Below are 54,116 nucleotides of genomic sequence, written 5' to 3'. Positions count from 1 at the left end.
GAACACCGCGGTGACGATCGAGAGCGGCAGTTCGGTGGGGGACAGCACCGTGCGGGCGGCCAGATCCATCAGTACCAGGAACACCGCACCGGTCAACGCCGCCACCGGCAGCAACCGCCGGTGGTCGGCGCCGACGAGCATCCGGCACAGGTGCGGGATGATCAGCCCCACGAACGCGATCGCGCCGCTGACGGCCACCATGACGCCGACCATCAGCGAGGTGACCACCAGCATCCGGATCCGGAACCGGCCGACGTCCAGGCCAAGGGCGACCGCCGTCTCCTCCCCGGCCAGCAGCGAGTTCAGCGGCCGTGCCTGGGTCAGCAGGTAGAGCAGGCCGGCCACCACGGCGACCGCGGGGATGCCGACGTCGTTCCACGCCGTGGCGCCGAGGCTGCCGAACAACCAGATCAGCACGCCCTGCACGTCGTGTGGGTTGGCGCGCAACAACAGCAGGCCGTAGAGGGCCTGGAACAGGTAGGCCAGCGACACCCCGGCCAGGATCAGCCGGAACGGCGTGACCCGGCCCGCGCGCTGCGCCAGCAGGTACACCAGCAGGGTCGCGATCAGCGCGCCCGCGAACGCGGCCGACGACAGACCGAGCCCGCCGGCCGCCGAGGCACCGAGCACCAGTACGAGCACCGTGCCGAGGGAGGCGCCGGAGGAGACCCCGAGCAGGTAGGGGTCCGCCAGCGGGTTGCGCACCACCGCCTGCAGCACGACCCCGACCGCGGCCAGGCCACCGCCGACCACCGCGCCAAGCAGCGCGCGGGGCAGGCGGAACTCCCACACGATGTAGGCGAACACCGGATCGCCTGGCGGGGCGAACCAGTCGGCGGAGATCTTGTGCAGGACCACCTGCACGGTGTCCCGCACCGGCACCACCACCGGCCCGAGACCGGTCGCCAGCACGATGCTGACCAGCACCGCGGCACTCAGGCCGGCCAGCACCGCCGCTTGGCGGCCCCGGCGGCGCACCACCGGCCCGCTGGTGTCCGGTGTGGACGACGTCATCGCTGGCCCGGTGTGGTCGTCGGGGCGGGCACGTCCGCGAACGCGTCCGGGTGCAGCGTCCTGGCGAGGTCCTCGATGACGTCGACGAAACGCCAGCCGGGCGTGTTCGCGGAGTCGGTGGTCAGCACGGCCTTCCGGTCCTTGCTGGCCGTCATCTCGGGGAACGCGCGGTACAGGTACTCGGTGCTCTCCTCGGCGCCGGTGTCGTCGTTGGGGCTCGCGCCAACCAGGAAGACCGCGGGATCGGTGGCGGCCACCCGCTCGATCGGGACGTTGAGGAACCCCCGGCGCCCACCGCCGACGTCCCCGAAGACGTTCCTGCCCCCCGCCGCGCGGATCACCTCGTCGACGAAGGCGTCCCGCGAGCCGGTCATGATCGGGCCTTCGCCGCCGTAGTAGTAGAGGACCGGCACCGGTTCCCGGCCGGCGACCCGCTGTCGCACGTCGGCGATCCGTGCCCGCAGCTCGTCGGCCACCCGCTCGGCGCGATCCTCGATGTCGAAGATGGCGCCGAGGTCGGTGATCGCGCGGAAGGTGAAGTCGATCTTGACCTGGGTGTCGTCCGGGCACACGAGGGCATACACGTTGGCGCCGATGTGCTGGAGGTCCTCGAGCGTGGCGAGCCCGGGGGAGAGCTGGTGGGGACCGCCGTACTCGGAGTTGACGTACGCGAAGAGCAGGTCGGGCCGCAGCCCGAGCAGCTGTTCCTTGCCGACCGGGACGTAGGCGTCCGGCGACTCGTCGGGCACGCGCTCGAAGGCGGCGGCCTGGTCGGACAGGGGTGGGTCCATGGGCCTGATCTGGGCGATCGCCCGGTCGGCCAGTCCCAGGCCGAAGAACAGCTCGGCCGCCGGCTGGAACCCGAGGTAGACCCGGCCGGGCTTCTTCTCGAACGTGACCTGGCGGCCGCAGTTCTCGACGGTGACCGGGTAGTGGTCCGACGCCCCGGCGGCCTCGTTCGCCCCTGGCGCGTCACCACTCCTGGCGCATCCGCTCACCAGGACCGGCGCCAGCAACAGTGCCGCCACCCGCCACCTGGTGCGACGGCTGTCCGCGACCCGGGTGTCATATCGACCAAACATCGACAAACCTCCACAGCAGGTGGTCAGTAATGTCCTAAACGTCGGTCAGGTCCCCCTCCCGGTTCCCGCGACCTCGCACGGTCGCGGCGGCACCGATCGACAGCGCGGTGAACGCGCCGAAGACCGCCGCCGCGCCCAGATAGCCGCCCGCCGCCAGGCCGGCACCACCGGCGGCCGCGCCGACGAACAGGCCAAGGCTCATGCCGGAGGCCTTGAGCGACAGGGCGGTGCCCCGCAGGGCGCCGCAGCGGCGGACCAGCAGCGTCACCGACGCCGCGACCCCCACCGCGTGACTCGCGGACAGCACCGCGGAGGAGATCAACGCCAGTGGCAGCGTGGGCGCCAGGAACACGCCGAACAGCGAGACCAGCGCCACCACCAGGCACACACGCAGTGCACGGCAGGCGGGCCGGTCGGACTCGGTGCCGTTCACCAGGCGGCCGGTGAACAGGTTGCCGAGGAAGAACGCCCCGCCGCTCAGGGTCCACACGAACGCGAACACGCCGGGCGTCAGCCCGAACTCGTCGGCGTAGAACGCGGCCAGGTACGCCTGGTATCCCTGGAACGCCGCGGCCTGGCCGAACGACAGGATGATGATCGCGCGCGCGCCCGGTACCGCCGCCAGGGCACGGAAGGCGGCGAAGTAGCCGTGACGGGGCGCCGTGTCGTCGTGGCCATCCCGGCCGTACCGGAGCATCACCGGCACCAGTAGGACCGCCAGCACCGCGATCGCGACCAAGTCCCCCCGCCAGCCCCACCACAGCGCGGGCACGGCGAGCACCGGTACGACCAGCGTGGCGGCCAGCGTCCGCGTCGCCGACACCAGCGTCGCGGCGCGGGCCGCGGCCGGGCCGGTGCCGAACCGGTCGGCCGCGGCGGTCGTCAGGGCGGGGTAGAGCACGGCGTTGGACACGCCGATGAGCAGACAGAACGCGGCGAGCGCTGGCAGCCAGGCGACGGTCCCGACCAGTGCCGCCGCGGCCAGCAGCAGCAGCGACCAGGCGGCGACCCTGCCGGGGGGAATCCGTCCGATCAGTGGCGCGACGAGGATCCCGACCACCACGGCACCGATGCCGCCGAGGCCGCGCAGCGCACCCACCACCGCGGTGCTCTCCCCGGCGTCGTCGGTGATCGCCACGAGGTAGGTGCTGTACACGGTGAAGGGCATCAGCCCGACCACCGACGCGATCAGGGTCGGCAGCACCGCGCGCGAGATGCGCCAGTCGCTGAGCTGTTCGACCGAGGGCACGCCGGCGGTGGTCGGCGAACCCGCACGGTCCGCCGTGGTCATCGGGCCGTCGCCAGGTCGCCGCGGATCAGCTCGAGGTCCGCGCGGAAGTCCCGCACCGAGAAGGCGGCCGACACCGGGGTGCCCGCGCGCGCCATGGCCGCCTCGTCCAGCGCGCGCTCGTAGCGGGCGATGAACCTGTCGATCGTGGGGCACGGCACTCCCAGATGCCGCCCGACCCCTTGGATGATCTTCGTCCGGTAGTAGTCCTCGTTCGGCATTCTCGGCACGTCCCACCGTCCCGCGCGGTCGACGAAGGCCCGGCGGATGGGCACGGCCGAGAAGTCGAAGTACCTGCCGTCGGCGTCCGGCTCGGAGAACGGGTCGACCAGCAGCGAGGCGTACCGGACGTACACCAGGTATTCCTGATGGATGGTCGGCAGCCGCTCGAACCGTTCGATGTCCCGGCGGGCGACGCTTTCCTCGCGTACCGGGTAGCTGTCCTCCACCATGAACCGCAGCAGGTTCACGCCCGGGATGCCCAGCCTGCCGACCATGCTCGTCAGCTCCTTCCACTGGCTCACCAGCTCGCTGATCAGCGCGGGCGTGATGGGCCCCTCTGGCACCAGCTTGTAGACGTACTTGACCGGGCCGGACTCGGCGAACACGGCGTCCAGCGTGATGTCGTTCATGAACAGCGCGGGGTGCACGTACAGGGAGATGTTCCTGGTCTCGGCCGCCATCGGCCCGGCCATGACCGGCGTGGCGACGCCGAGCCTGCGGTGGAGTTCGCACAGCGCGTCCAGGTTGTCCGACCGGCCGCGGCTGGAACCGACGTACAGCCGCTTCTTGACCGCCGCGGTGACCACGCGCGGGGACGGACCCCCGTCCCGCCAACGGGTGGCGCCAAGATAGCTGGAGAGGCTGATCACCTCCGCGTCCACGCCGTGGCCGAGGAGCAGGCGCCGGACCAGACCGCTCGAGCCGACGGTCGGCGACACCAGCACCACACACCTGACCTGCTCGAGAACCCGGTGCTCGAGCTGGCGCACGACCTGCGTGTACGCGTCCGCGGTCACCGCCAGGACCAGGGTGTGCCACCTGCCGGTGACCGACCGGTATCCCCGGAACAGGTCGTCGACCACGCATTCGCCCTCGGCGGCGCGGTCCTTGGCACTCTGGACGTCCACCCGGATGCGCCCGTGGCTGTCCCGCAGTCCGGAGAAGAACGCGTCCGCTCGGACGGACTCCCGTCCCGCGATCCCCACCACGCAACCGAGCCGGTTGGTCAACGCGACCGCCAGCTGCACGGCGGCCGGACCGGTGCCCGCGATCAGCACCCGGTCGACGTCGTGCGTTCCTCGCCCCGTTCCACCCACAGCCGTACTCACACCTTCCGGTAGAGCGCGATGTCGAAGACCTGCTCGGGCCGCGGCACGTTCTCGGCCAGCGCCCATTTCCGCCGGTCGACCTCCCGCATGGGGTAGTTGAAGAGGGACTTCAGGTCGTCGCCGTAGCGGACGGCCACGACGACGTCGTCGCGGGTCGACGAGTGGATCCGGTCGAGCAGGTCGTACTTGACCGCGCCGGTCGAACTGAAGATGACGTGCGACGCCTCCCCGGTGAAGGCCAGGTCCACCACCGGTGTGTGCTCCAGCCTGATGTCCAGGTCGTCGCTCCCCAGCCGCGCCACGACCTGCCTGCCCAACTCGACGGCCTCGGGATCGATGTCGACGCCGACCACGCCGGCGCCGGTCCGCCTGGCGATGTACAGCGGGGTCATCGGAAACGAGCCAGCGCCGACGAGCAGCACCCTGGCGTCCGGGGACAGTTCGAAGGTCCCGAACTCCTCCTCGATGCAGGACTCGACGTTCTCGAAGTAGCCCGTGGTCCCGGCATGGCCGAGCAGGAGCTGGCGGGCGCGGTACTTCTCCATGATCGCCGCGCAGCGGGCGGACCGCGCTCGCAGGTCCTCGACCAGGTTCGTGAACTCGTCCGTGCCCGCGCGCACGAGGGCGTGCCATGCCTGGTGATGGCGCCGGTCGGTCACGAAACCGGAGTAGTCGCCGACGACGCTGGCCAGCTCCGCGCTGTGGCGCACCGTCCCGTCGTACCGCGCGGCCGCCGCCAGGAGGCGCCGCAGATAGTTGTGCATCAACGACAACAGCTCCGGCGCGCCGCTCACAGGAAAGCCCGTCCCTGCGCCACGATCCGGACCGACCCCTCGACCTCGATGCCCGTCGGACCGCCACGTTCGTAGTTCACCGTCACCCGCATCGACCCGCCTGGCTGGACCACGTTCGTCGCGACGGAGGTGTTGTTCTTCCACGCCAGGTACGCGCCGAGCGAGGCGGTACCGGACCCGCAGCCCTTCTCCCAGACCATGCTGTCCACCGACGGCACGTGGACCAGCGGGGCGAGGCGGTTCGAAGCCGCGGTGTACAACAGAACCCCGACGACGGACACGTCCCGGGTCTCGCCAAGCCGGCGCGCCAGGACCTGCGCCTGGTCCATGGTGGCCCGGTCGAGCAGCCCGGTCTCGATGACCACGAACAGCGAGCTCTCGTAGCGCACGAAGGTCGACCCGGCACCGAGCTCGCCCGCGCGGGCACCGTCCTCCACCGCCGTCGGCAACGGCATCGTGAGCCGGCAACCGAAGTCCCGCCGCCGCCGCACGACCCGGCACCTGGCGACGTCGGCCGTCCCCGACACCTCCAGCGCGGTGTCCAGGCTGTCGCCGGTCTCCAGCTCCGCCTCGAACGCGCGCAGCGCCGCCAGCGCCATGCACGCGTTGCCGCAGAACTCGCCGCCCGCCATGTGGAGACCGGCATCCGCGTCCAGCGACTCCGGTTTCCGCACGAACCCGACCTGCTCGGCGTGCACGTGCTCGTAGGCCATGACGCGCCTGGCGATGGCCGGGTACTCCTCCTGCGGGTGCTCCGTCCGCACCAGGACGGTCATGTTCTGGGTGGGACTCGCCTTGACGAAGTCGATCTCGCGGCTGATCACCGCCCGCTCCGTGCGGAGGCGAACCGGCGCCGGCCGCGCGCGCGTCGCCGATCCTCGTCGCCCCCCGTGCTGGCGAGGTCGTTGCGCATCAGGTCCTCCCCGAATCTCGTCGTGTTCCGGGTCACGAGGCCAGCTGGGTCACACGGTGACCGACTGGTGACACCAGGTCATGAGTCGGCGACGAGGGCCTCGTAGTTCCGAGGCTTCCTATCTGTGACGCGGGACACATTTGGTGCCCCTCGCTGTGGATCGGTCGTGTTAACGTCCCGCTGAGCCAGTCGCGCCCATGTGGCCAGGGAATCCGGTGTGAGTCCGGAACTGTCGCGCAGCGGTGAGGGTGACCGGCGGAACACGCGCCACTGGGCCGAACGGCCCGGGAAGGCGTTCCGCCGGGGCGATCCCGAGTCCGAAGACCTGCTGGCTCGGTCGTCATCCGACCGGGCTCCGCGACCTGGGCCCCTGGCGAGAGCGGGTCCGCGTGTCCCCGAGGCGTGCCATCTCCGGTAGCGGCCCGCCGCGCCGGATGCCGGTCGTGCCGCTGCTGCTCGTGCTGCTCGCTGGTCTGGCCGCCAGCATGGTCGTCTCCCTGACCCTCGGCGCGGAGCCGTTGCCGCTGACCGGGGTCTGGGAGACCGTGCGGGCCAGGCTGGGTGGTGCGCCGGGCCAGGACCCGGTGTACGACGCGATCGTGTGGGACCTGCGTGCCCCACGGGTGCTGATGGCCGCCGTGGTGGGGGCGGGTCTGGCGTTGGCGGGCGCGGTGATGCAGACCCTGGTCCGCAACCCGCTGGCCGATCCGTACCTGCTCGGCGTCTCCTCGGGTGCGGGTGTCGGGGCGACGCTGGTCATCGTCGCGGGGGTGTTCGGCGGGCTGGGGATCTGGGCGGTGTCGGCGGGCGCGCTGGTCGGCGCGGTGCTGGCGTCGCTGCTGGTGTTCGGCGTGTCGCTCGCGCAGGGTGGGCTGACGCCGTTGCGGCTGGTCCTGACCGGGGTCGTGCTGTCCGCCGCGTTCTCGTCGGTGTCCAGCTTCCTGGTGTTCCTGGGGGACGAGCCGGAGGCGACACGGTCGGTGCTGCACTGGCTGCTTGGCAGCCTGTCCGGCTCGACGTGGGCGAGCACCGGTCCGGCGCTGATCACGGTTGTGCTGTCCGTCGTCGCGCTGCTGGCGGTGCACACCTGGCTGGACGCGCTGGCCGCCGGTCCGGACGTGGCCGCCGCCCTGGGGGTCCCGGTACGCGAAATCCGGATCGGCCTGTTCGTGCTGACCTCGGTGCTGGTCGGGGTGCTCGTCGCGGTCTCAGGTGGCATCGGCTTCGTCGGCCTGGTCGTGCCGCACCTGGCGCGGCTCGTCGTCGGTGCGCGGCACGCCGCGGTGCTGCCGGTGGCGGCGCTCGGGGGAGCGCTGTTCCTGGTGTGGGTGGATGTGGTGGCCCGGGTGCTGGTCCGGCCGCAGGAGATGCCGTTGAGCGTGGTGACGGGGCTGGTGGGCGCTCCGGTGTTCCTGATCCTGATGGGCCGCAGGCACTACAGCTTCGCTGGCGGCGCCGCATGACGCGTCTGCGCTGTCACGGGGTGCGGTGCGAGATCGCGGGCCGGGTCATCGTGTCCGGTGTCGATCTCGAGGTGCCGCCGGGCGAGCTGATCGCCCTGGTGGGGGTCAACGGCAGCGGCAAGTCGACGCTGATTCGCGCGCTCTGCGGGCTGGCGGCACCGGCGGCGGGCCGGGTCACCGTCGACGGCGAGGACGTGCACGCGCTCCCGGTACGCAGCCGGGCCCGCCGCATCGCCTATGTCGGGCAGGAGGAGACGCCGCCGGCGGACCTGCTGGTGGGGGAGCTGGTCGCGCTGGGCCGCGTGCCGCACCAGCCGCCGTGGGCGTTGGGGCGGGTGGCCCGCGCGAGCACCCTGGACGCGCTGGCGGCCGTCGGTCTGGCCGACGCGGTGGACCGGCGATGCGACCAGCTCTCCGGCGGCGAACGCCGCCGGGTGACGCTCGCCCGCGCGCTCGCCCAGGGCGCCGGGCTCGTGGTCCTCGACGAACCGACCAACCACCTCGACATCAGCCACCAGACCCGGCTGCTGGAAACCCTCCGCGGTCTCGGCCGCACCGTCGTGGCGGCGATGCACGACCTGTCGCTGGCCGCCGCCTACTTCGACCGCGTCGCGGTGCTGCACGACGGCGCGCTGCGCACCGTCGACGCGGCGGCGGTCGCCCTGGCGCCCGCGACGGTCGAGGAGGTCTTCGCCGTGGCCGCCGCCCACCTGACCGACGCGCGCACCAGTCGCGAGCACCTCGTGCTCGGGCCGGGGTTCGCGCGGTCCCGCCCCGACCAGAGAAGAGCACCATGACGACCCGCACTGTTCGCCGCCGCGCCGTCACCCTGCTCGCCGTCGTCGCGCTCGCCGGGTGCGGTGGCGAACCGCCCGAGTCCGCGTCCGGCGAGATCACCGTGACCAACTGCGGCGAGCAGGTCCCGTTCCCCAGCCCGGCGCGGCGCCTGTTCGTCAACCAGGGGAACCGGATCGCCACCGTGCTCGCCGTCGGCGCGGCCGACCAGGTGGCCGCGGTGAGCAGCCTCGGTGACGACCGGGCGGTGCTCGAGGCCGCCTACGGGGCGGACGTCGTCGGCGGCCTGCCGGTCACCACGGAGGGCCAGCCGTCGCTGGAGAACGTCCTCGCCAAGCGGGCCGACGTGATGGTGTCCTGGTTCAGCGACGGCGACGACGTGACGCCGCAACGACTGGCGGCCCAGTCGATCGCGGCCTACCAGACGACCGAGGGCTGCCCGCGGGGCTCCGGCGCCGAGCGCGGCACGACCGAGCCGTGGGCGGCACTGACCACCGACCTGCGCAACCTCGGCCGCATCACCGGGCACGACCGGGAGGCGGCGTCCGTGGTGACCGACATCGGCGACCGGCTCGACGCGCTGGCCGCCGCGCCCGCGGGACAGACCCCGCCGACGGTCTTCCTCTTCGACCGCGGCACCACGGACGTCTACTCCAGTGGGGCCTACGGGGCGCCGCAGGCCGTCATCGAGGCCGCCGGTGCGCGCAACGCTCTCGGTGATCTCGAGGAATCCTGGACCTCGGTGTCCTGGGAGCGGATCGTCGCGGCGAAGCCCGACTTCATCGCCTTCGTCGACTACCGCAGGCAGTCCTTCGAGGACAAGGTCGCCGTGCTGCGGACCAACCCCGCCACCAGGAACCTGCCCGCGGTCGCCGAGGGCCGGTTCCTGAACCTGCCGTTCGCGATGTGGACCTCCAGCCCGCTGAACATCGACGCCGCCGAACACCTCCGCGTCGCGCTGGAATCCCGCAACCTCCTGCCCCGCAGCGAGATCAGCGCGCGCCTGGACGTTCCCCGGTGAACACCGGGCTTTTGAGGAACGGTCGTTCTTGACTGATCGTTCCTCAAAAGTCTACGGTTTGGGGCATGGGCAGGCGACGGGCGTTCGACGAGGACGCGGTGGTGCGTGCCGCCGTGGGACTGTTCGGCGGTCGCGCGTACGACGGGGTGTCCATCGACGACCTCGTCACCCACCTCGGCGTGCACCGCAACAGCCTGTACAAGACGTTCGGCAGCAAGCGCGGCCTCTACCTGGTCGCCCTGCGCCGCCACCTCGCCGACGACGTCCGCCCCCTGGTCGAAGCGCTCGCCGCGGCGACGGATGCCGCGACCGCGCTGCGGATCGTCACGTCGGCCGATCTCGGTCTGCTGCTGCTCGCGGCGGTCGACCGGGCGCCCGCCGACGAGGAGGTGGCCGCCGAGGTGGCCGCGGCGCTGGCCGCCGTCGACCAGGCGATGGCCGGCGCGCTCGGCATCTCCACCGACCTGGCCGCCGCCCTCACGGCCACCGGGCTGGGCATCCTCCTGCGCGGCAACCCCGGCGGGGTCGCCACCGCGCTGACCCAGCTCCTCGATCCGCTCAACTGACAAGGAAACAGCTATGGCACTGGTCCAGATCGACGGCGACGACCTCGTCGTCGTGATCGAGGGTCTCAACAAGCTCTGGGCCTTCAAGAGTCGCCTGACCATCCCACTGGTCAACGTCCGCGGCGCGACCGCGGATCCCGGCATCGTCGCCGATCCCAAGGGGATTCGCGCGCCGGGCGCCCGCGTGCCCGGCCTGATCACGGCGGGCACGTTCCACCTCGACGGCGAGAAGGTCTTCTGGGACGTCAGGAATCCGTCGAAGGCGGTCGTGATCGAACTCGCCGACGAGCACTACGCCCGCCTGGTTCTCCAGGTCGACGACCCCCGCGCGACCGTGGCGCTGGTCGAGAACGCCCTACCCGGAAAGAGGTAAGCCGATGTTCGCCCACTTCGTCGCGGCCGTGCTGTCGCTGACCGTGGTGACCGCCACCCCGGCCGAGGCGAGGCCGCGCCTTGTGCCCGCCGCTGACCGCGAGGTCGTCTTCACCGTCGACGGCACGACCACGTACGGCACCCTGCACGTGCCCGCGCACCGTGCCGGGCAACGGTTGCCCGCCGCCCTGCTGCTGCCCGGCAGTGGCCCCACCGACCGCGACGGCAACCAGCCGGCCGCGTCCCCGAACACCCTGGCGCAGGTGGCCGGCGCGCTCGCCAACGACCGGGTCGCCACGCTGCGGTTCGACAAGTACGGCACCGGCCGCACCGGGCTCGGCGCCTACGATGGCCGTCCGGAAGCGCTCGACTACCCGGCATTCGTCCGCCAGGCCACGGCCGCCTACCAGGTGTTGCGCGACCAGCCGGAGACCGACCCGCGCGCGCTGATGGTCGTCGGGCACAGCGAGGGCGCGATGACCGCGCTGCTGCTCGGCGGCACCGTCCACCCGCGACCGGCCGGCCTGGCACTGCTGCAACCGCAGGCGATCCGCATGCTGGACCTGGTCGCGTCGCAACTGCACGCCCAGGTCGCCGAGGCGACCCGGCAGGGCCAGTTCACCCCCGAGCAGCAGCGCGTGATCGACGCGGCGATCGACGCCGCCGTCACCGCCCTGCGCGAACACCGACCGGTCGACACCGCCGACCTGCCGCCCGCCGTCGCCCAGCTCTTCGAGGCGTTCCAGGGGACGAGCCGCCGGTTCGTGCTCAGCGACGACGCCGTCTACCCGCCGGCCGCCGCCGCCACCCTGCGGCCGGGGACCAGGGTGCTGCTGACCTGTGGCAGGAACGACGTCCAGGTCCCTTGCGCCACAACGGATGCCCTGACCGACGCGCTGCGCCGCGCGCACGCCGGCGGACCGGGCAGGGTGTCGCTGTCCGGAGTGGACCACCTGCTGCACGACGCCGACCACCCGGACACCCTCGCCCCGGCCGTGGTCGACGCCCTGCACCGGTTCGCGAGGCGCTAGTACCAGCACGGGCACGGTTCGCGGGAGCGGCTGAACGCCTGCCGGAAGGTGTGGACGGCGGCCCGTGCCACGGCGCGTAGCTCGGTGGACCATCGTGATCTCTGGCGGCACCGACGGGATGGGCCGGGCCGTCGCCCGCCCGGTCACCGCGGGCGGCGCAGTCCGGCCAGTACGAGGGTGATGACATCGTCGGCCTCGGTCCGCCAATGGGCGCGGTCATGGGCCGCGCCGATGCCGTGCAGCGCCATCATCACGGCACCGGCGTCCACGTCGTCGCGAACGGTGCCGTCCCGCACGGCGGCGGCCACCAGGTCGGTGACCGCCTGCTCCAGCGCCTGGCCGCCCTCGGCGAGGACACCCGAGCGGTCGGCCATGAGCGTGGCCAGCGTCCGGGCCAGGCCCACGTGGGCAGCGATGTGGTCGACCATGCCGCGCAGGAAGCTCGCCAGGGCCTCCGCCGGGGGCAGTGTGGCCCGCAGCTGGCGGGCGCGGTCGCACAGCGTGGCGACTTCCCCGTGGTAGACCGCCTCGGCGAGTGCCTCCCGGGTGGGGAAGTGGCGGTACAGCGTGCCGGTGCCCACCCCGGCCAGGCGGGCGAAGTCATCGAAGCGCAGGTCGAAGAAGTCGCCGGCGTCGAAGACCTCTCGTGCCTTGGCGATCAGGACATCGCGGTTGCGTTGGGCATCGGCCCGCAGCGGCTTGTCGGCGGTCATGCGCTACCTCGCGTTGACAAATGGAGATGACCTCCATATCTTGAAAGTGGAGATGACCTCCAGATCGATCGTACCCCATGAGGTGCAGCATGAAGATCCTGATGTTCGGACGTGGCGTGATCGCCACCATCTACGGCTGGGCACTGCACCAGGCGGGCCACGACGTCGAGTTCTACGTCCGGCCGGGCCGCGCGGCGGCGTACGGGGACACGGTGGACCTCGACCTGTTCGATGTGCGGCGCCGAGTGTGGGGGCAGCGCGTCGCCGAGAAGTGGCCGGTGCGTTACCGCGAGACCCTGGAGCCGGACCACGACTTCGACCTGATCGTGCTCAGCGTGCCGCACCACCGGCTCACCGAGGCGACGGCCTTCCTGACCCCGCGCCTCGGACAGGCCACGGTCCTGGTCTTCGGCAACCTCTGGACCGAGCCGACGGCCGCGGTCGGCGCCCTCCCCCTCGACCGGATCGCCTGGGGCTTTCCCCAGGCCGGTGGCGGTTTCGACGCGGCCGGCGTGCTCCGTGGGGCACTGCTGCCGGCGGTCGTCTTCGGCACCATCGGCCAGCCACCGACCGACCGGGAGTGGGCCGTGCGCCAGGCGTTTCGCGAGGCCGGGCTCCGGATCAAGGAGCGGCCCGACTTCCGCGGCTGGCTGTTGATCCATTTCGTGTTGGATGCCGGCCTGTTCTCGCAGGGCCTGCGGCTGGGTTCGCTGTCCGAGTTGGCCGGGTCGACGAGCGACTTCCGCGAAGGACTGCTTGCCGGCCGCGAGCTGCTGCCGCTCCTCGAAGCACGCGGCGTCGACCTGCGACGCCACCGGGGCGGTGCGCTGCCGTTCCGGGCGCCAACCTGGCTGACGGCCTCCGTGCTCGCCTGGCTGACCGCCCATGTCCCGCCGATACGCGTGAACTTCGCGGCGCACGCCGACCCCACCGCCGAGGAACCACGGGAGGTCTGCCGGGACACCCTCGCCGAGGCACGCCGGCTGGGTATCTCGGTACCACGGCTGGCAGCGGCGGAACCGTACTTCGCCCGTGAGGGAGCTCGCCAACAGCCGCTGCCGCCTGTCCGTGACGTCGTGGAAGGAAAGTCATGACCACCGCCGAGAAGCACGAGTTCCCCCTGGCCCGTACGTGCCCGTTCACGCCGCCGCCGGCCTACGACGAGATCCGCGAACAGGAGCCGGTCTCGCGGGTTGGGCTGCCCGACGGCGGACGGGCCTGGGTGGTCAGCCGCCACGAGGACGTGCGAACCGTGTTGAACGACCGGCGGTTCAGCGCCGACCGGCAGCATCCGGACTTCCCCGCGCTGGTCGAGGGCGAGGCGGCGACCCGGCGGCCGGACCAGGAGCGCTTCCTGATCGCCATGGACCCGCCCGAGCACGGGCCGGCGCGTAGGGCCGTACTCGGCGAGTTCACGGTGCGCCGGCTGGCGGCGCTGCGGCCGCGGATCCAGCAGATCGTCGACGGGCAGATCGACGCGCTGCTGGCCGGGCCGCGGCCAGGTGACCTGGTGGAGTCGCTGTCGCTGCCGGTTCCGTCACTGGTGATCTGCGAGATGCTGGGCGTGCCCTACGCCGACCATGAGTTCTTCCAGGAGCACACGGTGAAGGTGATCAAGCAGTCGACGCCGCCAGCGGAGCGGCAGGCGGCGATGGTGGCCATCCAGGGCTACATGGCCGACCTCATCGCGGCGAAGGAAGCGAACCCGCCGGACGACCTGCTCGGGCGGCAGATCGTCAAGCTGCGCGCGGAGGGCACCTACCGACGGCCGGCGCTGGCCAGCATGGGCCTGCTGTTGCTCGTGGCCGGCCACGAGACGACGGCGAACATGATCTCGCTGTCGACCGTGGCGTTCCTGCGCAACCCGGACCAGCTCGCGATGATCAGGGCCGACCCGGGCAGAACGCTCAACGCGGTCGAGGAGATGCTGCGGTACTTCACGATCATCGACGTGGCGACGGCTCGACTGTGCGTCGAGGACATCGAGGTCGGCGGGCAGCTGATCCGCGCGGGCGAAGGCGTGCTGGCGCTCGGTCATTCGGCCAACCGGGACCCGCGGGCGTTCGAGAACCCCGACGAGCTCGACATCGCGCGTGGCGCGCGCCACCACGTCGCGTTCGGGTTCGGGCCGCACCAGTGTCTTGGCCAGAACCTGGCTCGGATGGAGCTGCAGATCGTGTTCGACACGCTGTTTCGCCGCGTCCCCACGCTGGAGCTGGCGATGGCTGTCGACGAGCTGCCGTTCAAGGACGACGCGAACATCTATGGCCTGTACCAGCTCCCGGTGACCTGGTAGCGGAGGAGGACAGGGCCATGAAAATCGTCGCGGACACCACCAGGTGCGTCGGTGCCGGACAGTGCGTGCTCACCGAGCCCGACCTGTTCGACCAGCGCGAGGACGACGGCACCGTCATCGTGCTGCGCGAGACACCGGAGGGCGAGCTGGTCGAGAAGGCCCGCGAAGCGGTGCACCTGTGCCCTGGCCAGGCCCTCTCCCTGGCGCAGTGAGCCCGACCAGCGCTCACTGCTGATGCTCGCCGAGTGGGGTGAAGCAGAACTTCCCGCCCAACAGGGTCTGCTCGGGCGCCTCGGGATCGCCGTCGAAGTTCGCCAGGACCTCCTCGGCGTAGACCTCCGAGTCGTCCCGAGGGTGGTAGCCGATCTCGTTCCCGGCCGCCAGCGACCACCAGCGACGGGTGTTGGCGGAGATGCCCCACACCACCCGGAAGCCGGGGTTCGGCGTGGACAGGCAGGCTTCGAACAGCCGCGCGCCATCCGCGGGCGACAGCCACGTCCACAACGACCGCGGATCCCACGGCTTCTCGAAGCACGAGCCGATGCGCAGGCAGGTCACGTCCATCCCGAAGCGGGAGTGGAACAGGCTGCCCAGCGCCTCGACGGCCACCTTGCTGAAGCCGTAGTAGGTGTCCGGCCGGGGACCGGAATCGGCCGCCAGCCCGTCCTCGGGTGCCTCGCGCTGTTCGTAGAACCCGACCGCGTGATTGCTGGAGGCGAGCACGACGCGGTTGACGACCGCGTCGCGCGCGGCCTCGAGGACCACCCTGGTCCCGTCGACGTTGGTCGACAGGATGTCGGGCCACGGCGCCTCGACGCTGACCCCGCCAAGATGAATGACCGCGTCGACCCCGGTGCAGGCGGCGCGCATCGCCTGCTCGTCGGTCACCGAGGCGGTGATCACCTCCACGTCCTCGCCCGACGCGGGCGGATCCGGAGCGACCACGTCGACCAGGCGCAGCACTCGGCCCTCCCGGGCGAGCCGAGTCCGCATCATGCGCCCGACCCCACCGTTCGCTCCGGTGATGAGGATGGTCTCAGCCATGCCGTCGGTTTCCTCTCACTCGCGCAGTTCGTCGATCTTGTCGAGGTACTCGGCGAACTCCTCGCCGTGCTTGTCGATGACCGGCTGCGCGGCCTCGCGCCATGGCTCGAGGTCGTCGATCTCGGTGATGGTGACGCCCTCCTCCTTCAGCGCCGCCATGTCCTTCTCGACTTGTTCGTCCCACTTCGTGCGCTGGAACTCGGCGGCCTCGGCCGCGGCCTCCTCAATGATCGCCTGGTCCTCTGGCGAGAGGCCGGCCCAGATGTCCTTGTTCATCACGAGGAGCTCGGCGACTCGCATGTGCTCGTCGAGGGTGAAGTTCTTGGCGACCTCGAAGTGCGACGCGGAGACGTAGCTCGGTGCGTTGTTCTCCGCGCCGTCGATCAGTCCGCTCTGCAGCGCGCTGTACACCTCGCCGTAGTCCATCGGGGTCGGTGAGCCGCCAAGCGCCTCGATGAAGTCGATGATGACCTGGGACTCCTGGACGCGGATCTTCAGTCCTTTGAGGTCGTCGGGGGACGCGACGGCCTTGTCGGTGGTGTAGAAGCTCCGCGCGCCCGGATCCATGTAGGTCACCCCGTGGAACCCGGCGTCCGCCAGCCCGTCGAGGAGCTTCTGGCCACCGTTCTCGTCCTCGAGGAATCGCCACAGGTGGTCGGCGTCGTCCCAGATGTAGGGGAGTCCGAACAGGCCCATCCCGGAGGCGAACTCGGTCATGGGTGCCGAGCTCACCCGGGTGAGCTCGATCGAACCCAACTGCACCTGCTCGATCGCGTCCGACTCCTCGCCGAGTTGGGCGCCCGGGTACACGTCGATGCTGATCCGGCCGTCGCTCTTCGCCGCCACCAGTTCGGCGAACTTCTCGTCGCCAAGCGTGGTCGGATATCCCTCCGGATGTACTTCGGCGAGTCGCCAGGAGTGCTCCGCACCGCCGTTTCCGCCCCCGTCGTCGCCACAGGCGGCGAGCACCAGCGACAGTGCGGCCGCGAGACCGACGACCCGCGTCCTCCGGCGCGACCGCTTCGGCGTCACCGTTCGTGGTGTTCTCATGGAACTCACCTTTCGCGAATCTCTATTGCCCGAAGAGGCTCGGCAGCGCCAGCGACAGGCTGGGAATGAAAGTGATGAGCAGGAGCACGGTGATCATCGGGAGCAGGAAGATGGGCAGCGTCCTGGCGACCTTCTCGATCGAGGTCTGGCCGATCGCGCAGCCGACGAACAGGACGTTGCCGACCGGCGGGGTGATCAGGCCGATGGCCAGGTTGAACACCAGCATGATCCCGAACTGCACCGGGTCCATGCCGAGGCTGGTCGCCACCGGCAGCAGGATCGGGGTCATGATCAGGATCAGCGGCGCCATGTCCATGACGGCGCCGAGAGCCAGCAACAGCAGGTTGACCAGCAGGAGGATGACGATCTTGTTGTCCGACAGCTCGAGCAGTCCCTCGGTGACCATCGCCGGCACCCGGAGGAAGGCCAGGAAGTAGCCGAACGCGCTGGCCGCGGCGATGATGAACAGGACGACGCCGAGGGTGCGGACGGTCTTGCGAAGGATCGGGATCATCGCTGCGATCGGGATGTCCCGATAGACCACGAACGTCAGGATGAAGGCGTAGACGCAGGCGATCGCGGCCGACTCGGTGGCGGTGAAGATGCCGGTGAGGATGCCGCCGAGGATGATCACCGGCATCAGCAGGCTGAGCAGCCCGTCGCCGATGATCTTCGGGATCTGCGAGATCGGGACGGTCTCCTCCTTCGGGTAGTTCCGCTTCAGCGCGACCACGAAGGCCACGATCATCAGCGATGCACCCAGCAGGAGCCCGGGCAGGATGCCCGCGGTGAACAGCGCGCCGATGGAGACCCCACCGGCCGCCATCGAGTAGATGATCAGGTTGTGGCTCGGCGGGATCATCACCGCCTGCGCGGCCCCGGAAATGGTCACCGCGACCGAGTAGTCGGTGCCGTAGCCCTTCTTCTTCATCATCGGGATCGTCACCGAGCCGACCGCCGACACGTCGGCGACCGACGATCCGGACAGCGCGCCGAAGAACGTGCTGGCACCGATGTTGACCATCGCGAGACCGCCGCGCAGCCGGCCGACGAAGAGCATCGCCAGGTTGATCAGCCGGCGGGAGATGCCGCCGGCGCCCATGATCTCGCCGCCGAGGATGAAGAACGGGATCGCCAGCAACGCGAACACGTCCAGCCCGGAGACCATTCGCTGGCCGACGATGATCAGCGGGACCCCCAGGTAGAAGGCCTCGAAGACGGCGGCGAGCGCGAGCGCGAGTGCGATCGGCACGCGCAGCGCGATGAGGATGAGGAAACTGCCGAGCAGGATGGCGATGGCGAGGGGATCGGTCATGCTGCCCCCTCGTTCCGGGCGTCGTCGAGTGCCTCTTCGGTCTCTTCTCGGAACCGCGCGGTGTCGACACCGGCCAGCCGCAGGACCATGTAGAGCACGATCATGAACCCGGCCAGGGGCATCGCGACGTACAGCACGCTGCGGGGGAGTCCGGTGCCGGGCAGGGTCGCGTGCCGGGTGTCGGCGACGAACTGGCTGCCCTGGACGATGAGGTACAGGCCGAACAGCACGACGAGTCCGATGGTCAACCACTCGACGCCGCGGCGGAGCGGTTCGGGGAAGCGGTCGACGATGAAGGTGATCGCGATGTGCGAGCCTTCGCGGAAACCGATGGCCGCCGCCAGGAACCCGATCCAGACCAACAACACCCTGGCCGTCTCCTCGCTCCAGGTCGGCGAGTCGGCGAGGATCTCGCGACTGAACACCTGCCAGAGCAGGATGAGGACCACCGCCACCAGACACGAGACGGTGAAGCCTTCGAACGCGGCGTCGATGCCGCGCCAGATGCGTCGGATCACGAACTGCCCACCGCCGTTCGGCTGGCTTCGGCGAGCATCGGCAGCCGGTCGGGGCCGGCGAGGCCGAGGTGATACAGGTGGAACTGCTCGACGCCGGCATCGCGGAGCGCACGCACGTGGTGCCCGAACTCGTCCGGTCTGGTTGGCGGTAACGCGGTGACGTAGGCCCCGGGCGTCGCCCGTCCCGCGACGGCTTCGGCCAGCCGGGCCGCGTTCTTGACCGAGGACGCGCCGGTGGCCCAACACTGTGCGACCACCACGTCGGCGTCGTCAGGTGCGGCCGGGGTGAGTCCTGGCAGGGCGCCGGTCTCCCAGGGGTCGGGCTGGGCGTGCAGGATGATCCGCAGGGACTGGCCGCCGGCGGTGCGGGCCGCCAGGATGGCATCGGCGCGCAGGGCGTCGGTGGCGGTGTGCCGGACTTCGAGCAGCGTTCGCAACCGGTCCGGCGATGGCCGGCTCGTCGCACCCCGGCTCGTGGCGGCACGCAGGTCGGCGATCACCGCGTCGGCGTCGAGACCACGGTCGGTCCAGGCCTTCCGGCAGGCGCGGCAGCAGCAGATCGACAGGAGCCGGCGCGTCTGGTCGTCGTAGGCTCCGTCCGTCTTCTCGTGGTGGCCGCCGTGTTGGATACCGAGCTGCCCGCAGGCCTCGAGGACGATCTCCGAGCTCGGGGTGTCGCGCACCGCCTCGGCCACCAGCGTCGCGGTGTACTCGCGGACCTCGTCGGACCGCGGACAGAGCGCATACGGGTAGGGCTCGTCGAAGCAGTTGACCACCGCGAGGTCGGGGTTGGCTTCGCCGAGTCGCGTGGAGTGGGTCAGTACCGTCCACGCGGCCACCTCGAGTCCGGCATCGGTGAGGAGGGTCGCGGCGTTGCCGAACGGGTCCGGGTCATCGACCCACGCGGCCTCGGCCGGGACCAGCCGGCGGCCGGCCCAGATCTCGGCGCGCACCGGACGGTAGAACGCCGAGCTCCGCGCGTTGACCAGTCGCCGGATCGGGTGAAACGGGGTGGCCGCCCGAGTCGTGTGGTACGCCGCCGCGAGGGCCACCGTGGTCACCCCGAGCCGTTTCACTCGGTCGGCGAAGCCCGGGTCGCCGAGCACGTCCCAGGGATAGGCGTAGCCGACGACGTTCGCAGTCACGGGTCACTCCTGGTGATGGGGCAGGGCAGGCACTGTGATACCGCTTACGAATGCTGGCAGGTTCAGCGATGCTTGCGCAAACCTCATATCGAATCATGCGATGCTCTCAAGGTATGAACTCTTGATAGCGTGACCCGCATGGCCCCCGTGACACTCGACCAGGTCCGATGCTTCATCGCAGTGGCGGAGGAACTCCATTTCGGACGCGCCGCCGAACGGCTCGCGATGACGCAGCCGCCACTGAGCCGGCAGATCCAGAAGTTGGAGACCGCGGTCGGCGCGACCCTGCTGGAGCGCAGCAACCGCGCCGTGGCACTCACGCCGGCCGGCTCGGAGTTCCTCGAGGACTCCTATCGGATCTTCAACGCACTGGACCAGGCCGTCGCGCACGCCCGACGAGTCGAGTCCGGCTCCGCCGGCACGGTGCACCTCGGTTTCACCGCGGCCTCGGCGCTCCGCTTCCTCGGTCCGCTCCTGGTCAGCCTGGGAAAGGACCTGCCGGACGTGGAGGTGATCCTCCACGAGCGGGTCACGGGTGGGCAGGTGGACGGGATCCGGCGTGGCGAACTCGACCTCGGCCTGGCGCGGCCGCCGTTCGACACCACGGTCCTGTCCTCACGGGTGGTCGCCAGGGAGCCGCTGTACGCCGTCCTGCCGGCGGGCCATCCCCTGGCGTCCGTCGAGGGACCGCTCGGCCCCGAGGACTTCGACGGTCTCCCGATCATCAGCTACCACCCGACGCAGGCGGGCTATTTCCACGAGCTCACCGTCCGGTTCCTGGTCAACGGGCACTCCCACATCGTCCAGCACGTCCAGCAGATCCTCACCGCGATGGTGCTCGTCGCCGCGGGCGAAGGGGTGGCGCTGGTGCCCGCCAGTGCCACCACGCTCGGCGTCCCGGGCCTGGTCTACAAGCGGCTCAACGACCTCGAGGGCGGGCATCCCGACAGCGATCCCTCCCGGCCGGTCGAGCTACACGCGATCTGGGCGCGCGGTGGATTCACCCCGCTGCTGCGGCAGGTCCTGCATCACGTCCAGGACGTGGCGTCCCGCCAGGATGATGCACTCAAAGCATGACCGGATACCCAGCAGGTGTTGCGAGTGCATCAGTGCCCCTCACGCTCCGCGCGGTCGTAGGCCTGTTGCGCCGCTGACACGACATCGACGTTGGCGAGTGACCACTGCCGCAACGTGTGCAGGGGTTCGCGCAGGCTGTCGCCTGCTTCGGTGAGGGTGTACTCGACCCGGACCGGGACCTCGGGGTGGACGGTACGGCGGACGAGGCCGTCCCGTTCGAGGCCGCGGAGGGTCTGGGTGAGCATCTTCTTCGAGACGCCCTCGATGCGCCGGTTCAGCTCCGAGAAGCGGGCGCCGCCGTCGGCGAGTGCGCCCACGACGAGCACCGTCCACCGGTCGCCGATGCGATCCATGATGTGGCGGGTCGGGCAGTCCGCGCGGTAGGGGCTGCCGTGGAGCACCGGCCCGGCCTGGGGGGTTACCACAAAGTGCCTTCTTCCCGTTGGCGAGTCGCTCTCCTACGGTAACCGGGGACGTCCCCAATTGCGGAGGAAGGTAACTCGTGTCTCGCATTACCGTCATCGGTGGCACCGGATATGCCGGTTCGGCCATTGTCGCGGAGGCCGCCGCTCGCGGCCATCAGGTCACCTCGCTCAGTCGCGCGATCCCCGAAAAGCGAATTCCGAACGTGACGCACGTCAAAGGCGACGTCACCGACGAGGCGACGCTCGTGGGGCCCGTCCGGGACGCGGACGCCGTCGTGGGCGCGATCGCTCCGCGTGGCCAGTTGGCCGGCGTCTTCCGCGACGCCTATCGCACCATCGCGCGGCTGGCCGACGCCGAGGGCGTGCCCCTGTTCATCGTCGGCGGCGCCTCGTCGCTGCGCCCGGCACCTGGGGCGGACCGCTTCGTCGCCGATCTCAGCCACATCCCCGCGGAACTCCACGACGAGATCCGCGCCGGAGCGGCGCTTGTTCTCGAAGACCTCCCCGCCGCGCCCGCGTCACTCGACTGGGTGTTCGTGAGTCCGGCACTCAGGTTCGGCGCGCGAATGCCCGGCGAGCGGCTCGGCCGATACCGGCTCGGTGACGACGTCGCGGTCGACCCCGAAGGCGGCGCGATCTCCGCGCCGGACTACGCCCTCGGTTTCGTCGACCTGATCGAGAAGGGCGAACACCACCGGGCACAGGTCAATCTCGGCTACTGAGCGGACAATTCCCGCGGCTTTCCCGGACCATTCTGTCGGCACCCGTTGGCCAGTTGCTCGCCGCGATGCTGGGTCGGCGCGGCTACCGCTTCCTTTGCTTCGGCCGCCGAGGACGCGGAGGTCTCCGCGCTCGTCAGCCGCGTGCGCGAGCGTCTCGCCGTGGTCGGCGACATCCATGCCGAGCCGCCGGCGCGCGCTATTTGTCCCAAGTGGACTCAGGCTGCTCCGGACAGCAGTGCTGGTGGGTGTGGGCGTCGCGGGTTGGAGTCAGGCGCACAACGGCCGGATCGCGCCCCACAGTGCGCGCTCGTGCAGCCGGTCGAGGCCGTACTGGTGGTCGGTCTTCGTCTCGGCGAGGACGAGTGCGACCGCGCATCGTGGTGTCGGGCGACGGAGGTCCTCGGTGGCCGCCAGTTGGTCGATGAACTCGACGGTGATCCGGTCCAGTTCGGGGCGTACCTCGGTGGCCAGATCGGGGCGTTCGGTGGGCGCCAGTTCCGGATGTCGGGTCCATCGGTCGTACAAGTCCCGCTGCACGACTTTGCTCATCTCGATCTGCGCGCGGAAGAACTGGACGGCGTCTGGCGCGTCGATGCCCGCTTCGGCGGCGAGCGTCGCGGCTTGGCCGAGCACCTGCTGCTCCCGTACCGGGTCCTCGATCGGCGTGGCTGTGCCGAACTTGGCCGCGGCGACCATGTCCGCGAGCAGGATCCGCTCGGCGGCCAGACCCACCACCGGTGTCAGCCCGTCACCTGACGGCGCGGCCGCGGCGGGCAGCGCGCCGCCCGCCAACAGGCCGCACAACATCACGGTAGTGAGCGCGGCCCGCGGCGAAGATGGGCCAGTGGTTCTGGGGGACACTCGAATCCACCTTTCTCGCGATGGGTGATGACTGTAGTTCGGACGCCATAATCTGGCGAAAGATCATCATGCTCGTCGCCGGTGGCGGCCGTTCCGATGGTGGGCCGCGCCTGCGGTTCTCTGATTACGACCGGTTGAAAACGCGACTTGCCGCAGCCCCTGCCGTCTATCCGTGGTTGTTCCGATTAATCCGGAGTAACCGTCCACAATTTGTCCACTTTGCCGGCGGTTCGCCCTCCGAGTCGTGGCGGCAACACTCGATCGGGTGAGCTATTCTATGGTCCATGTCTGCGACCGAGGCGGCAGCAAGCCCGCGTCAGATCTACGACGTCAGCGTCAGGTGCTAGGGGCGGTGTATCGTGCTGTACGACCCCGGCGCGACCGCGACAGTCGTGAGTCTGGCTGTCGGCCTCGTAGTGAACGTCGTGGTGGCCGCTCTCTTTGCGCAGTCTGGAAAAGCGAACTCGCCGCGGCCGCTTTCCAGACATATTGCCTTGGCCTTGAGCTATCTGGCGTTGCTGCCGATTGTCGTCAATCTCGTTCCTGCGTCGATCCTCCCATCTCGGGCCGCCGCCATTTTTGTCACGCTGGCCTTGGTGACGGCGGTGTTGGGAGTCCATGTTTCGTGTGTCACGGTCATCAGATCGAAAAAGCAGCGGGAGATTCACGGGCGCGACATCATCGAGGCCGAGAAGCAGATCAGTGATCTGCGGCTGGAAATTGCTCGTGAAGAACGCGACGGACCACTTTCGGCCGACCCGATCGCGCGTAGAAACGTCCCCAAGGATGCCGTCCTGGCGCGCACGGTCTCGCACACCACGGTATCCGGGTATCGCGCCGCGATTGCCGAGCTGGAGGCCACGGCGGGTGAGTTTTCGTTTATTCAACATCGAATATCTCCATATTTCAAGACCAGCGGAGGAATCGATGACGTCGCGCGGATCAGATATGGCGAGGGTAGTCCTGACGCGGATGACTACCGATACAGTCAGACGAGTCGGAAGAAGTCGTTCGCGGCGCACCTGGCTGCGGGGAACAGGTTGCGCGAGATCTATCCACGAGACAAGATCACGCTCTATGTGAAGACGGGGGCGTTGGCGCCGAAGATGTGGCCGATGAAGCCCAGCGAGGTGGTTGCGTCCCTGGTGAACTGGAAGCACGCGCTGGAGACCTTCGACTCGTACTTTGTCGGGATTGCCGATGAAAAGGTCCCGCTCAAGTACCACATCATCGACCAGGAAGTCGTGATCCTGCATGAGCCGATCGGGCGCGGCGATTCGCACCGGCTCAATTCGATCTTCATCTACGGCGCCGAAAGTGCGCGCCCGTTTGTTGAGGACTTCGAGTTGCTGTGGTCGCTGATACCTTCGGAGTGGCGGTCCACTGTTTCGGTCGCTGCTTGGATTGAGAACGAGCTGATCCCGCTTGCGCAGAAAAGGAAGGTCTAGTGACTCGGTCCCGAAACTTGGTGGGCGCGATTCTTGCCGGCGGTTCTGGTTCAAGAATTCGGGGCTTCAGTGCTCGGCAGAAGCCGCTGGTAGAGGTGTTGGGTCGTCCGGTCATCGACCACACGATGGTCGCCATGGCGCGGGCAGGAATCGACGAAATATTTGTCGGGACGGGCCAGGCGAATGTCGAATTGCTGCGGCACCTTCGGTCTACCTTCCCGGCTACCGAATTTGTCGCCGTTTCCACGGACGGCTGTGGTGGGACCGGGGACGCTCTCCTGGTGCTCCTGGAGTCCATACCTGAGTCCGACGTCTGCGTGGGGACCGCCGACACGGTACTTCGTTCAGGCGCGATCAAGCGGATGATTGATGCGGTGAGCCACCCGGTGGCCGGACGAATAGGTCACGTACTGGCCACCCGATTCATCGCGGATGAGGATCCGATCTGGATCGAGGCGTCACCTGACTCGCGGGTTACGAGATTCAGCAAGGGCGGAGAGGCTGCGCACCTCGTGTTCGCCAACATCAGGTGGTTGTCCAGGGAGGCGGTAAGGCGAGTGCGGGCGGCAGCGGCCGCCGAGGTATTTGCCGGGGAGATTCGGGCCTCCGTTGTCATGCGATTTCTGATGGACAGCTCGCCTGGGATCATAACCTACAGCGTCGAGGATCCGGTTTTCGATATCGACCGAGGTATCGATGTCGAGGTCGCCGAGGAGTGGGTAAGGAGTCATCCGGAGAAATGGAACCAATAGCCCTGGGGTGTGCCGTGCGAAAGGGAAGCGATGGAGACGGCTTTTTCACGGCTCGCGGCCACAATTCTGCACGTGGGCGGTATCGCGGTGGTCGGCTTTGATCTGGGTGGAACGCTGTTCGACAGAACCCCCTTGCATGTCCGCTCAACGGCACGTGCACTGGGAGTCGATGACGCCGCCGGCTTGGCCGAAGTGGACCGGCTCGTTCGCGAAGAGCTGCGCGTGGGGTCTAATTCGAACACCTGGTTACCGAGAATAGCGCACTCGTTGGGTGCGGCGGTGTCGAATTTCGAGGTGGCGCTGCAGGCCAAGCGCCGCGAACTGGCAGCCCTTCAGCGAACAACGCGTATGGCGGCCGAGGCAGTGGAACTCCTGATCGTGATCGGCAGGAACCTACCTGTCCGGATCGTGAGTCAGGGTCATGTCGATGAAACTCGGGACCTGCTCTCGCGATCATTTTCTGCGGCTGGTGGATCTGCGGCCGATATCCTGGTCCTTGGTCGCGACAATGATACTGACGGGATCGCCAAGGTTGACCTGCTCCGCGCGGCGTTCTCGGGCTTCGCCCCCGGCGAGTGCCTGTTCGTCGGGGATTCTCTCAATGATGCCGGTTCCAGTGCGGAACTCGGTGTGCGGTATATTGAGTTCTCGCCTTTTCGGTCCTGTTTCAGGTCGCCGGCCACAACGGATGCCTGCTTCAGTTCTCGCGTTGAAGCTGAACCGGCGATCGGGTCAAGGGATCGATGAGGTCGATGCCCGCTGCGGAAAACGATTCGTGTGCTCTTGTTCGGAAATCCGTGTCGGCCCGGTAGTGGTCGGGGAGATGGTAGGGCAGCACGGTGGACACGCCGGCGGCCTTGGCCAGTTGGAGGGCATCGTGGAAGGTGCTGTGCCCCTTGTCGTGCGCACTCGAACGGTCCTCGGGCGATGATCCTTCGGCGAAACACTCGGCGATGAGCAGGTCAACCCCCTGGAAGAAGCGCGGATCCTCCTCGGTGGGTCGGCTGTCGGCCTGATAACCGACGAGGGGGCCGGTCGGTGTGTCCAGTCGTGCGGACAACCCTGGAATCTTGTGATGTATCGGTAGAAACGTCAGCGACAACGACTCGGTGACGGCGAAATCGTTTCCTTGTTCGGCTTCGTGCCAGTCGATCGCGAACTTCCGGTCAGGATACTGGATGGCGACCATGTCGCGTAGTCCCTCGGCGGTGACCACGTCCGCGATGACCTGGACGGGCTGCGCATCGGGATTGTCCTTGCCGAGCAGGGACTGACGGGTGAAGATCAGGTTCGCGAATCCGCTCGAATGATCTGAATGCAGATGAGAAATGAACACGTGGCTCACCGTGGACGGGTGTATGGACGCCGCGCGAAGGCGTCCGACGGGGTCGACCCCCACGTCCAGCAGCAACGTCTCGGCCGGGGACCGCACGGCGAACGAACTCGTCGGACCGGACCACGAATTCGACCAGAATCCCAGTGTCGAAACAGTGACCGTTCCCGACGTGTCAGACATTGAAGTGCCCCCTCGTTGGGTCGCGGTGTCAGCCGTTTCCACGCCCACCTCGCGCGCCCCAAACGATCGCCACCAGGCCGGCGACCGCCACCACGGCACCGATCGCCAGCCACGTCGGCGAGTTCGACATCCCGCTGCCGCCGAGGACCCCGACTCCCTGCAACGCCCAGACACCGCCGACCAGCACGGCCGCCAGGCCAACGATCACCGACACACGACTCTTCATCTGGTCAGTCTTGTCCGTGCCGGCCCCGCGCACCAGCGGGCCTGCTCAGGTCGCGGCTGAGGTCAACGCCTCCGCGGGTGACGAGTCCCGCACGATGTCCAGGACGAGCACGGCGAGGTTGGCCACCGCCGCCGCACCGACGAGGGCGGTCGGCACGCCGAGCAGCCCGTCGGCCGCGTATCCGCCGAGCAACGCCCCGAGCAGCGCGCCGCCCAGCGCCACGGCCAGCCCACGCCGTCGCCTGCTGGGCGTCCAGGCGCGGTCCGTCCAGGCGAGGAAGACCCCGAGCCCGATGGCGACACCCATCGAGACGACCACCAGGTACCGGCTGGCGATGAACGTGGCCGGGGACAGGGTCCGCACCACCAGCACGGCCAGCAACCAGCCGCCAAGGCCCAGCACGACCGGCGCCAGCGTGCGCAGCCAGACGCGAGCCTTGGGGCCGAGACGTCCCCGGCGGCGAACCCGGCGCGCCAGCACACCGAGCAGCACGATGGCGACCAGCGGGAAACCGACCAGCGCGCCCAGGATGAGCCAGGCGATCGTGGACCAGCTGAGGAAGCCGGGATCGAAGTCGACCGGACGGTTGTCGTAGCCGGACGGGTCGACCTTCCCGTCGTCGAAGAACGCCGTCAGCAGCTGCTCGCTCGCTTCTGGCTGGTAGGCCCAGAAGTCGGTGTTGTGCCCGAGCTCTGGCAGGAGCACCTGGCGCCCGTTGGGCAGTTCTGGCAGCAACTCCGTGCCGGCCACCTGCCGGGGCGTGGAGAAGTCGACGGTGCCGCCGACGAGCAGCGTCTCGACCTCCGACCGGCGCACCTGTTGGTAGGCGGCGTCGTCCGGGCTCGCCGGCCAGGCCTGGGGAACCTCGCCGCCGGCCCAGAGGTAGTCGCCGCCCGCGTTGCCCAGCACCGAGCCGGGGTCGCCACCGGACCGGTAGTACGCCGTCACGGTGTCGTTGTCGATGGCGGTGAACGCGGTGAACTCGCCCCATACGGCCATCTCCGGGAACATCAGGTCAGCGACCGTCGACATGGCCCACAACCCGCTCGCGTCGCCGTCGGCCGAGGACAGCCACGCGTCGAACGTCGCCGGCGCGTACAGCGGGGCGGCCGCGTCCGTCGCGTGGAACATGCCCCACATCGAGGCCGCCAGGACGTTGCCGTTCTTGATCGGCAGGAACATCCAGCGGTCCGGCAGGTTCGCCGCGGTGGCGCGCATCGAGCCGACGAGATCGCGGGTGCGGGCCGAGCAGCTGTCGTCCCGTGCGCACAGCGTCGCGTAGTAGTCGAGCTGGTCATCGGTGATCTTCGGGTCCCACAGGAAGTGGCCGGGCGGGTTCACGCCGATCATCGCCGACCGGTGGAGCACCTCGGGGTGGCGCCAGGAGTAGATCATCGCCGTGCGGGTGCCCGCGCTCGTGCTGATCAGGTTGATCTTCCGGTACTCCAGGGCGGTGCGCGCGGCCTCCATGTCGTCGACCCGCTGCGCCAGCGAGTAGCCGTCGAGGTCGATGCCCTCGTCGGTCAGCCTGCGTGCGCACAGCCGCAGCGCGTCGCCGCGCCTGCGGAACGACTCCTCGCCAACGAGGTCGGCCGACTTGCGCAGCTCCGCGGTCACCTCGGGGCAGTCCAGGGTCGTCGACCCGTCGACGCCGCGGTAGCCGACGAGGACCACGTCGTGGCGTTCGGTCAGGCGGCTCGCCTGCGGGAAGGACATGTTCGTGGCGCCGGGCCCGCCGGTGAGGCGGAAGACCGGTTCTGCCGGGTTGGCGCCGGTCGCCCGGATCCGCGTGACCGGCAACGCGATCAGCTTCGAGTCGGGCGCGCGCCGGTTCTCGGGGACCACCAGCGTGCCGCAGTCGGCGGCCAGCGTGCCGGCCTCGGTGTCGTAGGTGCACGGCGTCAGGTTCAGGTCGCCGGCCCGCGCGTCGTCCGGCACGGCCGTCGTCCCTCCGCCTGGCAGTCCTATGTAGACAAGGCCGAGCAGGGTGAGGCCGACCGCGGCGAGCGCCGCGATCCTCGGCCGGGTAAGGCCCACAATTCGCATACTTCGACTTCCTCACAGGGGATCGATGCTCACCAGGTACGAGCATCGGCGAGCGGAACGGTAGGGCGCGCGCCGCGCGCCGGTCGTCATACCGCGCTGGGATCGGGTGTCCCCCTGGGGAGTGACTACCGGTCCGCCGGTCACCGGCAGAATGCCCGCATGACCAGTCGCGCGGTGGAGATGGGTGGCTCCCTTGCCCGCCGGGTCTTCGGGCAGGACGTGTCGAGTTCCCTGACGCGCCAGTCGGTTCTGGTCGCGGCGGCGTGCCTGGTGACCGACGCGGTTGGCTTCGTGACCAGGGGCCCGGCGCACCTCGGCACGTTCGAGGTGCTGGCCCTGCTCGGACTTGTCGCCGCGGACGCCGCGCTCGCCACGTCGCCTCGGCACTCCGGCTGGGTCGCGCTCGCGCACGCCTGCCTGACCCCGGTGCTGGCGCTGTTCATGCCGGGGCGCAGTGCCAGTTCGGCCGGTCAGCTGGTCTCCGCGTACCGGGCGGGCGCCTGGTTGCGGCGCTGGCCCGCCGGTGGCGCGCTGCTCGCGCTCGCGTTCGGGGTGCTGGCGTCTTTGTGGATCGGTGGGGTGACCGACGTTTTCGCCATGGTGACCCTGACGACGGCCAACTCCGCGTTGCCGTGGCTGGTCGGCCGCTACACCACCGCGCGTAAGGCCTATGTGGACGAACTGCGCCGCCAGCGGGAGAACTCGCTGCGCGACGCCGAGGCCGAGGTGAACCGGGCGGTGGCCAGGGAACGCGAGGCGATCGCGCGTGACCTGCACGACGTGATCTCCCACCACGTCAGTGCGGTCGGCGTCCATGCCGCGGCCGCCAGGATGAACATGGACGACCGGGGCGTCGGCCCCGTGCACACCTCGCTGGTCGCGGTCGAGGCGTCCAGCCAGGCCGCGATGGTCGACCTGCGGCGGCTGCTCGGCCTGCTGCACGAGGACGACGAGTCGAGCCAGCCGGGGATCGGCGCGCTGCCTGAGCTGTTCGACGGCATCCGGTCCGCCGGGCAGCGGGTGACCTTCGTCGTCTACAACGAGCCATGCCCGATACCCCACGCGGTCGACCTCACCCTGTACCGCGTGACGCAGGAGATGATGACCAACGCCCTCCGCCACGGCGACGGCACGGCGGTCCGTGTGGAACTCGACTACGGCGACGAGTACGTGTCGATCACCGCCCGCAACCCGATCGCCGCCGCCCCTGGCGGTTCCCCGAACCACGGCAGCGGTCGAGGCCTGGCGGGCATCAGGAAACGCGTCGAGCTGGTCGGCGGGTCCTCGACCTTCGGCCCCGCCGGCGACGGGCAGTACTGGGAGACCAGCGTGACGGTGCGCACCGGCGGCGGATCATGACCCTGCGGATCGTGATCGCCGACGACCACGCGATGTTCCGCTCCGGCCTGCGCGCGGTGCTGGACGCGCAACCGGACATGAGTTGCGTCGCCGACGTCGGCGACGGTCACAGCGCTGTCGACGCGACCCGCGAACTGCACCCGGACCTCGTCATCCTCGACGTGCGCATGCCCAAACTGGACGGCATGGCGACGGCCCGCGCACTGAAGTCGTCGGGCAGCCAGCACCTCAAGGTGATCCTGCTGACGACGTTCGATGCCGACGACTACGTGCGCAACGCACTGGCCTGCGGGGTCGACGGGTTCGTGTTGAAGAGCATGCCGCCAGAGGAGCTGGTGACCGCCGTCCGGATCGCCGCCCGGGGTGGCACCTACCTCGACCCGTCGGTCACCCGCCGACTCGCTCCCCGACTGGCCGACGCGCTCACCCCGACCGCGCCGGCACGGAAGCCGGCGCCGGGGACCGACCGGCTCACCGCCCGCGAACACGAGGTCTTCCTCCTCATGGCCGCGGGCTTCTCGAACACCGAGATCTGCGACCAGCTGTACGTCGGCGCCCAGACGGTGAAGACCCACGTGTCGCGCATCCTGGCCAAACTCGGGCTCCGGGACCGCGTGCACGTCGTCCGCTTCGCCCACCACCACGGACTGATCGCGCCGAACGACACCTCAGGACTGTGAATTCACGGCGGATTCTTCGCTAGGCTCGCTGATCGGGCTGACTGGGAGGATCGGGATGACGGTGATGCAGCAGTTGCCGCTGCCGCCTGGGGAGTTTGTCGACCGGGACCCGTTGCTGGCGTGGATGAGCGAGCGGTTCGACGCGGCTCGGCTCGCTGGCCGGTCGGCGTATCTCGCGTTGTACGGCCCGGCCGGCGTGGGGGTGCGCAGTCTGGTCCACGAGTGGTATGCCAGGCACCTCGACGGTTTTCCGGACGGATCGTTGCGGGTGCCGCTGAGCGATGCCGTTGCCGGTGGTGGCGGTGACGCGCTGGTCGCCGAAGCGCTCGCCGACGTGCTCGCCGAACTCGGGGTGCGCCGGGATGACCTGCCCTCCTCGGTGGAGGCACGCAAGAACATGCTGCGCAGCCGGACGCACTCCCGACGCCTCCTGCTGGTGCTGGAAGAGGTCGACAACGCCGCGCAGGCAGAGCATTTCCTGTTGAACTCCCCGGGGTCGGTCGTCGTCGTGATCTCGCGTTCCCGGATTCGCCGGCTGGATCTGCTGGGCTTCGAGGCCAGGCCGGTCGAGCCGCTGGCGGAGCGGTTCGGCCTGGAGCTGTTCGACCGGGTGCTGGGCGCGGGGTGGCACCGCGAGGCGCGGGTGGCGCCCGAGTCGGTGGCCCGGGTGTGTGGCGGGTACCCGTTGGCGATCCGCGCCACCGCCGCGCAGATCGCGAGCACGCCGGCGTGGGAGGTCGCCGACCTGCTCCGTGACCTGGCCGGCAGGGGTCTCGGCGCGTTGGACCCGGAGTCCCAGGAGTACGTGCGCGACAGCTTCGACCGCGCGTATCAGCGGCTGGACGCCGACCAGGCTCGCGCCTACCGCCTGGTGGTCGGGCTGTACCCGGGTTCGACGGTCTTCGTGGACGCCGCGTCGGTGCTGCTGGACCAGTCGGCGGACACGGCCAGGAAGCTGCTGGCGGGCCTGGTCACCGCGCAGCTGCTCACCCGGGTGAGTGCCGACGGGTTCGAGTTCCACGACGTGGCGCACTGGCACGCGCGCGAGCGCGCCGAGTCGGACGAGCCGTTCCCGCACCAGGTGATCGCGGTGGAGCGGCTGGTGCGCTGGTATCTCGCCCAGACCATCCGACGGGACGGCGTGCTGTCCGACCGCCCCCGGCTCGGCCCCGGCTACGCGGTGCCGGAAACCGTGGACGTGTCGCGCGAGGAGGCGTTGGACTGGTTGGAGCGCCGGCGCGGGAACCTGCGGGCCGTGGTGGCGCTGGCCGAGCGATTCCAGCTGCCGGATGTGGTCTGGCAGCTGTGTGAGGCGCTGTGGGGCGTGTACCACCTGCACGGGCACTACGAGGAGTGGATCACCACGCACCGGATGGGGGTGGAGGCGGCCCTACAGCTCGGGGATTCCCGCGTGCGGATGCGGATGACCTCGCAACTGGGTTCCGCGCTCATCGGCGTTGGCGAGCTGGATCAGGCCGAGGAGGCGTTCTCGGTGTCGCACCAGTGCGCGGTGGCGGCGGGCGACGCCGTGGGCGCGCAGAGCGCGTTGGAGTGGCTGGGCAAGATCGCGACCGGCAAGGGACAGTTCGACCTCGCCATGGACTACTACGCCAGATCGTGGGACGTGGCCGCGTCGACCGTTCCCGAACCCCTGCGGCCGCGCATGTTCGCCCTGCTGTGGTTGCAGCGCGCCAGGACCATGCTCCGTGCCGGTGATCTCGACGCCGCCCGGCAGGCCGCCGAGCAGGCGGTCGCGTACTTCACGGGTACCGCCGAGTCGGACAACCTGGCCAAGTCCCTGTTGGTCGTGGCCAGGTCCGCGGGCGGTGACCAGGCGGCCGCCGGTCCCGCACGCCGGGCCGCTGCCCTGTTCCGGCAGGACCGGTCGGTGCGCGGCGAGGTCGAGGCGCTGGAGATCGTCGGCGACCTCGCTCCCGACGAGGCGGATCGCCTTCGCCAACTCCGCGAGGAGCTTGATCCGGCCACCCCGTAGTCAGTCGAGGGTGGTCAGGGAGACGGTGCCGATCGGTCCCGCGTCCGCCCGGACCCGCAGCGAACGTGGTGGCGTTCCCCGGCCGCCGTGCGAGATCCACAGGTACAGGGCGGAGGCCGCGACCAGCGGGTCCAGGTCGGTGACTCTACAGTGGACGGTCACGCCGTCCTTGACGCGCACCAGGCACGTGCCGTCCGCCGGGAGCGACGCCGCCAGCGCGCTGAACGGGTGTCGCTCGAAGGCGTGGTTCAGCCAGCCGGGGTCCTGGCCGTGGCGGAAGACGATGTCCGCGTTGCCGCGGACGGCGGGCAACGGGTGGTCCGCGGCCGCGACCAGATGAGCGTCCGGCAGCCGGGGACGTGGGGTGGACCGGCCGATGAGCGCGTCGGCCGGATGACGCGACAGGCTGATGACCCCGTCGGCGGTCGAGGTGCCCGACACCCGGACGCCGACACCGCCCCGGGAACCGCCGGCGTGGGGGAGGGGCAACAGGGGAACCGGCACCGGACCGAACGGCTCCGGGATGCCCAGGGTGTCGTAGCAGAGTTCGCGGAGTCGGTGCGCCGACTTCCCTGGCATGGAGCTGACCAGGGACGCCACCTGGCGGTGGTGGCCGTCGGTGTGGTGGTTGACGGTCTCGTCGATCTGGTCGCGAAGCGGGCGGTTGCGGTCGAGCAGCGGCGCGCGGGCGCCGAGCGCGTGCACGGCGGTGTGTTCGGCGATGTCCTCGTCGGGGAAGGCGGCGAGGAGCACCGGACGGTTGATCGCCGCACCGTAGGTGGTGACGGCGCCGTGGTCGCCGACCACCACGTCCGCCGCGATCAGGGTCGCGGCCCAGCCCTCCTGCGGTGGGATGAGGATCAGGCCGGCCCGCAGACACGCCGCCAGCCAGGACCGAACCTGCGCCGGACCGTGTCCGAACCAGATGTGCGGGTGCAGCACGGCGGCCACCCGGTAGCTGTCGACCGGGAGTTCCGCCAGCAGTTGCCGGAGCAGGTCGGGCCAGGAGCCGAACAGCGACCGTTCCCACCACGTCGACGACACGACGACGAACGTGTCCTGTTCGCCGACGCCGAGGGCCGCGCGGTAGTGGGTTCGCTCGCCGAGTGAGGCGAGGAGGCGATCGAACCGCGGGTCGCCCGCCACGACGGTTCGGTCAACCGCGGCCGGCAGTGCCTCGGCGAGGCGGTCGCGCTGTTCCTCGTGCGACAGGACAAGGATGTCGGGAATGATGCGCCCGCCGGAGATGAGCGATTCCGCGGAAAGCCCGTAGACCGGTTTTCGGGTTTTCGGGTTTTCGGGTTTTCGAACTGATCGTCTTAGTGTAACCGATTCCATGCGAGACAACGAGAATCGGCCCAGGTAACTCGTGTAGGCCACCGCTGGTGTTCGCGGTGAGCACCAGGTCCCAGTTCGTGTGCACCGCCTGCTGCCACGACACGACGGCGAAGCCGTTGTCGACGAAGTGTTCGGCGACGCCGGACGGTATGCCGGCGGTGTCGGGGCAGGTGTGCACGATCTGCACGCGCGCGTCGGAGTCGAACAGGTCCAGGAGATCCACGAGCCGGTTCGCCGACGCCATCGTGTGCGTGACGAAGAGGATCTTGTGGGTCCGCGCCACCGTGGCCCACCGGTCCGCGTGCAGGCCGACCGGGGTGTTGACCCAGGTCGCTGTCATGTGCCCGCGCCGATCGACATACTCCGCACGGTAATACCCGCCGTGACCTCGGGCGACGTGGTCGTGATCACCTGGTCGGGCGCCGGTCAGGCCGGTGTGCGGCGGCCGAACGGGCTCCGGACGTCGACGTCGGATCGAGCCGCCTCGATGAAGTCGTCGATGGACGCGGTGAAGGCGCGCAGAGCGGTGTCGTGTTCCGGTCGCATCCGCTCGTCGACATGTCCGCCATGGCCCGGTGTGCTGTTCTCCCGGATGTGCGTGATGGCGGCGGCGAGCTTCTCGGCCGCGAGCACGGTGTCGGCCATCCGCGTGGTCACGTCGCGGTGCGCGAGGAACGGCGCCTCCGCCGCGCGGTCCTGGAGCTGTTTGACGAGCGCCGAGGTGCCGCCGGGGGTCGCCGGCCAGATCTCGACCTTGCGCAACTCGTTGCACGTGGCGAGAAACTCCCGGTAGAGCGTGAGCAGATGTGTGGTCCACTGGAAACGAGTGTCGCGCCGCCCCTTGCGATGGTCGATCCACACGGTGACCGCGAGGGTCAGCAACACGCCGCCGAAGGTGATGAGTGGCGTGGTCCACGGAGAAGTCGAACTCATGGCCGGACGGTACCGCTGTCGGCGCCGGTTCAGTGTTTCCTGTCCGGGCGGCGGCGTTTGTCGCGGACGTAGAGGATGCCGGATTTGTTGTCGCCGGGGCTGCGGCGTTCGGTGTCGAACAGGGTGGTGGCGGTGATCAGGTCGCTGAGTTTGGCGTAGCCGTAGGTGCGGGAGTCGAAGTCGGGTTGTTGTTTGGTGATGATCTGGCCGACGGAGGCGAGGGTGGCCCAGCCGTCGTCGTCGGAGGCGGCTTCGACCGCGTTGCGCAGTTGGTTGGTCAGTGCGCTGTCGCTCTTGAGCTGGGTGGCGGGGGTGGCCGGTTTTCGGGTGGGTGGGGCGTCGGCCGGTGTTGGGGTGTCGGCGTAGGTGAGGTTGTCGAGGTAGACGAACTTGTCGCAGGCGGAGACGAAGGGTTTGGGGGTTTTGCGTTCGCCGAAGCCGTAGACGGTGAGACCGGATTCGCGGATGCGGGCGGCGAGTTTGGTGAAGTCGCTGTCGCTGGAGACCAGGCAGAAGCCGTCGAAGCGTCCGGTGTAGAGCAGGTCCATGGCGTCGATGACCATGGCGGAGTCGGTGGCGTTCTTGCCGGTGGTGTAGGCGAACTGTTGCATGGGTTGGATGGACTGGGCGAGCAGGTGGTCCTTCCAGCCTTTCAGGCTGGTGCCGGTCCAGTCTCCGTAGGCGCGTTTGACGTGTGCGGTGCCGTATTTGGCGACCTCGGCCAGCAGGCCGTCCAGGCGTGCTGGGGAGGCGTTGTCCGCGTCGATGAGCACCGCGAGCTTGGCGGCGTTCTCACTGGCCATTGTGGAATCCCCACGATCGACGACTGCTGCCTGGCTCTGCGTTTCCAGCCGAAGCTGCAGAGGAGCCTACCCCGAACATCGGGGCACGGCCGGGGCACGAACCTCGCGTGGTGTCTACTTCGGCCATGGCGCGGACACAAGTGGTGACCTACCGAGGTTTCGCCGCCCGACTCGCCGAGCCGGGTGACTGGCTGCTGACCTTCACCCGCGCGCGGTGCTCACGGGCGAGCTGGGGTTGTCGCTCGACCCCTGACCTCGCCATCTGACCTCGACACCGCGCTCGTTGACATGCGTCCGTCCGATCTATTACCTTTGTTGCCGAAGGTTATTTGCTAGCAAACATAATGGCGAGGTGATCATGCCGCATCTGACTGTGCACGTCCTCGAGGACGACCTGGTCGGCCGCGAGACCGAGTTGATCGAGGCGCTGACCGACGCGGTCGTCGCGGTGTACGGGGACTGGGCGCGGGACATCGCGGTCGTGCACCTGATCGGTCTGCCGGCGAACCGCTGGGGCATCGGCGGCACACCCGCGAAGGCGCCGTCGCCGAGTGTGTTGTTCGGTATCAAGGAAGGCGCGTTCAGCCGGCCGGACGCGGCGGACATCGTGGCCCGGCTGGTCTCGGGAGTGACCGACGCGCTGGTCGCGGTGTTCGGTGAGCGCGTCCGCGCCGGCGTGAGTGTCGAACTGGTCGGCTCACCCGCCGGGCGCACCGGTATCGGCGGGGTCGTGGTCACGCCGTAGGGCCGGGATGTCCTGGTAGCTCGACGTGCTGGTCGTGAAACCACTCGGGCGGCGGCGCGGCGAGGGTGGCCTCGCGGCAGAGGCGGACGGCCTTGAGCGGGTACTCCGCGAGCAGACCGCGCAACAGCATGCGTGCCTGGTCGGGATCATCGGCGATGAGCATCCTGATGACCTTGGCGACGTTGGGTTCCATGGTCCTGGTGGCGGTGGCCACGATGATGACGGCATAGCCGGGATCCAGCGCCCGCAGCGCGTCGGTTCTCGGGTCGAAGCGGATGCCCTTCTGCCACCGGAGAGCCGACGGGGTGAAGAACACGGACTCCCAGCCGTACCGGTTGGCGTACGCACCGGCGAGCCCGCCTTCCTGGCGTCGCCGGGTGAGCCATCCGCGGACCCTGCCCGCGTCCTCCCCGCCGCGCCGGATCACGACGCCGGTCCACCACGCGCCCAGGACGTACTCGTCGGTGTCCGGCAGGTCCGGGGAGTAGGCCGCGTTCCGGACGAGGGCGAGCTGGGCCGCCGAGTTCTCGCCCCACACCTGGGGCGGCGGCAGGTGCTGCTGGCGCATGCGGCGGCGGGCGCCAACATACAGGTCCTGCAGGGTGAGCACGTCCGGCCGATAGGGGACTCCCTCGGCCATGACCGCGAGCAGGGCGCCGGTCAGGCCGGGAAACCGGGCGCCGGCAAGGATGTGGGAGGCCATGTCGGCCTTGCCGGAGGCCAGGATCCAGCCGCCGTCGACATCCTGGGCGTCCAGCGCGTTCGCCGCGAGCGTCGCCGGGTCGCCCATCGGGACGCCGGGCAGGGCGCGTCCGCTGTAGCAGCAGTCGACCACGAGCAGCCGGTTTCGGGCGGGACACGACCGCAGTTCGGCGAAGACCCAGTCGACGGGCAGACTGTTGCGGTATGGACGGTCCCTTGTGGACCCGGTGAGGCCGAGCAACAGGGGCTCGCGCTCGGACTTGGCCGGCAGGCCGAGCAGTCCGTGTCCCGCGTAGTAGATCAGCGCGGTGTCCTCGGCATCGGCGATCAGCTCGCGGAGCCGGTCGACGACCTCGGCTGGATCGCCGGGGTTCGTGATCAGCGCGCAGTGTCGCGCGCGAAAGCCGCCGATGTCCTGGCTGGTCAGCGTTTCACGCAGGGCGCGCGCGCCGTCGGCCACCTCGGGAAGGTCGGGGAGCAGAGGATCGTTCGGGTACTCGGCGGTGGCGATGAACACCGCCCGGGATCGTTCGGGGTCGATCAGCCTCACGGTGGCGGCCCGGTCGCGCCGCCGTCCCGCAGCGCCCGCACGACTGACTCGATGGTCTCCGGCGAGCTGTTCCGCATGACCACGGTGGTGCCCTCGTGCTCGATGAGCACGGTCGGCGGCTCGCCGTCCTGGGGACGCCGCGGCTCCCGGGGCCGTAGCCACGCGGCGAGCGCGATGACGATCGACGTGATGTTCAGTCCGCCGCTGAGGACCAGCTCCACCCAGCCGCCGTCGCCGCCCAACTCGCCGGCGCGGACGGGGTCGCGGTGCACGACGGGCCTGCCGTGCCGGCGGATGTCGTCGTACTCGAGCAGCGTGTGCGCCAGCGTGTCGACGGACTGCCGGACCACGATTCGCACCGGGCAAGGCTACCGCGTGAAACAGCGTTGACTGGCTGAGCGAAACCTGTTGTGTGACCGAGGTGCCGTTACCCTTCATGGCTCCCTACGACCAGGCGGCCTGGGAGAAAGTCCAGCGCGCCAAACAGAAAGTCCTCACCCGCACGTCCAGGACCGTCGTGCCGGCCGCCGTTCGCCGGCGGGTGGCCACCGCGGGTGGCGCCGTGCGCAGCGGACTGTCGAGGGTTCGCGGGGTGCCGGGTCACGCCGAGGAGGCGGGGCGACCACTGGGTGGTGACCGTCCAGAACCCGAGCACGGGCTTCGTGTCCCTGCGCGCGACCGCCTCGGACCGCTCCGGCAACACCGTGACCGAGACGATCACCCGCGCCTACCGCGTGGCCTAACTGCCCTGAATGCCTCATTCGTGACGGTGAACGTCGCCAATGAGGCATTCAGGGCATGGCCGAGGAGGTTCAGCGGGTCACGCGGCCGAGGGGATCCTCGTCGAACCACTCGTCGTCATCGTCGTCGCGGCGGGAACGGCGGGTGGCGGTCGGCTCTGGCTCGGACTCGGCGGGCGGCTGGTCTGCCGGCGGGGCCGGCAGCACGCCGAGCTCGACCAGGTCGTCCATGCTCGCCGGCGGCACCCGGTTCAACGACCGGAACGCGGCGGCGACCTCGGGGGCCAGGGTGCCGTAGAACAGCCCGTCGACGACCTCCCGCCAGGTCAGCTCACCACGCTCGATCTGCTTGACCACCTGCCGCCACTGCTCGGTCATGGCGTGGCCGAGGATGTACTTCTTCATCCGCTCGACGTCCTCGTCCGACGGCGGGTCCTTCTCGTTGAACCGCTGCTCGAACTGCGCCACCTTGGCCTCGAGGTTGCGGGCCAGGTTGAGCGCGTAGTCGGCGCGGGCGTTGAGCTCCCGCTCCGCGTGGTCCATCTCGGGCGTGTGCAGCCCGCGGTCCGGTCGCATGCGCACAGCCTCCTAGTTCCCCGCGTTCGCGGCGATCTCGTCCAGTTCGGTGAGCGCGTCGTCCGCCTTGTTGGCGTTCTCCTCGAGCGCGGTCTTCTGTTCGTTCAGCGCGGTGGTGCTCTCGTTGATCGACTCACCGGTGGCCACCGCGTCGGACAGGCTGCCGATCTCCGGGATCTGCTTGATCGTGTTGATCAGTTCCTCGAGGGTGTTGAAGTAGTTCTGCATCGTCTCGACGATGTTCTTCATCGCCTCGAACAGGTCGAACACCGCCGGGACCATCTCCACGATGGCCTGGATGTCGTCGATCAGGTCGTCGATCTCGACGCCGAAGAGCTTGCCGACCCACTTGGCGGCCGACTCCAGGAGGCCCCAGGCCCAGCCGATGAACGGGATCGCCTTCGTGGCGAGCCGCGCCGCCGCCCGGATGATCGCGTTGATCGCGTTGATGGCCATCTGGGCGATCTTCTTGGAGACCTCGGAGATCTTCTCGAAGCCGGCGGCGACGAACGTGCCGAGCTTCTCGCCCGCCCAGGCCGCGCCCTTCTCCCAGAAGATGTCGAGGAACTGGGTGAAGGCGGTCGCGGCGTCGCCTTCCCAGTGGTTGGTGGCGAGCTTGGTCCCGTTGCTCAGCAGGTTCGCCGCGAGCAGGCCGAAGTTCGTGCCGACGCTCTTCCACGCCTCGCCGTTGGCCGTGATGCTGTTGTAGTTGCCGGCCAGCGGTGAGACCAGCGAGTCGGTGAAGCCCTTCCCGCCGTCGATGTTGCACTCCGACCAGATCCAGTCGAGCACGGTCAGCACCGGCCCGAAGTCGTCGAGGTCGTCGGAGTACTTGGTGTCCGGCCGGTCGATCTCGCCGATCTCGAGGTTGGTGTACTGGAAGTTCGAGTAGCCGCCCTCGGTGTAGTTGGCGTAGCCGTCGTGGCCGTAGCCGGCGCCGAAGGTGATCTCCTGGTCGTTGTCCCCGTTGAGCTTGTTGTAGTCGAACATCGTGATGTTGCCCTGCTCGACGTAGCCGTAGTCCTTGGCCGCCGAGCGGACGCTGTCGCCGAGGTCGCAGAGCTTGCGTTGCATGAGGCTGAACGCCGAGCCGACGAGCACGGACGCGTCACCCTTGACGACGTTGCCGAGTGGTTCGAGCAGCCCGGTGAAGCCGTGGGCACTCATGCCCTCGTCGCGGGCCAGGGTCTCGATGGTCGGCAGTGTGTAGCCGGCCTCCGCCCCGAGGTAAAGGCCGAAATCGGCGACTGCCGACTCATCAACTTCAAAACCCATGCGTCCAGCGCCCCCTGTTGTTCGGTGTCGTGTCTTCCAGATTCACGTCTGGCCGGTTATCGCAGCTCGGACTCCACTTTCGGGAGCAGTTCGTCGGCGATCGGCCGGAGCTGTTCGACCGTGCCCGCCGGGTACGCCTTGGTGAGGACCTCGACGAACTTCCCGTCGACCTCGACGATGGCGACCAGGTAGCTGCCGCCGGAGTCGACGTTCAGGTCGCTGCCCGCGTAGCCGGCGACCGCGCCCAACCCGTCAACCGGCTGGTAGGCGACCGGCGTGCCGTCGTCGGACAGGGACGCGTCGAGCGCCTCCTTCGCGGTCGACGCGTCGGTCATGTGCGTCACCTTGGTGGTGACCTGCAGCTTGTTCTCGAGGTCGGCGACCTCCGCGTCGATGAACGCCTGGGACTGGTAGGTGCACACGACCGAGCTGTCCTGCTCCGGCGGGTTCACCCCACCCAACGCGTCGGCGAACGGCTCCCCGAAGCTGTCCTCGAGCCGTGCGAGGTCGACCATGCCACAGAGCGTGTTGCCGTCCAGCCCGGCCAGCGGACCGTCGGCCGCCGTGGCGTCCGGCTCGGTGGTCGGCCCACCGCCGGCGTCGGAGTCGGCGTCCCCGCCGCAGCCGCTGAGCACCATCGCCGCCGCCATCACGACGATCCCGGTCACCGTGCGGACCACGTCGGCCCCCCTTCGTAGTTGGTTCGGGCGGATTCTGCCATCTCATACCGGCGTTCGCGGGGAAACCACCGAACAGCCGAAATCGAGCCCGGACCAGGTCGCCGATGGTCACGGTTTCGGCAGCAGCGGCCCCGGGCGCGACCAGGAGGGTAACGGCGGATCCGCCCAGCCGATGACTGGTCGACGGCGGGTGGCGGAGGTGGCGTATGTCCAAGTGGCCAGGCAGGGCGGTCCGGATCGGCAGCCTGTGGTACGTGGTGGTGCCGGTGTTGACGGCCGGTCTGCTGACGTTCCTGCCGTTCCTGCACGCCGCCATCCGGTTGCGCCGGCTGTGGGTGTGGCTGGCGACCGTCGTGTTCGTGATGGTCGCGGGCGGCGTGCTGTACGTGTCCGGGCAACCGGAGGGCACGACCGCCGGTGCGGTCGACGCGGTGTTCGTGATCGGCGCGCTCAGCTCGATGGTCGTCGGCACCACGGTGCTGGTCGGGCTGCGGCGTGAGGTCTTCGGCCTCGGCGAGCCCGAGGGCGCGGGCGCTGAGGGCACGCCGGCGATCGATCCGGCCGTGGGGCAGATCCTGCGGGCGCGCACGAAGCGGGCGCAGGCCCGCGAACTCGCCGCCGCCGACCCCCTGATGGCCCGCGAGCTGCGCATCGGCCGGCCGGATCTCTCCGGTGACTACGACGACGGTGGTCTGGTCGACCTCGCGACCGCACCCGAGGCTGTGATCGCCGAGGTACTCGAACTGTCCGCCGAACAGGCCGAGGACATCGTCGCCGTCCGGGACACCGTGCTGACCGTGGACGACGTGTTCTCCCTCGCCGAGCTGCCGGTCTCCGCCTGGGACCGCATCAAGGATCGCGCGGTCGTCATCCGCTGATCGCGGCCGGCATATCGCCGGCATATCGAAAACCGCATACCCGCTGGCAACACCGCGTTGCCTTGACTGGCGGCATGCCCTATCGCGAACCAGCACGAACAGCGGCCCGGTCGCTGGCGTCCTGGTCCTCCTCGGCGGTGCCGACCATGGGAATCACGGTGTACGGCTGCGGGCCGGACGAGGCCGCGCTGTTCCGGGAGATGGCGCCGCGGTTCGCGATCGAGCCGACGATCACCGAGGTGGCGGTGTCCGAGGCCACGGTCGGGCTGGCGGCCGGAAGTCGATGCGTCAGCGTCGGGCACAAGACTCGGATCACGAACTCGACGCTGCTTTCACTTGAACAGGCCGGAGTGGCGTACATCTCGACCAGAAGCATCGGGTACAACCACATCGATGTGCGCTACGCGGAGAGCATCGGCGTTTCCGTGGAGAACGTGGCCTATTCGCCGGACAGCGTGGCCGACTACACGCTGATGCTGATGCTGATGGTGGTGCGGAACGCGAAATCCATCATCGGGCGGGTGGCCGTGCATGACTACCGGTTGCCTGAGGTGCGCGGGAAGGAACTACGCGACCTGACCGTCGGCGTGGTCGGTACCGGGCGCATCGGCGTGGCGGTCATGGACCGGCTGCGTGGTTTCGGCAGCCGCGTGCTGGCCCATGACAACCAGCCGAGGGCCGCCACGGACTACGTTCCGCTCGACGAACTGCTGCGGCAGAGCGACCTGGTGACGCTGCACACGCCACTTGCCGCGGATACCTACCATCTCCTCGATCAGCACCGTATCGCGCTGATGAGACCCGGCGCGTTCGTCGTGAACACCGGTCGCGGCGCGCTTCTTGACACCGAGGCCCTGGTGTCGGCGCTGGAGAGCGGCGCGTTGGGCGGTGCGGCGCTCGACGTCCTCGAAGGCGAAGAGGGAATTTTCTACACCGACTGCCGGAACACGCCCATCGTGAGCGAGCAGTTGTTGCGGTTGCGGGAACTGTCGAACGTGATTATCAGCCCGCACACCGCCTACTACACGGAGCACGCCCTGCGGGACACCGTGGAGAACTCGATCATCAACTGTCGGAAGTTTGTGAGCGGAAAGCAGCACTGGATATGAAAATAGGAATTATATTCGGCGGCTGCTCCGAAGAGCACGCCGTCTCCGTCAAGTCCGCGCAGCAGGTCGCGAAGCACCTGGACACCGAGAAGTACGAACCGGTCTATATCGGGATCACGCGGACCGGTGCCTGGCAGCTGTGTGCCGGCCCCTCGGCGGACTGGGAGAACGGCGACTGCCGGCCGGCGGTGCTGTCACCGGACCGCGGCGTGCACGGACTGCTGGTGCTGGAGCAGGGGAAATACACCACGATCGGCCTGGACCTGGTGTTGCCCGTGCTGCACGGAAAGCTCGGCGAGGACGGCGCGATCCAGGGCCTGCTGGAGCTCGCCGGCATCCCCTACGTCGGCTGCGACATCCAGACCTCCGCCCTGTGCATGGACAAGACCCTCACCTACCTGGTCGCCGGCGACGCGGGTGTCGCGACGCCGAATTTCTGGACCGTCACGGCGGACGACCCGGTCGACCCGGATTCGCTGACCTATCCCGTCTTCGTCAAACCGGCCCGTTCGGGGTCGTCCTTCGGTGTCAGCAAAGTGTCCGGACCGGCAGAGCTGGCGGCGGCCGTGGAGACCGCGCGGCAGTACGACTCGAAGGTGCTGATCGAACAGGCGGTCGTCGGCAGCGAGGTCGGCTGTGCCATCTTGGGCAACGAGCTGGAGCTGGTCGCCGGCGAGGTGGACCGCATCGCGCTGTCCCACGGCTTTTTCAAGATCCACCAGGAGAGCGACCCGGAAAGTGGCTCCGACAACTCGGTGGCCATCGTGCCCGCGGACATCTCGGCGGAGTCCCGCGCGCTCGTGCAGGAGACGGCCAAGCACGTCTATCGCGCCCTGGGATGCCGGGGGCTCGCCCGGGTGGACCTGTTCCTGAAGGAGGACGGCACCGTCGTGCTCAACGAGGTCAACACCTTTCCCGGCCTGACCTCCTACAGCCGCTACCCGAGGATGATGACCGCCGCCGGGCTGCCCCTTGGCGAGGTGATCGACCGGGTCGTGTCGTTGGCGTTGACGGGGAAGATCCAGTGAAGGCGGACTTCGCCTTCCTGGACGAGTTCGCGCCCGGAATACGCTGGGACGCCAAGTACGCCACCTGGGACAACTTCACCGGAAAACCCGTGGACGGCTACGTGGCGAATCGTATCGTCGGCACGAAGGCACTGTGCGCGGCGCTGGAGAATGCGCGGGAGAAGGCCGCGTCCCTGGGTTTCGGCCTGCTCGTCTGGGACGGTTATCGCCCGCAACGTGCCGTGGACTGCTTTCTGCGTTGGGCACAGCAGCCGGAGGACGGCCGGACGAAACCGCGACACTATCCGAACATCGACCGAGCCGAGATGTTCACCAAGGGATATGTGGCCGCCAGATCGGGCCACAGCCGGGGCAGTACGGTCGATCTGACGCTCTATCACCTGACCACCGGTGAACTCGCGCCCATGGGCGGCGATCACGACCTGATGGACTCGATCTCCCATCACGGGGCGGCGGGAATCGCGCTGCTCGAAACGAGCAACCGCGAGCATCTCCGCGCCATCATGGCGGCCGGTGGCTTCCGTTCCTACGAACGCGAATGGTGGCACTACACGCTGAACGACGAACCCTATCCGGATGACTACTTTGACTTTCCCATTGCGTAATCCTGGGCTACGACGGGCACGCGCCACCGACGCGGCCGCCGTCAACGACCTGCTCCACCAGCTCGGCTACCCCCAGGACGACCCCGCGGCCACGGCGACCCGAATCCGCGCCTGGGCCGACGATCCCGCCAGCGCGGCCTACGTGGCCGAGGCCGACGGTGACCTGCTCGGCCTGGCTGCGGTCCATGTCTGCCCGTTCTTCGAACGCACCGGCTCCTGGGCCCGGCTCGTGGCGCTGGTCGTCGCCGAGCACGCCCGCCGCCGGGAGTCGGCGGCCGGCTGGTGGCCGCCGCGGAGGAGTTCGCCACCAGCCGCGGCTGCCTGCGCATGGAGGTCACCAGCGCGGACCGCCGCCAGGACGCACACGAGTTCTACCGACGACAGGGCTACCTCGACCAGGCCGCCGGGTCATCCCGGTTCCTCCGCGATCTCAAGGACACCCACCGCATGAAGCTCCACGAACCAGGACACCCGGCGTGATGGCCCCGCGCGTCGTGGTCGCCGGCGGCCATTCGGCCGGGCACATCGAGCCGGCGATGAACTTCGCCGACGCGCTGCGCCGGCTGATCCCCACGGCCGAGATCACCGCCCTGGGCACCGTCCGCGGCCTGGACACCACGCTCATCCCGGCCCGCGGCTACCCGCTCGAACTCATCCCACCCGTGCCGCTGTCCCGAAAACTGGACAGTGCGCTGCTGAAGACACCGGGCAGGCTGCGCGACTCGGTGCGGGCGGCCGGGGCGGTGCTCGACCGCGTGCTGGCCGAGGTCGTCGTTGGCTTCGGCGGCTACGTGGCCATGCCGGCCTACCTCGCCGCCCGCCGCCGGGACCTGCCGATCGTCGTGCACGAGGCGAACGCCCTGCCCGGCGTGGCCAACCGGCTGGCGGCCAGGATGACCACGCACGTGTTCACCGCCGCGCCCAGCGTCCGGCTGCCGAACGCCACCGCCATCGGGATCCCGCTGCGGCCCGAGATCACCGCGCTGGACCGGCCCGCGCTGCGCGCGGCCGCCCGGCAGCGGTTCGGCCTGCGGCCCACCGGGCCGGTGCTGCTGGTCACCGGCGGTTCCCAGGGCGCGGGGACGATCAACGCCGCGGTGGCCGGCGCGGCCCCGGCGTTGCGGGCGACCGGCGTGCAGGTCCTGCACATCACCGGGCCCCAGCACGTGGTCGAGGTGCCGGCCGGTGACCCGCCCTACGTCGTGGTCCCCTATGTCGACCAGATGCGCTACGCCTACGCCGCCGCCGACTTCGTGATCTGCCGCTCGGGGGCGATGACCTGCGCCGAGCTGGCCGCTGTCGGCCTGCCGGCCGCCTACGTCCCGCTGCCGCTGCGCGGCGGTGAGCAGCGGCGCAACGCCGAGCCGGTGGTCGCGGCCGGCGGTGGGCTGCTGGTCGAGGACGCCGACCTCGACCGGGCCTGGATCGAGCGCACGCTGATCCCGCTGCTCACCGATCCCGGGCGGCTCGCGGCGATGTCGGCCACCGCGTCGGCGGCCGGCGCCCCGGACGCGGGCGTCGTCCTGGCCAGGTACGTGCTCACCGCGGTCGCCGAGCGGCGGGCGGTCGGGTCACGTCACGGCGGGTAGCCGCACGGTGACGTGGAGCCCACCGCCGGGGCGGGGGGCGATGGCCAGGGTTCCGTCGTGCGCCTCGGTGATGCTCCTGACGATCGCCAGGCCAAGGCCGGCACCCGCGTGGTCACCGCGGATGCGCTCGGTGCCGCGCTGAAACGGCTCGGTGAGGGTGGCAACCACCGACGGGGCGAGCAGCTGGCCGGTGTTCTCCACCGTGAGCTCGACCGCCTTCAGGTGCACGCTGGTCGTGACCCACACGGTGCCCTGTGCCGGCAGGTTGTGCACGATCGCGTTGTGCACCAGGTTCGTGGTCAGCTGCAGCAGCAGCGCGTGCGAGCCGACGGTGGCGGCCTGGTCGCCGGCGGTCTCGATGGTGACGCCGTGTTTCTCGGCGAGCGGAAGCAGCGTCTCGGTCGCCTCCTCCGCCGCCAGCGACAGGTCGACGTGCTCCCTGGTGAAGGCCCGCTGGTTGGCGCGGCTGAGCAGCAGCAGCGCCTCGGTGAGGTCGATCGCCCTGGTGTTGACGAAGCGCAGGCGCTCGACGAGCTCGCCGGTGTCCCGGCTCGGATCGTTGCGGGCCACGTCGAGCAGGGTCTGGGTGATCGCCAGCGGGGTGCGCAGCTCGTGGGAGGCGTTGGCCGCGAACCGCTGCTGTTCGGCGTCGTGCGCCTCGAGCCGCGCGAGCATGGCGTCGAAGGCGTCGGCGAGCTCACGGAACTCGTCCTTGCTGCCTTCCAGCTGGATGCGGTGGGTGAGCGAGCCGTTCGCGGTCAGGCGGGTCGCGTTGGTGATCCGGGTCAGCGGCGCGAGCATGCTGCCGGCCAGCAGCCAGCCGCCGAGCAGGCTGAACAACAACAGGAACGCCAGCATCGCGGCCGCCTTCGGGGCGAAGGCCTCCAGCAGGTCGGAGCGGTCCGGGATGACCATCGGCCCGGGCCCCGACCCCGGTTCGCGCGGTGCGCGGAAGATCGTCTCGGGGACGTAACGCAGCAGGAACACCCACACGACCGCGAGTAGCAGGACACCCGCGAGCATGAGGAAGCCGGCGTAGCTGAGGGTGAGCTTGAGGCGCACGCTCATCCCGGGCGCCCTATCCACGGTCCTCCGTCCGCTCGGTGTCGATGCGGTACCCGACGCCGGGCACGGTGGCGATGATCCAGGGCTCGCCGAGTCGTTTGCGCAGCGCGGAGACCGTGATGCGCACGGCGTTGGTGAACGGGTCGGCGTTCTCGTCCCAGGCCCGTTCCAGCAGCTCCTCCGCGCTGATCACCCCGCCCTCGGCGGCGACGAGCACCTCGAGCACGGCGAACTGTTTCCTGGTCAGCGCGACATACCGGCCGTCGCGGTAGACCTCGCGGCGGAACGGGTCCAGCCGCAGGCCCGCGATCTCCCTGACCGGCGGCCTGCTGTAGGCGCGCCTGCGGTCGAGCGCCCTGAGCCGGAGCACGAGCTCCTGCAGCTCGAATGGCTTGGTGAGGTAGTCGTCGGCGCCCAGCTCGAACCCGGAGGCCTTGTCGTCGAGCCGGTCGGCGGCGGTGAGCATCAGGATCGGCATGCCGCTGCCGGCGGCGACGATGTTCGCGGCGATCTCGTCCCCGGACGGCCCGGGGATGTCGCGGTCGAGCACGGCGATGTCGTAGGTGTTGATGCTCAACAGCTCCAGCGCGGTGTGGCCGTCACCGGCGATGTCGGCGGCGATCGCCTCCAGGCGCAGGCCATCGCGAATGGCCTCGGCCATGAAGGGTTCGTCCTCGACGACCAGCACACGCACACTCCGATGCTAGGAGCTGACGCATGTCGTCGGCATATCGAAAACCGCATACGTGCTGGTAACGCCGCGCCGCCTTGATTGACGGCATGCCCTCCCGCGAACGAACAGCACCCCTCGGCACGGCACACGGCGCGGTCCCCGACCCCGTGACGGTCTTCGACGACGACCTGCCGGCGGTGGCCAACCTCGATCCAGAACTGCTCGCCGCCCTGCGCCGCGCCGCGAGCGCCGCCGCGGCCGACGGGGTGGTGGTCGTCGTCAACGGTGGCTGGCGGTCGCCGGAGTACCAGGAACAGCTACTCCGGGAGGCGGTCACGACCTACGGCTCGGCGCGGGAGGCCGCCCGCTGGGTGGCCACCCCGGACACCTCCGCGCACGTGTCCGGGAACGCGGTCGACATCGGACCGGCCGCGGCCAAGGCGTGGCTGGCCGAGCACGGCGCCACGTTCGGGCTGTGCCAGATCTACCGCAACGAGCCATGGCACTACGAACTGCGCCCAGAGGCCATTGTGGACGGTTGCCCGCCCATGTACGCCGACCCGACGCACGATCCACGGATGCGGCGCTAGAGCGCGAATCGCCCGGCGAACGCGGACAGTTGGTCCCGTTGCCGTGCCGGCTCCACGGCGGTGGCGCTGACGACGATCCGGGTCACGCCCCGCGCGGCGAGCGCCGCGACGTCGTCGGTGGACATGTCGATGGACCCCCATCTGGTGTATTCCAGGGCGTCCGCGCGCCTGCCGGCCTCGTGCGCGGTCGACCGGGCGAGGTCCAGCTGGCGGGCAAGCTCGTCGGGAGTACGCCCGCCGCCGGGAAAGTACCCGTCGCCGCGTCGCCCGGCGCGGCGTGCGGCCGCCAGGCTCGAACCGCCGACGTGGATCGGAAGTTGAGTGACCCCAACGGGTTTCGGAAAACTGCACACATTGTCGAAGGAGAAGAACTCGCCGTCGAAGCTGACGCCGTCCTCACCGCCGGCCCACAGCAGGCGCAGCACGTCGATCGCCTCGTCGGCCCGCCGGCCGCGGGTCGCGAAGTCGACGCCGACCGCCCTGGCCTCCTCCGGCAGCGTGCCGAGACCCACGGTCAGCAGCCGCATCCGGCCACCGGACAGCACGTCGATGGTCGCCAGCCGCTTCGCCAGGATCACCGGATGGTGGTAGGGGAGCAGCAGCACACCGGTCCCGAGCAGGATCCGTTGGGTGGCCGCGGCGACGAAGCTCAGGCAGTCGAGTGGATCGGCGTAGGGCAGCCCTGGCGGGATCTCGTGGGCCCCGACCCGCGCGCCGGGATACACCACGATGTGCTCCGGCAGGTACAGCGCCTCGAAGCCGCACTTCTCGGCATGCCGCGCGTACGCCACGATCCGGTCGGGGTCGACGCCGAAGTAGGACGTGCTGTAGCTGATCGCGAACTTCATCGTCAGCACGCTAAACGTTGTCGTCGACGGCAAGGCAACGTGCGCGCGCTCACTGTCCGGAGTAGAGCGCCGTCAGGTCACCCCGGCCGCGATGAGCTGCTGCCAGATCTCGCTCTGGTCGACGACCTGGACGCCGTGCTTCTCGGCCTTGGTGAGCTTGCCCGCGCCGACGTCCGCGCCGGTGATCAGCAGGTCGGTGTTGGCCGACACCGAGGAGGCGGCCGTCGCGCCCGCCTTCTCGCACAGGCGCTGGAAAGTGGGCCGGGGGAGTTTCTCGCCGGTGCGCGGATCGCTGATCGTGCCGGTGATCACCACCGTCTTGCCGGCCAACGGCGCGTCGGACGCGACCACGGGCGGCAGGTCCTCCTCGAGAACGTCCAGCGAGACCTCGAGCGCACGCAGGCGCACCAGCTCGGGCCGCAGCCGGGCAAGGTGTTCGCTCAAGGAGGCGGCGACCCGGGGCCCGATGTCCTCAACGGACACCAGACGCTCCTCGCCGGCGTCGGCGACCTGCTCGATGGAGCCGAACCCCGCCCGGCACAACCGGGTGGCGGTGCCCGCCGACGCCATCGGGATCGCGAGGCCGATCAGCGCCCGCCGCAGACCGACCCGACGACTGGCGTCGATCGACTCGATCATCCGGGTGGCGGAGACCTCGCCGATCCGGTCGAACTCCAGCAACTGCTCCTTGGTCAGGCGGTAGAAGTCCGACGGATGCTCGAGAATCCCGGCCTCGGCGAGTCGCTCGATCCACACCGGCCCGACGGCCTCGATGTCCGCCGCCGCCCTGGACGCCCAGTGGACCAGCCGGCGCACCGTCTGCGCCGGGCAGGCCACGTTGGTGCAGAACAGCTCGCGGCTGTTGCCCTGTTCGGTCAGCCCGTGGCCGCAGGACGGGCACGCGCTCGGCGGCACGATCTCCCGCTCGGCACCGGTGCGTTTGGCCGCGTCGAGCACCCCGGCGACGAACGGGATCACGTCACCGGCGCGGCGGACCAGGACCGTGTCGCCGATCCGGATGCCGCGCGCGCGGATCACCTCCTGGTTGGCCAGCGTGGCGCGGGTGACGTTGCCGCCGCCGACGAACACCGACTCCAGATGGGCGACCGGGGCGATCTTGCCGGTCTTGCCGACGTCCCACACCACGTCGGTGAGCACCGTCGTCTTCTCCTCGGCGGCGAACTTGAACGCCAGCGCACCACGCGGCGAGCTGGACCGCGTGCCGGCGGCGGCGAAGGCGGCCCGGTTGGCCAGCCGCAGCACGGCGCCGTCGAGGTCGTAGTCCAGCTGGTCGCGCAACCGTTCGATCTCGGTGATCACGGTCTGTGCCGCGGCCGCGTCGGCGCAGTGCCGCATGTCGGCGACGGTGAACCCGAGCGTGCGCAACCCGTCCGCCAGATCGGTCTCGACCCCACCCGGATCGGAGGTGTCCAGGTCGAAGGCGAAAAACCGCAGGCGCCGCTCGGCGACCGTCGCCGGGTCCTTGGCTCGTAGGGTGCCCGCGGCGGCGCCGCGCGGGTTGATCAGCGGCCGGTCCGGATGCGCGGTGTTGAACGCGGTGAACGTGGACCGCAGCATGACCGCCTCGCCCCGGATCTCGATCCGGCCCGGCGCGTCGACCCGCTGGGGGATGCCGTCGATCAGCGCCCGCGCCAGGAGGGTGACGTCGTCGCCGGTGGTCCCGTCGCCGCGGGTGATCGCCCTGGTCAGCCGCCCGTCCTGGTAGACAAGCGCGAGCGACAGCCCGTCCAGCTTGGGCATGACCACCGCCGACTGGCCGGGGAAGCGGTCGAAGAACGCCACGACCTGCTCCGGCTGGGTGGCCTTCTCCAGCGACAGCATCGGGCGCGAGTGCCGGATCGGCGCGTGGAGCACCGCCGGTGCGCCCACCTGGTCGAGTGGGTTCGGGTCCGGCGCCAGCTCCGGGTTGGCCTCGATCAGCCCCCGTAGCTCGTCCTCGATCGCGTCGTACTCGGCGTCGGCCACCAGCGGCGAGCCCTGGTAGTAGGCGTCACGCAGCTCGATGACCTGGGCGGCGAGTTCCAGAATCCGTTCACGAACGTTCACAGCGCACTACGCTACCCAGACCCACCGACAACGCCACAGCGCTCGTCACGATCTCAGCTGACTCCCCTCCTGAGCCCGAGAACGGTCTGCTCGAACAGCGGGTCCTCTGGGCGAAGCCGCTGGTGTCGTACCAGGAAGTCGAGAACCACGAGATTGCAGTCCGGCTTGAACCGGTCCGATTCGGTCACCAGGTGAAAAACCTCGTCGATCGGCAGCAGTTCGAACCCCGCCACCTCCGCGTCGATCGGCCGCGGCACGAACTCCGCCGGCAGCTCCAGATCGAAGACGTAGTCGACATCGCGAAGGAGAATGTCGCCGTATTCCATGAAGATCGTGATCGCACTGACCCGCCTGATCGCGTCGACCAGCTCGACGCCGACACCGGCCTCCTCCCGAGCTTCCTTGCCGGCCACCATTTCCGGCGTCATCGACGACGTCATACCGCCGGCCACCATCTGATCGAGCAGCCCGGGAAAGGTCGGTTTCCCAGCGGAGCGCCTGGCGATCCACATCAGGATGTCGTCGCCGTCACGGACGTAACCGTTGATATGCGCGCCACGGTTGATGAAACCGAACATCCTGGTCACGGCGCGTTCCATCCGCATGACCACCGGCCCGTCCGGAAACGGGACGATGTCGTAGGTCTCGCCCCGCCAGCCGGGCACCATGCCCTGGTCCCGCCACCGTCGCGCGGTCTCCGCCAGTGCCGCCGTCCGCTCGGCCGGAGTCCTCAGGCGTTCGTCCAACAGCACCATGTTCGGCAGTATTTGAAATATCGTCTCCGCTCGGAACAGGTCCAACCGATCACGGTTGACCCAACCAAGATGAAACCCACCCGCGACGAACGGCGTGTACATCCGCAGGTCGCGGGTGTTGCAGATCGATCCCCAGTCGTAGGTCATGATGTCCGTTCAGGCTCGCGATCCGAGTGCCCGCCGGATCGTAGTCACTGGTCCGTGGCCTGCGCGGCCTGCCCGTCAACCGAACTGATCGGAGCGTTGGTGATCGACCTGGAGTTCGCCCGCCGAGGACTGGCGGCACAACCGTTCAGCGTCCTGCTCGGGGCAAGCCTGACCGAGTTCGGCGACGGTAAGGCCACCATCGAACTCGACATCCGGGACGACCTGAGGCAACAGAACGGTTATGTGCACGGGGGAGTGCTGTCCTACCTGGCGGACAACACGTTGACCTTCGCCGCCGGCACCGTGCTCGGTCCCGCGGTGCTCACCGGCGGCTACAGCATCGACTATCTCCGGCCGGCGACCGGCGACATGCTTCGGGCGGTCGCCGTCGTCGTTCAGGCAAGTCGGTCACGAGCCACCTGCCGGTGCGAGGTGTACGGAGTGGACGCGGACGGCACCGAGACGCTGTGCGCGGCGGCACAGGGCACCGTCATCGCGCCGAAATCGGCAGCAGGCAGCTGACGATTTCGGGACTGGTCCCCACCGGTCCTGCGAGGATCGTCCGCGTGACTGAGGATCGGATCGTGTACCGCGTGTCCGCCGCCATGATCGCGATGGTGCTGGCGATCCTGGTCGGGGTGGGCGTGCTCCTGCAGATCGCGCTGTCCTTAGCCGACTCGCCGCCCGAAGTGCTGCTCTGGATGGGCGTCGGCTGGCTCCTGTTCACCGCGTTCATGCTCGCGTTGACCGCCCGGCCGGCGACCGTGGTCTCCGGAGCGGGTATCGCGGTCCGTCGAGTTTTCGGTGCGCGCCGCCACCCGTGGACAGAAATCGCAGACATCCAGATCGAGGAGGTCTCCGGCCAGTCCGCGCCCCGGCTCCAAGTACGCGGCGCGGTGATCTACGACCCGCGGTCACACCGGACAGTGCTGCCCTACCTACACCACCGCCGGCTCGGCCCGACGAAACTCGAGGCAGAGGTAGCTGAGCTACGCCGCCGCTGGGAGACCGAACGCGGCCCGGCCCAGCGAACGTGACCCAGGTTGTCAGCCCCGCTGACGCGGGGACGACCCAGCCGAGAAGCAGGGCATGACGTTGGGCGGCGGAACATCCCCGCTCACACGGGGACGACGGTGAAGACACCCGTTTCCCACTCCGTCCAGCCGGAACAGCCCCACTCGCGCGGGGACGACAAGGGGAGAAGGAGCACCAGACCGACATCCGGGGAACAGCCCCGCTCGCGCGGGGACGACCTCAGCATCGGGTTGACCCGCAGCGCCAACTCCGGAACAGCCCCGCTCGCGCGGGACGACTACGACTACGCCGAGACCGAGGACGAGATCGGGGGAACAGCCCCGCTCGCGCAGGGACGGCCACCTCGGCCACATGGACGTGCTGAGCGTGTTCGGAACAGCCCCGCTCGCGCGAGGACGACGAGGCGTGGCGGATCTACACCGAAGGCGGCGGAGGAACAGCCCCGCTCGCGCGGGGACGACCAACAGGCGACCAAGCACAAGCTCAAGTACGGAACAGCCCCGCTCGCGCGGGGACGACAGGGTGGCGT

General features: G+C 69.5%; 59 protein-coding genes, 1 pseudogene and 1 riboswitch (1 of these 61 running past the window's edge). Of the genes and pseudogenes, 28 read left to right on the top strand and 32 right to left on the bottom strand.

Annotated features, from left to right (window positions below):
• The 6 genes in view from ACYVIP_RS27575 to ACYVIP_RS27550 are tightly spaced (at most 34 nt apart) and all read right to left on the bottom strand, a layout consistent with a single transcriptional unit that may run on beyond the window.
• Window positions 1-1,014, bottom strand: partial view of a FecCD family ABC transporter permease gene (locus ACYVIP_RS27575; RefSeq protein ID WP_460401440.1) — the 5' portion only. The gene continues 66 nt to the left of window position 1, outside the view; the window shows 1,014 of its 1,080 coding nt (coding positions 1-1,014); its start codon is at window positions 1,012-1,014; the stop codon falls past the left edge of the window.
• Window positions 1,011-2,096, bottom strand: coding sequence for an ABC transporter substrate-binding protein (locus ACYVIP_RS27570; protein ID WP_460401438.1), 1,086 nt, complete (start codon window positions 2,094-2,096; stop codon window positions 1,011-1,013). The genes ACYVIP_RS27575 and ACYVIP_RS27570 overlap by 4 nt, the downstream gene beginning before the upstream one ends.
• 34 nt (window positions 2,097-2,130) lie before the next feature.
• The gene (locus ACYVIP_RS27565) at window positions 2,131-3,387 is read right to left on the bottom strand and encodes an MFS transporter (RefSeq protein ID WP_460401436.1); all 1,257 of its coding nucleotides are present in this window, start codon (window positions 3,385-3,387) and stop codon (window positions 2,131-2,133) included.
• Window positions 3,384-4,703, bottom strand: coding sequence for an opine metallophore biosynthesis dehydrogenase (locus ACYVIP_RS27560; RefSeq protein ID WP_460401434.1), 1,320 nt, complete (start codon window positions 4,701-4,703; stop codon window positions 3,384-3,386). Before ACYVIP_RS27560 ends, ACYVIP_RS27565 begins: the two co-directional genes overlap by 4 nt.
• 8 nt (window positions 4,704-4,711) lie before the next feature.
• Window positions 4,712-5,509 (bottom strand): SAM-dependent methyltransferase, encoded by a 798-nt coding sequence (locus tag ACYVIP_RS27555; protein ID WP_460401432.1) that lies wholly within the window; start codon window positions 5,507-5,509, stop codon window positions 4,712-4,714.
• Window positions 5,506-6,333: a hypothetical protein gene (locus ACYVIP_RS27550; RefSeq protein ID WP_460401430.1), complete on the bottom strand. Its 828-nt coding sequence runs from the start codon at window positions 6,331-6,333 to the stop codon at window positions 5,506-5,508. Before ACYVIP_RS27550 ends, ACYVIP_RS27555 begins: the two co-directional genes overlap by 4 nt.
• A 258-nt stretch (window positions 6,334-6,591) precedes the next feature.
• A riboswitch (cobalamin riboswitch) is annotated at window positions 6,592-6,769 on the top strand.
• A 42-nt stretch (window positions 6,770-6,811) separates the two neighbouring features.
• Here ACYVIP_RS27550 and ACYVIP_RS27545 point away from each other — a divergent pair.
• The 6 genes from ACYVIP_RS27545 (at window position 6,812) to ACYVIP_RS27520 (ending at window position 11,670) form a co-directional block, all read left to right on the top strand.
• Window positions 6,812-7,885 (top strand): FecCD family ABC transporter permease, encoded by a 1,074-nt coding sequence (locus ACYVIP_RS27545; RefSeq protein WP_460401428.1) that lies wholly within the window; start codon window positions 6,812-6,814, stop codon window positions 7,883-7,885.
• The gene (locus ACYVIP_RS27540) at window positions 7,882-8,682 is read left to right on the top strand and encodes an ABC transporter ATP-binding protein (protein WP_460401426.1); all 801 of its coding nucleotides are present in this window, start codon (window positions 7,882-7,884) and stop codon (window positions 8,680-8,682) included. The genes ACYVIP_RS27545 and ACYVIP_RS27540 overlap by 4 nt, the downstream gene beginning before the upstream one ends.
• Window positions 8,679-9,701: an ABC transporter substrate-binding protein gene (locus tag ACYVIP_RS27535; protein WP_460401424.1), complete on the top strand. Its 1,023-nt coding sequence runs from the start codon at window positions 8,679-8,681 to the stop codon at window positions 9,699-9,701. Before ACYVIP_RS27540 ends, ACYVIP_RS27535 begins: the two co-directional genes overlap by 4 nt.
• 65 nt (window positions 9,702-9,766) lie before the next feature.
• Complete coding sequence (locus ACYVIP_RS27530; protein ID WP_460401422.1) at window positions 9,767-10,267, top strand: TetR/AcrR family transcriptional regulator; 501 nt, start codon at window positions 9,767-9,769, stop codon at window positions 10,265-10,267.
• 13 nt (window positions 10,268-10,280) lie between these two features.
• The gene (locus ACYVIP_RS27525; RefSeq protein WP_460401420.1) at window positions 10,281-10,640 is read left to right on the top strand and encodes a hypothetical protein; all 360 of its coding nucleotides are present in this window, start codon (window positions 10,281-10,283) and stop codon (window positions 10,638-10,640) included.
• A gap of 4 nt (window positions 10,641-10,644) precedes the next feature.
• The gene (locus ACYVIP_RS27520; protein WP_460401418.1) at window positions 10,645-11,670 is read left to right on the top strand and encodes an alpha/beta hydrolase family protein; all 1,026 of its coding nucleotides are present in this window, start codon (window positions 10,645-10,647) and stop codon (window positions 11,668-11,670) included.
• Between the two features lie 143 nt (window positions 11,671-11,813).
• Here the strand turns inward: ACYVIP_RS27520 and ACYVIP_RS27515 are convergent, their stop codons facing one another.
• Complete coding sequence (locus tag ACYVIP_RS27515; RefSeq protein ID WP_460401416.1) at window positions 11,814-12,383, bottom strand: TetR/AcrR family transcriptional regulator; 570 nt, start codon at window positions 12,381-12,383, stop codon at window positions 11,814-11,816.
• An 89-nt stretch (window positions 12,384-12,472) separates the two neighbouring features.
• Between ACYVIP_RS27515 and ACYVIP_RS27510 the strand changes: the two genes are divergently transcribed.
• Genes ACYVIP_RS27510 through ACYVIP_RS27500 form a run of 3 tightly spaced genes read left to right on the top strand, consistent with a single transcriptional unit; the run spans window position 12,473 to window position 14,891 of the window.
• Window positions 12,473-13,477: a ketopantoate reductase family protein gene (locus ACYVIP_RS27510; protein WP_460401414.1), complete on the top strand. Its 1,005-nt coding sequence runs from the start codon at window positions 12,473-12,475 to the stop codon at window positions 13,475-13,477.
• Window positions 13,474-14,679, top strand: a complete 1,206-nt coding sequence (locus tag ACYVIP_RS27505; RefSeq protein WP_460401412.1) for a cytochrome P450 — start codon at window positions 13,474-13,476, stop codon at window positions 14,677-14,679. Before ACYVIP_RS27510 ends, ACYVIP_RS27505 begins: the two co-directional genes overlap by 4 nt.
• Window positions 14,680-14,696: 17 nt before the next feature.
• Complete coding sequence (locus ACYVIP_RS27500) at window positions 14,697-14,891, top strand: ferredoxin (protein ID WP_460401410.1); 195 nt, start codon at window positions 14,697-14,699, stop codon at window positions 14,889-14,891.
• Window positions 14,892-14,904: 13 nt separating this feature from the next.
• Here ACYVIP_RS27500 and ACYVIP_RS27495 read toward each other — a convergent pair whose 3' ends face one another.
• Genes ACYVIP_RS27495 through ACYVIP_RS27475 form a run of 5 tightly spaced genes read right to left on the bottom strand, consistent with a single transcriptional unit; the run spans window position 14,905 to window position 19,751 of the window.
• Complete coding sequence (locus ACYVIP_RS27495; protein WP_460401408.1) at window positions 14,905-15,723, bottom strand: NAD-dependent epimerase/dehydratase family protein; 819 nt, start codon at window positions 15,721-15,723, stop codon at window positions 14,905-14,907.
• A 15-nt stretch (window positions 15,724-15,738) separates the two neighbouring features.
• On the bottom strand, window positions 15,739-16,773 hold the full coding sequence (locus ACYVIP_RS27490) for a TRAP transporter substrate-binding protein (protein ID WP_460401406.1): 1,035 nt from the start codon (window positions 16,771-16,773) through the stop codon (window positions 15,739-15,741).
• A gap of 22 nt (window positions 16,774-16,795) precedes the next feature.
• The gene (locus ACYVIP_RS27485) at window positions 16,796-18,088 is read right to left on the bottom strand and encodes a TRAP transporter large permease (RefSeq protein WP_460401404.1); all 1,293 of its coding nucleotides are present in this window, start codon (window positions 18,086-18,088) and stop codon (window positions 16,796-16,798) included.
• A complete protein-coding gene (locus ACYVIP_RS27480; RefSeq protein WP_460401402.1) occupies window positions 18,085-18,606 on the bottom strand; it encodes a TRAP transporter small permease in 522 nt (173 codons plus the stop codon). Before ACYVIP_RS27480 ends, ACYVIP_RS27485 begins: the two co-directional genes overlap by 4 nt.
• A complete protein-coding gene (locus ACYVIP_RS27475; protein WP_460401400.1) occupies window positions 18,603-19,751 on the bottom strand; it encodes a hypothetical protein in 1,149 nt (382 codons plus the stop codon). Before ACYVIP_RS27475 ends, ACYVIP_RS27480 begins: the two co-directional genes overlap by 4 nt.
• Window positions 19,752-19,889: 138 nt before the next feature.
• On the opposite strand from ACYVIP_RS27475, the gene ACYVIP_RS27470 reads away from it, so the two are divergent.
• Complete coding sequence (locus ACYVIP_RS27470) at window positions 19,890-20,828, top strand: LysR family transcriptional regulator (RefSeq protein ID WP_460401398.1); 939 nt, start codon at window positions 19,890-19,892, stop codon at window positions 20,826-20,828.
• A gap of 29 nt (window positions 20,829-20,857) precedes the next feature.
• Here the strand turns inward: ACYVIP_RS27470 and ACYVIP_RS27465 are convergent, their stop codons facing one another.
• Window positions 20,858-21,181 (bottom strand): winged helix-turn-helix transcriptional regulator, encoded by a 324-nt coding sequence (locus ACYVIP_RS27465; protein ID WP_460401591.1) that lies wholly within the window; start codon window positions 21,179-21,181, stop codon window positions 20,858-20,860.
• Between the two features lie 149 nt (window positions 21,182-21,330).
• On the opposite strand from ACYVIP_RS27465, the gene ACYVIP_RS27460 reads away from it, so the two are divergent.
• On the top strand, window positions 21,331-21,975 hold the full coding sequence (locus ACYVIP_RS27460; protein ID WP_460401396.1) for an NAD(P)-dependent oxidoreductase: 645 nt from the start codon (window positions 21,331-21,333) through the stop codon (window positions 21,973-21,975).
• Between the two features lie 267 nt (window positions 21,976-22,242).
• On the opposite strand, the gene aroQ is transcribed toward ACYVIP_RS27460, so the two are convergent.
• The gene (aroQ, locus tag ACYVIP_RS27455) at window positions 22,243-22,782 is read right to left on the bottom strand and encodes a gamma subclass chorismate mutase AroQ (RefSeq protein ID WP_460401394.1); all 540 of its coding nucleotides are present in this window, start codon (window positions 22,780-22,782) and stop codon (window positions 22,243-22,245) included.
• 413 nt (window positions 22,783-23,195) lie between these two features.
• Here aroQ and ACYVIP_RS27450 point away from each other — a divergent pair, with 413 nt between their 5' ends.
• The 3 genes from ACYVIP_RS27450 (at window position 23,196) to ACYVIP_RS27440 (ending at window position 25,783) form a co-directional block, all read left to right on the top strand.
• Window positions 23,196-24,284 carry a hypothetical protein gene (locus tag ACYVIP_RS27450; RefSeq protein ID WP_460401392.1) on the top strand — a complete coding sequence of 363 codons (1,089 nt, stop codon included), beginning with the start codon at window positions 23,196-23,198 and terminating at the stop codon, window positions 24,282-24,284.
• Between the two features lie 20 nt (window positions 24,285-24,304).
• On the top strand, window positions 24,305-25,036 hold the full coding sequence (locus ACYVIP_RS27445) for a nucleotidyltransferase family protein (RefSeq protein ID WP_460401390.1): 732 nt from the start codon (window positions 24,305-24,307) through the stop codon (window positions 25,034-25,036).
• Between the two features lie 72 nt (window positions 25,037-25,108).
• A complete protein-coding gene (locus tag ACYVIP_RS27440; RefSeq protein ID WP_460401388.1) occupies window positions 25,109-25,783 on the top strand; it encodes an HAD family hydrolase in 675 nt (224 codons plus the stop codon).
• On the opposite strand, the gene ACYVIP_RS27435 is transcribed toward ACYVIP_RS27440, so the two are convergent.
• From ACYVIP_RS27435 to ACYVIP_RS27425, 3 genes are read right to left on the bottom strand one after another with little or no spacing between them, the layout of a single operon-like run.
• The gene (locus tag ACYVIP_RS27435; RefSeq protein WP_460401386.1) at window positions 25,734-26,552 is read right to left on the bottom strand and encodes an MBL fold metallo-hydrolase; all 819 of its coding nucleotides are present in this window, start codon (window positions 26,550-26,552) and stop codon (window positions 25,734-25,736) included. The genes ACYVIP_RS27440 and ACYVIP_RS27435 overlap by 50 nt on opposite strands.
• A gap of 28 nt (window positions 26,553-26,580) precedes the next feature.
• Window positions 26,581-26,778, bottom strand: a complete 198-nt coding sequence (locus ACYVIP_RS27430) for a hypothetical protein (protein WP_460401384.1) — start codon at window positions 26,776-26,778, stop codon at window positions 26,581-26,583.
• 45 nt (window positions 26,779-26,823) lie between these two features.
• Entirely contained in the window at window positions 26,824-28,824 is a 2,001-nt protein-coding gene (locus tag ACYVIP_RS27425) for an alpha/beta fold hydrolase (protein ID WP_460401382.1), read from the bottom strand.
• 159 nt (window positions 28,825-28,983) lie between these two features.
• Between ACYVIP_RS27425 and ACYVIP_RS27420 the strand changes: the two genes are divergently transcribed.
• Genes ACYVIP_RS27420 through ACYVIP_RS27410 form a run of 3 tightly spaced genes read left to right on the top strand, consistent with a single transcriptional unit; the run spans window position 28,984 to window position 32,856 of the window.
• Entirely contained in the window at window positions 28,984-30,183 is a 1,200-nt protein-coding gene (locus tag ACYVIP_RS27420; protein ID WP_460401380.1) for a sensor histidine kinase, read from the top strand.
• Entirely contained in the window at window positions 30,180-30,863 is a 684-nt protein-coding gene (locus tag ACYVIP_RS27415; RefSeq protein WP_460401378.1) for a response regulator, read from the top strand. The genes ACYVIP_RS27420 and ACYVIP_RS27415 overlap by 4 nt, the downstream gene beginning before the upstream one ends.
• 55 nt (window positions 30,864-30,918) lie before the next feature.
• Entirely contained in the window at window positions 30,919-32,856 is a 1,938-nt protein-coding gene (locus ACYVIP_RS27410) for a hypothetical protein (RefSeq protein ID WP_460401376.1), read from the top strand.
• Here ACYVIP_RS27410 and ACYVIP_RS27405 read toward each other — a convergent pair whose 3' ends face one another.
• The 4 genes from ACYVIP_RS27405 to ACYVIP_RS27390 form a co-directional block, all read right to left on the bottom strand.
• A complete protein-coding gene (locus ACYVIP_RS27405; protein WP_460401374.1) occupies window positions 32,857-34,002 on the bottom strand; it encodes a hypothetical protein in 1,146 nt (381 codons plus the stop codon).
• Between the two features lie 10 nt (window positions 34,003-34,012).
• Entirely contained in the window at window positions 34,013-34,534 is a 522-nt protein-coding gene (locus tag ACYVIP_RS27400) for a hypothetical protein (RefSeq protein WP_460401372.1), read from the bottom strand.
• 86 nt (window positions 34,535-34,620) lie between these two features.
• The gene (locus ACYVIP_RS27395) at window positions 34,621-35,127 is read right to left on the bottom strand and encodes a hypothetical protein (RefSeq protein ID WP_460401370.1); all 507 of its coding nucleotides are present in this window, start codon (window positions 35,125-35,127) and stop codon (window positions 34,621-34,623) included.
• Between the two features lie 29 nt (window positions 35,128-35,156).
• Window positions 35,157-35,930 carry an NYN domain-containing protein gene (locus tag ACYVIP_RS27390; RefSeq protein WP_460401368.1) on the bottom strand — a complete coding sequence of 258 codons (774 nt, stop codon included), beginning with the start codon at window positions 35,928-35,930 and terminating at the stop codon, window positions 35,157-35,159.
• Between the two features lie 125 nt (window positions 35,931-36,055).
• Here ACYVIP_RS27390 and ACYVIP_RS27385 point away from each other — a divergent pair, with 125 nt between their 5' ends.
• Window positions 36,056-36,196: a hypothetical protein gene (locus ACYVIP_RS27385; RefSeq protein ID WP_460401366.1), complete on the top strand. Its 141-nt coding sequence runs from the start codon at window positions 36,056-36,058 to the stop codon at window positions 36,194-36,196.
• A 92-nt stretch (window positions 36,197-36,288) separates the two neighbouring features.
• Window positions 36,289-36,675, top strand: coding sequence for a tautomerase family protein (locus ACYVIP_RS27380; RefSeq protein WP_460401364.1), 387 nt, complete (start codon window positions 36,289-36,291; stop codon window positions 36,673-36,675).
• Here ACYVIP_RS27380 and ACYVIP_RS27375 read toward each other — a convergent pair.
• The 5 genes from ACYVIP_RS27375 to ACYVIP_RS27355 all read right to left on the bottom strand — a co-directional run bounded on the left by ACYVIP_RS27375 (window position 36,665) and on the right by ACYVIP_RS27355 (window position 41,198).
• Window positions 36,665-37,927, bottom strand: a complete 1,263-nt coding sequence (locus ACYVIP_RS27375; protein WP_460401362.1) for a caspase family protein — start codon at window positions 37,925-37,927, stop codon at window positions 36,665-36,667. The two genes, ACYVIP_RS27380 and ACYVIP_RS27375, sit on opposite strands and share 11 nt — an antisense overlap.
• Entirely contained in the window at window positions 37,924-38,286 is a 363-nt protein-coding gene (locus tag ACYVIP_RS27370; protein ID WP_460401360.1) for an effector-associated constant component EACC1, read from the bottom strand. The genes ACYVIP_RS27375 and ACYVIP_RS27370 overlap by 4 nt, the downstream gene beginning before the upstream one ends.
• 453 nt (window positions 38,287-38,739) lie before the next feature.
• Window positions 38,740-39,243: a hypothetical protein gene (locus ACYVIP_RS27365; protein ID WP_460401358.1), complete on the bottom strand. Its 504-nt coding sequence runs from the start codon at window positions 39,241-39,243 to the stop codon at window positions 38,740-38,742.
• A gap of 12 nt (window positions 39,244-39,255) precedes the next feature.
• A complete protein-coding gene (locus tag ACYVIP_RS27360; protein WP_460401356.1) occupies window positions 39,256-40,518 on the bottom strand; it encodes a hypothetical protein in 1,263 nt (420 codons plus the stop codon).
• Between the two features lie 56 nt (window positions 40,519-40,574).
• Complete coding sequence (locus tag ACYVIP_RS27355; protein WP_460401354.1) at window positions 40,575-41,198, bottom strand: hypothetical protein; 624 nt, start codon at window positions 41,196-41,198, stop codon at window positions 40,575-40,577.
• 206 nt (window positions 41,199-41,404) lie between these two features.
• On the opposite strand from ACYVIP_RS27355, the gene ACYVIP_RS27350 reads away from it, so the two are divergent.
• The 4 genes from ACYVIP_RS27350 to vanX all read left to right on the top strand — a co-directional run bounded on the left by ACYVIP_RS27350 (window position 41,405) and on the right by vanX (window position 44,818).
• Window positions 41,405-42,076: a ComEA family DNA-binding protein gene (locus tag ACYVIP_RS27350; protein ID WP_460401352.1), complete on the top strand. Its 672-nt coding sequence runs from the start codon at window positions 41,405-41,407 to the stop codon at window positions 42,074-42,076.
• A gap of 146 nt (window positions 42,077-42,222) precedes the next feature.
• Window positions 42,223-43,185 carry a D-isomer specific 2-hydroxyacid dehydrogenase family protein gene (locus tag ACYVIP_RS27345; RefSeq protein WP_460401350.1) on the top strand — a complete coding sequence of 321 codons (963 nt, stop codon included), beginning with the start codon at window positions 42,223-42,225 and terminating at the stop codon, window positions 43,183-43,185.
• Window positions 43,182-44,213 (top strand): D-alanine--(R)-lactate ligase, encoded by a 1,032-nt coding sequence (gene vanA / locus ACYVIP_RS27340; RefSeq protein WP_460401348.1) that lies wholly within the window; start codon window positions 43,182-43,184, stop codon window positions 44,211-44,213. The genes ACYVIP_RS27345 and vanA overlap by 4 nt, the downstream gene beginning before the upstream one ends.
• The gene (gene vanX / locus ACYVIP_RS27335; RefSeq protein ID WP_460401346.1) at window positions 44,210-44,818 is read left to right on the top strand and encodes a D-Ala-D-Ala dipeptidase VanX; all 609 of its coding nucleotides are present in this window, start codon (window positions 44,210-44,212) and stop codon (window positions 44,816-44,818) included. Before vanA ends, vanX begins: the two co-directional genes overlap by 4 nt.
• 7 nt (window positions 44,819-44,825) lie before the next feature.
• Here the strand turns inward: vanX and ACYVIP_RS27330 are convergent, their stop codons facing one another.
• The gene (locus ACYVIP_RS27330; RefSeq protein ID WP_460401597.1) at window positions 44,826-45,005 is read right to left on the bottom strand and encodes a hypothetical protein; all 180 of its coding nucleotides are present in this window, start codon (window positions 45,003-45,005) and stop codon (window positions 44,826-44,828) included.
• Here ACYVIP_RS27330 and ACYVIP_RS27325 point away from each other — a divergent pair.
• Both ACYVIP_RS27325 and ACYVIP_RS27320 read left to right on the top strand, forming a co-directional pair.
• Window positions 44,922-45,298: pseudogene (locus ACYVIP_RS27325) on the top strand (GNAT family N-acetyltransferase). The gene ACYVIP_RS27330 and the pseudogene ACYVIP_RS27325 overlap by 84 nt on opposite strands.
• Window positions 45,298-46,407: a UDP-N-acetylglucosamine--N-acetylmuramyl-(pentapeptide) pyrophosphoryl-undecaprenol N-acetylglucosamine transferase gene (locus ACYVIP_RS27320; protein ID WP_460401344.1), complete on the top strand. Its 1,110-nt coding sequence runs from the start codon at window positions 45,298-45,300 to the stop codon at window positions 46,405-46,407. Before ACYVIP_RS27325 ends, ACYVIP_RS27320 begins: the two are co-directional and overlap by 1 nt.
• On the opposite strand, the gene ACYVIP_RS27315 is transcribed toward ACYVIP_RS27320, so the two are convergent.
• Both ACYVIP_RS27315 and ACYVIP_RS27310 read right to left on the bottom strand, forming a co-directional pair.
• The gene (locus tag ACYVIP_RS27315; protein ID WP_460401342.1) at window positions 46,390-47,475 is read right to left on the bottom strand and encodes a sensor histidine kinase; all 1,086 of its coding nucleotides are present in this window, start codon (window positions 47,473-47,475) and stop codon (window positions 46,390-46,392) included. The two genes, ACYVIP_RS27320 and ACYVIP_RS27315, sit on opposite strands and share 18 nt — an antisense overlap.
• Before the next feature lie 10 nt (window positions 47,476-47,485).
• The gene (locus ACYVIP_RS27310; RefSeq protein ID WP_460401340.1) at window positions 47,486-48,166 is read right to left on the bottom strand and encodes a response regulator transcription factor; all 681 of its coding nucleotides are present in this window, start codon (window positions 48,164-48,166) and stop codon (window positions 47,486-47,488) included.
• An 86-nt stretch (window positions 48,167-48,252) separates the two neighbouring features.
• Between ACYVIP_RS27310 and ACYVIP_RS27305 the strand changes: the two genes are divergently transcribed.
• On the top strand, window positions 48,253-48,735 hold the full coding sequence (locus ACYVIP_RS27305; RefSeq protein WP_460401338.1) for a M15 family metallopeptidase: 483 nt from the start codon (window positions 48,253-48,255) through the stop codon (window positions 48,733-48,735).
• Here ACYVIP_RS27305 and ACYVIP_RS27300 read toward each other — a convergent pair.
• The 3 genes from ACYVIP_RS27300 to ACYVIP_RS27290 form a co-directional block, all read right to left on the bottom strand.
• The gene (locus ACYVIP_RS27300) at window positions 48,732-49,583 is read right to left on the bottom strand and encodes an LLM class F420-dependent oxidoreductase (protein WP_460401336.1); all 852 of its coding nucleotides are present in this window, start codon (window positions 49,581-49,583) and stop codon (window positions 48,732-48,734) included. The two genes, ACYVIP_RS27305 and ACYVIP_RS27300, sit on opposite strands and share 4 nt — an antisense overlap.
• A 72-nt stretch (window positions 49,584-49,655) precedes the next feature.
• On the bottom strand, window positions 49,656-51,650 hold the full coding sequence (gene ligA, locus ACYVIP_RS27295) for an NAD-dependent DNA ligase LigA (protein WP_460401334.1): 1,995 nt from the start codon (window positions 51,648-51,650) through the stop codon (window positions 49,656-49,658).
• A gap of 53 nt (window positions 51,651-51,703) precedes the next feature.
• On the bottom strand, window positions 51,704-52,552 hold the full coding sequence (locus ACYVIP_RS27290) for an NUDIX hydrolase (RefSeq protein WP_460401332.1): 849 nt from the start codon (window positions 52,550-52,552) through the stop codon (window positions 51,704-51,706).
• Window positions 52,553-52,651: 99 nt separating this feature from the next.
• Between ACYVIP_RS27290 and ACYVIP_RS27285 the strand changes: the two genes are divergently transcribed.
• On the top strand, window positions 52,652-53,074 hold the full coding sequence (locus ACYVIP_RS27285; RefSeq protein ID WP_460401330.1) for a PaaI family thioesterase: 423 nt from the start codon (window positions 52,652-52,654) through the stop codon (window positions 53,072-53,074).
• Between the two features lie 44 nt (window positions 53,075-53,118).
• A complete protein-coding gene (locus ACYVIP_RS27280; RefSeq protein WP_460401328.1) occupies window positions 53,119-53,589 on the top strand; it encodes a PH domain-containing protein in 471 nt (156 codons plus the stop codon).
• The last annotated feature ends 527 nt before the right edge of the window (window positions 53,590-54,116 follow it).

This window comes from Actinophytocola sediminis, assembly GCF_054779715.1.
This window is presented reverse-complemented; position numbering and strand designations above follow the sequence as displayed.

What these genes read in the sequence shown, in the direction of transcription:
- ACYVIP_RS27570 (WP_460401438.1), bottom strand. Translation starts at nt 2,096, where the DNA reads ATGTTTGGTCGATATGACACCCGGGTCGCGGACAGCCGTCGCACCAGG.
- ACYVIP_RS27565 (WP_460401436.1), bottom strand. Translation starts at nt 3,387, where the DNA reads ATGACCACGGCGGACCGTGCGGGTTCGCCGACCACCGCCGGCGTGCCC.
- ACYVIP_RS27540 (WP_460401426.1), top strand. Translation starts at nt 7,882, where the DNA reads ATGACGCGTCTGCGCTGTCACGGGGTGCGGTGCGAGATCGCGGGCCGG.
- ACYVIP_RS27535 (WP_460401424.1), top strand. Translation starts at nt 8,679, where the DNA reads ATGACGACCCGCACTGTTCGCCGCCGCGCCGTCACCCTGCTCGCCGTC.
- ACYVIP_RS27530 (WP_460401422.1), top strand. Translation starts at nt 9,767, where the DNA reads ATGGGCAGGCGACGGGCGTTCGACGAGGACGCGGTGGTGCGTGCCGCC.
- ACYVIP_RS27525 (WP_460401420.1), top strand. Translation starts at nt 10,281, where the DNA reads ATGGCACTGGTCCAGATCGACGGCGACGACCTCGTCGTCGTGATCGAG.
- ACYVIP_RS27520 (WP_460401418.1), top strand. Translation starts at nt 10,645, where the DNA reads ATGTTCGCCCACTTCGTCGCGGCCGTGCTGTCGCTGACCGTGGTGACC.
- ACYVIP_RS27515 (WP_460401416.1), bottom strand. Translation starts at nt 12,383, where the DNA reads ATGACCGCCGACAAGCCGCTGCGGGCCGATGCCCAACGCAACCGCGAT.
- ACYVIP_RS27510 (WP_460401414.1), top strand. Translation starts at nt 12,473, where the DNA reads ATGAAGATCCTGATGTTCGGACGTGGCGTGATCGCCACCATCTACGGC.
- ACYVIP_RS27505 (WP_460401412.1), top strand. Translation starts at nt 13,474, where the DNA reads ATGACCACCGCCGAGAAGCACGAGTTCCCCCTGGCCCGTACGTGCCCG.
- ACYVIP_RS27500 (WP_460401410.1), top strand. Translation starts at nt 14,697, where the DNA reads ATGAAAATCGTCGCGGACACCACCAGGTGCGTCGGTGCCGGACAGTGC.
- ACYVIP_RS27495 (WP_460401408.1), bottom strand. Translation starts at nt 15,723, where the DNA reads ATGGCTGAGACCATCCTCATCACCGGAGCGAACGGTGGGGTCGGGCGC.
- ACYVIP_RS27490 (WP_460401406.1), bottom strand. Translation starts at nt 16,773, where the DNA reads ATGAGAACACCACGAACGGTGACGCCGAAGCGGTCGCGCCGGAGGACG.
- ACYVIP_RS27485 (WP_460401404.1), bottom strand. Translation starts at nt 18,088, where the DNA reads ATGACCGATCCCCTCGCCATCGCCATCCTGCTCGGCAGTTTCCTCATC.
- ACYVIP_RS27470 (WP_460401398.1), top strand. Translation starts at nt 19,890, where the DNA reads ATGGCCCCCGTGACACTCGACCAGGTCCGATGCTTCATCGCAGTGGCG.
- ACYVIP_RS27465 (WP_460401591.1), bottom strand. Translation starts at nt 21,181, where the DNA reads ATGGATCGCATCGGCGACCGGTGGACGGTGCTCGTCGTGGGCGCACTC.
- aroQ (WP_460401394.1), bottom strand. Translation starts at nt 22,782, where the DNA reads ATGTTGTGCGGCCTGTTGGCGGGCGGCGCGCTGCCCGCCGCGGCCGCG.
- ACYVIP_RS27435 (WP_460401386.1), bottom strand. Translation starts at nt 26,552, where the DNA reads ATGTCTGACACGTCGGGAACGGTCACTGTTTCGACACTGGGATTCTGG.
- ACYVIP_RS27430 (WP_460401384.1), bottom strand. Translation starts at nt 26,778, where the DNA reads ATGAAGAGTCGTGTGTCGGTGATCGTTGGCCTGGCGGCCGTGCTGGTC.
- ACYVIP_RS27425 (WP_460401382.1), bottom strand. Translation starts at nt 28,824, where the DNA reads ATGCGAATTGTGGGCCTTACCCGGCCGAGGATCGCGGCGCTCGCCGCG.
- ACYVIP_RS27420 (WP_460401380.1), top strand. Translation starts at nt 28,984, where the DNA reads ATGACCAGTCGCGCGGTGGAGATGGGTGGCTCCCTTGCCCGCCGGGTC.
- ACYVIP_RS27415 (WP_460401378.1), top strand. Translation starts at nt 30,180, where the DNA reads ATGACCCTGCGGATCGTGATCGCCGACGACCACGCGATGTTCCGCTCC.
- ACYVIP_RS27410 (WP_460401376.1), top strand. Translation starts at nt 30,919, where the DNA reads ATGACGGTGATGCAGCAGTTGCCGCTGCCGCCTGGGGAGTTTGTCGAC.
- ACYVIP_RS27400 (WP_460401372.1), bottom strand. Translation starts at nt 34,534, where the DNA reads ATGACAGCGACCTGGGTCAACACCCCGGTCGGCCTGCACGCGGACCGG.
- ACYVIP_RS27395 (WP_460401370.1), bottom strand. Translation starts at nt 35,127, where the DNA reads ATGAGTTCGACTTCTCCGTGGACCACGCCACTCATCACCTTCGGCGGC.
- ACYVIP_RS27390 (WP_460401368.1), bottom strand. Translation starts at nt 35,930, where the DNA reads ATGGCCAGTGAGAACGCCGCCAAGCTCGCGGTGCTCATCGACGCGGAC.
- ACYVIP_RS27385 (WP_460401366.1), top strand. Translation starts at nt 36,056, where the DNA reads ATGGCGCGGACACAAGTGGTGACCTACCGAGGTTTCGCCGCCCGACTC.
- ACYVIP_RS27380 (WP_460401364.1), top strand. Translation starts at nt 36,289, where the DNA reads ATGCCGCATCTGACTGTGCACGTCCTCGAGGACGACCTGGTCGGCCGC.
- ACYVIP_RS27365 (WP_460401358.1), bottom strand. Translation starts at nt 39,243, where the DNA reads ATGCGACCGGACCGCGGGCTGCACACGCCCGAGATGGACCACGCGGAG.
- ACYVIP_RS27360 (WP_460401356.1), bottom strand. Translation starts at nt 40,518, where the DNA reads ATGGGTTTTGAAGTTGATGAGTCGGCAGTCGCCGATTTCGGCCTTTAC.
- ACYVIP_RS27350 (WP_460401352.1), top strand. Translation starts at nt 41,405, where the DNA reads ATGTCCAAGTGGCCAGGCAGGGCGGTCCGGATCGGCAGCCTGTGGTAC.
- ACYVIP_RS27345 (WP_460401350.1), top strand. Translation starts at nt 42,223, where the DNA reads ATGGGAATCACGGTGTACGGCTGCGGGCCGGACGAGGCCGCGCTGTTC.
- vanA (WP_460401348.1), top strand. Translation starts at nt 43,182, where the DNA reads ATGAAAATAGGAATTATATTCGGCGGCTGCTCCGAAGAGCACGCCGTC.
- ACYVIP_RS27330 (WP_460401597.1), bottom strand. Translation starts at nt 45,005, where the DNA reads ATGGACCGCAGCCAGGCCGAGCAGGTCACCGTCGGCCTCGGCCACGTA.
- ACYVIP_RS27320 (WP_460401344.1), top strand. Translation starts at nt 45,298, where the DNA reads ATGGCCCCGCGCGTCGTGGTCGCCGGCGGCCATTCGGCCGGGCACATC.
- ACYVIP_RS27315 (WP_460401342.1), bottom strand. Translation starts at nt 47,475, where the DNA reads ATGAGCGTGCGCCTCAAGCTCACCCTCAGCTACGCCGGCTTCCTCATG.
- ACYVIP_RS27305 (WP_460401338.1), top strand. Translation starts at nt 48,253, where the DNA reads ATGCCCTCCCGCGAACGAACAGCACCCCTCGGCACGGCACACGGCGCG.
- ACYVIP_RS27300 (WP_460401336.1), bottom strand. Translation starts at nt 49,583, where the DNA reads ATGAAGTTCGCGATCAGCTACAGCACGTCCTACTTCGGCGTCGACCCC.
- ACYVIP_RS27290 (WP_460401332.1), bottom strand. Translation starts at nt 52,552, where the DNA reads ATGACCTACGACTGGGGATCGATCTGCAACACCCGCGACCTGCGGATG.